Genomic DNA, 56365 nt, shown 5'->3' with positions numbered 1-56365 from the left:
CTTGGTCATCAGGTCTTCGACCACTGGAATGAATTTTTCCGACGAGTAGTGGCACAGGAAATGATCGACCTGCTTCGGATCGACCCATCCGCCCTGCACCAGCGTCGCGTATTCATGGATGCCGATGTCGAACAGATGCGGCAGCAGGCGAATGTCCTGCCGCAGAGACAGGGCGCCGGCTGCTTCCGCCTCCGCCCAGGAGCCGAAATCGAGATGGCCGCGGGCGCGGTCCTCGGTCAGCCCCAACTGCATGCACACGGGGTAGTCGCCCGAGAACGCGCGCTGGTGCACCCATTTCAGCCTCAGGCGAAGCCCCGGGTTGCCGGCCAGCGCGGGCATGCCGTCGGACAGCAGCAGTGCGCCCGCGCCGTCGGAAAGCATCCAGCGAAGAAAGTGCGAATCGAAGTCGGTTTCGTAGCCGCGCGCCGCAAAGCGCGAGCGCTTGAAAAGGCGCGACGGCATTTCGCTGGCCACCGCGAGCGCGGTGCGGTGCGCGCCCAGTTCGATGCCCTGCGCGGCCGACTGGATGGCCGACACGCCCGCAGCGCAGATGCCGTGCACCGACAGCGTTTCCATTGGCGGCGCAGCCAGCTCGCCCTGGATCATGTTGGCAAAGCCCGGCATCAGCGTGTCGCCGCCCGAAGATCCGCTGGCCAGCAGCGACACGCGCGACAGCTCGGCCCCGCCGCGCTGCAGGCAATCGCGAATCGCACCTGCGGCCAGTTGCGCATTGGTGTGGCGCGTCACGCCCTCCTCGTCGATCGCATAGTGCCGCGTGAGGATGCCGTTCTCGGCCAGGATGCGCCGCTTGATGCGCTCCGACATGCGGTTGAGCGGCGCGACGTAGGCATCCACTCGCTCGTTGGGAATGGGCTCGCCGGGCATGAAATAGCCGGCGCTCTCGATGTAGACGCGTTGAAATGGAACAGGCATGGTTCAGTGGGTTGAAGACTCCGGCGACACGGACGGCACGGGTGACATCAGCGAGCGGCTGCGAAAACGCGGCCACAGGGCTCCCAGCACAAACACGCGAACCATGTAGGGCACCAGCCCTTGCTCGTTGAGCGCGGGATCGACCCGCGCGCGGTAGCGCGTGCGGTGCAATTGCGTGAGCTCGGACCAATGGACATGCGGGTTCTCGTGATGTGCGGTGTGCAGGCCGATGTTGAACAGCAACGGGTTCACCAACCCCTCGAAATTGCGTGCGTAGTTCAGGCGTGTACCTGCGGTATCGCGCGGCGCCTCCGCATCCGCCGCGGACCGGTGTCCGTCGGCGTGCGCGTGCTGCAGATAGTTGGTCGCCAGCAGCCAATGCAGCCCGTGCAACTGCGGCAGGATCACCAACAGCAGCGCCTTGCGCCAGTCGAGCAGCAGCAGCGCGCTCCAGCTGCCGAGCCACAGCGCGTACTGCGCCATGCAGTAGCGCCACGGGCCCCGCCGGTGCCTGCGAAGCCGGCTTAGCCAACCGAGGAACACCGGCACCAGCACCCACACGGCCTGGAACGGATGCAGCAGGTAACCCCGCAAATGATTGGTGTCGCCATTGAAGCGATAGGTGCGCGCCACGTCCCGCGGCCCGTGCCGGTGGCGATGGTGATTGGCCACGTGCGCGGGCCAGAAAACGAAGGTCGGATGCCCTTGCAGCAGCGTGATCCAGAAGTCGGTGAGGCGGTTCATGTGCCGCCCCCGCCACATGCGCAGATGCACGTGGTTGTGGTGGATCACGCCCACGCCGAGCGTGAGAAACAGCATCGGCCCATAAAGCAGCACGGAGAACCCATGCGTCCATTGCCATGCCGCCAATGCCGGAAGCGCCGCCAGATACGCAAGGCTCTGCCAGTCGCGCCAATGGCGCAGCCGTGCCAGCCGACGGGGCCCCTCAGGCCGGCGTGCCATGCTGTTGCTGGCGTTGCTGCTTCGAGCGAAATGCCTGGAACTGCGGCTCCGCCGCATCGGCGGCAATGCGCGTGCCGAACAGCCGGTCCATGAAAGTGAACTGGAATCCGTAGTTGCCGCCGTGGCAGGCATGGTGCAAATGGTGGCGGCGGCTGGCGGCAAACCAGTGGCTGTATGAGACCCGGGGAAAGAAGTCGTAGTTCGAGTGGCCGACGCTGTTGAAGAACAGACTGAACAGCGGCACCGAGGCGAGCGACCAGAAGCTGAAATCGTGCAGCAGCATCGGCAGCAGGATCACGTTGCCGAGCATTGCCGCTTCGATCGGATGAAAGCTGTAAGTCGCCCAGGGCGTGGTCACGACCGAGCGGTGATGCGGCCCGTGAAAGCGCCGCAGCCAGCGCGTGTGCAGCAGGCGATGGTTCAGCCAGAAGTGAACGTCGTTCCAGATCGCGAGCATCAGGATTTCGGCCACGATCTGGCGCCAGCCCGCGTCGGCGTCGAGCCGCGCCCAGCCCAATTGAAGCAGGCCCCAGGGAAACACCATGCCCAGCCCGAATACGAGCACCGACACCCCCGACTGCGCCAATTCGCGGCGCACCTGCCCCGGCTGCAGCGGCCGCGGGTCGAGCACGCGCCCGATGCCGAGCGCCGGCAGCACGCGATGGGTCAGCAGCCAGTTGAGCGCGCCGAACCCCAGATAGATGCCGCCGAAAAAGACCAACCCCCACAACATCACCTGGAGGGCGGACAACGAAGTAAAGGTTTGCGCCATCCCCCGAGGCTACAGCAGCATTTCGGGAACCAGCGGCGCAATGAGCAGGTTGTGGAGACGTTGGAAGAAGCTGGATTCCGGCTCCGACGTCAGGATGACTTCTTTCTCGCCATCGTTCGTGAGCCACTGCAGCGTGCCAGTTTCCTTGGCGAGGCGCAGACGGTACGAGTTCTGCAGCTTGCTGATGTTGATGACGCGCAGCATCTCGCGCGCCAGCTGCGGACTGTCGACCACCACGCCCATCTCGGTGTTCTGGCTCGCCGAGCGCGGATCGAGGTTCATCGAGCCGATGAAGATGCGCGTCTTGTCGATGGCAGCGGTCTTGGAATGCAGCCGTCCCAGCGATTTGCCGAACATGCCGAAGCGCTCGCCCGCGGTGGTGCGCTGCGGGCTCAGCTCGTACAGGTCGGCCCCGCTCCTGAGCAGCCGCTCGCGGTAGCGCGCATAGCCGGTGTGCACCAACGGCTCGTCGTTGGCTGCCAGCGAATTGGTCAACAGGGTGAGCTTGACCTTGCGCTTCGCCAGATCTTCGAACGCCGCCATGCCGCGCTCGCCCGGCACCAGGTAGGGAGAGGTCAGGTCGACTTCGAACTTGGCGTCCATCAACAGCGTCCAGACCTTCATCGTCACGCTGGTGGCAATGGCCTCGTCCGCCGTCATGGTGGTCGGCTTGGTCGGTGGATCGGCGATGGCGTGGGCCTCGCCCCACAAGAGCCCCATGCGGCCACCGTCGAGTTCTTCCGCAATCGGGCCATAGCCCAGGACGTCGGAAGGCGGAAGCACGATCTTCGGCGGCGCCGCCGCCATGCCGATCGTGGCGTCGAAGTCGGCGGCCGTGGGCGTGCGGCCGCCCTCGCCGCGGACAATGTCGGCGACGGGCCAGACCTGTTCGCTGTTCCAGTAGGCATCGAAAATCGACTCGAGCTGCGGGAGCACCTTGCCCACCACCAGCGCGTCCATGTCGATGAAGTTCTGCGCCTCGCTCAGCACGAAATATTCGTCGGCAATGTTGCGTCCGCCGACCACCGCCATCGTCCCGTCGGCGATGAAGAGCTTGTTGTGCATCCGGTGATTGAGCCGCCCGATCTCGTGCGGCGACGCCGCGAAGCGCGACAGGAAGCCGTTGCGCCCGCAGCAGAAGGGGTTGAACAGCCGCACGTCCACGTTGGGCGTCTGAGAAAGCGCCAGCAGCAGCTGCTGGCTCTTGACGGTATAGAGATCGTCCACCAGTAGCCGTACCTGCACCCCGCGCGCACCCGCCTCGCGCAGCGCGCGCATCAAAAGGCGTCCGGTGGCGTCGTTCTCGAACTGGTAGTACTGGACCACCAGCGAGCGCTGGGCACGCTGCGCAAGCTGCACGCGCGCGTCCAGCGAATACACGCCGAGCGGCATCAACCGGAAGCCGGAGTGCTCGCCGGGCGGCGTCGAGGCGGCCGCGATCTTTGCGAGCGTCGTGGTCGGATCAACCGCGGCCGCATTCACCGCCGCCCGCTCGCGCGCCGGCGGCAGCGATCCGCAAGCCACCAGCGCCGCCAGCACGGCGCCGGCAAGGCAGATTCGCAGAAGTTGAGTCCAGGCATTCATGATGAATCGATCTCGCAGCGGTGTCGGTTTTTTTCGGTCCCTGCCATGGATACGCGCGCCGGCACATGCCGGTTTCGTTTTCATCCGGGCGCAATCCAAAAAATTGCTCACCGTCCTAGAATTCGTTCCACACCTGTCCGGAGTTACACCATGGCAAGACCGATCCTCTCACGCATCGCGCCGATGTTGATCGCAGCCGGACTGGCACTCCCAGCTTGGGCCGCCCTGGACATCGGCGACCCGGCACCCAAGTTCACCGCCAATGCCGCGCTCGCCGGCAAGACCTTCCGCTACTCGCTGGCCGATGCGCTGGCCAAGGGCCCGGTGGTGTTGTACTTCTTTCCGGCCGCCGACTCCAGCGACTGTTCGATCGAAGCCCATGCCTTCGCCGAGGCCGTCGACCAGTTCGCCGCGCTAGGTGCCACCGTCATCGGCGTGTCGGCCGACGACATCGACACCCTCTCCAAGTTTTCGGTCAAGTCCTGCCAAAGCCGGTTTCCCGTGGCGTCGGACGAATCGAAGGCGGTGATCAACGGTTTCGACGCCCTGATGCAGACCCGGCCGGACTTCGCCAACCGTCTCTCGTACGTGATCTCGCCAGACGGCAAGGTGGCGTACTACTACCAGAATCTGAATCCGGACAAGCACGTGGAGCGCATGCTGAATGCGGTGCGGGCGCTGCCGCGAACTGGTTCGCCGAGGTAGGAGCGCGCGCGGCGTGGTTGCCCCGCTTCGCGCAAAATCCGTTTCATGCAACTCAACTTCATCGCCAACGCCGACGTCCCGTCTTCCTCCGGCCGCACCTTGCAGGTGCTCGACCCGTCCGACGGCCAGCCTTTCGACGACATCCAGCGCAGCAATGCCGCCGATATCGACTCGGCCGTGCGCGCGGCGCGCGATTGCTTCGATGGCGGGTGGCACAAGGTGAGCGCGGCCGACCGCGGCCGCCTGCTCTACAAGCTGGCGCAGAAGATCGCCGAGCACGTCGACGAATTGGCGCTGATCGAGCAGCGCGATTGCGGCAAGCCCGTGAAGCAGGCACGCGCCGACGCGGTGGCGCTGGTGCGCTATTTCGAGTTCTATGCCGGCGCCTGCGACAAGCTGCACGGCGAGACCATTCCCTACCAGGACGGCTACAGCGTGTTCACGTGGCGCGAGCCGCACGGCGTCACGGGGCACATCATTCCCTGGAACTACCCGATGCAGATCTTCGGGCGTAGCGTGGGCGGCGCCCTGGCGGCCGGCAATGTGTGCGTGGTGAAGCCGGCCGAAGACGCCTGTCTGTCCCTGATCCGCGTGGCGCAGCTGGCGGCCGAAGTCGGCTTTCCGCCCGGTGCGCTCAACATCGTGACCGGCTACGGCCACGAGGTGGGTGATGCGCTGGCGCGGCACCCCGGCATCGACCACATCAGCTTCACCGGCAGCCCGAAGATCGGCACGTTGATCCAGCAGGTGGCTGCCGAGCGGCATTGCCCGGTGACGCTCGAACTCGGCGGCAAGAGCCCGCAGATCATCTTTGCAGACGCTGACCTCGACGCGGCCATTCCGGTGATCATCAACGCCATCGTGCAGAACGCCGGCCAGACCTGCTCGGCCGGCTCGCGCGTGCTGATCCAGCGCGGCATCTACGAGCCGCTGCTCGAGCGGCTCGGCCACGCCTTCGAGGCGTTGCGCGTCGGGCCGGCAGCCATGGACCTCGACGTCGGCCCGCTGATCCGCCAGACCCAGCAGCAGCGCGTGTGGGACTTCCTGAGCGACGCCCAGGTGGCCGGGATCCCGATGGTGGCCCACGGCGTCGTCGTCGACGAAGCGCCCGAAACCGGCTTTTACCAGGCGCCCACCCTGCTGCGCGACGTGCCCGCCAACCATCGTCTTGCGCAGGAAGAAGTGTTCGGGCCGGTGCTCGCGGCAATGCAGTTCGCCGACGAAGACGAAGCAGTGGCGCTCGCCAATGCCACGCAGTTCGGCCTCGTCGCCGGGGTGTGGACGGCCGATGGGGCGCGCCAGTTCCGCATGGCCAAGCGGGTGCGCAGCGGCCAGGTTTTCATCAACAACTACGGCGCGGGCGGCGGCGTGGAACTGCCGTTCGGCGGCGTCAAGTCGTCCGGCTACGGGCGCGAAAAGGGCTTTGAAGCGCTGTACGGCTTCACCACCCTCAAGACCGTCGCCATCAAGCACGGCTGAAGCCGTATCCGCGGCCGTTTCGGGGGGTGTTCACCGCCGAGCCCCGATACACTGCCCGCAGCACCTTTTCAGGAGACAAACCGTGCGCGTCAAGAACAAATCCATCATCGTGACCGGTGCCGGCGGCGGCATCGGCGAAGGCATCGCCAAGCGGCTCGCGGCCGAGGGCGCCCAGGTGCTTGTGAACGACATCAACCCCGCGGCGGGCCAGCAGGTGGTGGAAGCAATCCTGCGCGACGGCGGCAGGGCCTCGTTCTTTGCGGCCGACGTCACCAAGTCGGCCGAGGTCAAGGCGCTGGTCGAGGCCGCGGTGGAGCGCCACGGCAAGCTCGACGCCATGGTCAACAACGCCGGCTGGACGCACCGCAACCGGCCCGCCCTCGAAGTCAGCGAAGACGAGTTCGACAAGTGCTATGCGGTCAACGTGAAGAGCATCTATCTGGCCACCGTGCACGCGGTGCCGGCGTTCCGCGCCAATGGCGGCGGCTCGTTCATCAACATCGCCTCGACCGCCGGCGTTCGCCCGCGTCCGGGCCTCACCTGGTACAACGGCTCGAAGGGCGCCGTCATCACGACCAGCAAGTCGCTGGCTGCCGAACTCGGCCCCGACAACATCCGGGTCAATTGCATCAATCCGGTGTTCAACCCCGACACCGGCCTGGCCGCCGAATTCGCGGGCGGCCCGCTGACGGAAGAGCGCAAGGCCAAGTTCCGCGCCACCATTCCGCTCGGCCGCTTCTCGACGGCCCTGGACGTGGCCAACGCCGCGCTCTACCTGGCGAGCGACGAAGCCGCTTTCATCAGCGGGGTTTGCATCGAGGTCGACGGCGCACGCTGCGTCTAGTAGCCCTTTCCGGATCGGCCCTTGCTCCATGGAGTAAATTGGCCATTGCCCCATGAAAAGCAAAAGCACCACCGTCATTCCGGTCTCCGAAATCGGCCGCGCACGCCCGGCCGTCTCGGTGCCGGAGATCGCCGTGCCTGCCACGGGGCGCCTGCTCGACCGCCTGGGCCGCCCCCTGACCGACCTGCGCATCAGCGTGACGGACCGCTGCAACTTCCGCTGCAGCTACTGCATGCCGAAGGACGTGTTCGACAAGGACTACCAATACCTGCCGCACAGCGCGCTGCTGAGCTTCGAGGAAATGACGCGGCTCGCGCGCCTGTTCGCGGCCCATGGCGTGCGCAAGATCCGCCTCACGGGCGGCGAGCCATTGCTGCGCAAGAACATCGAGGGGCTGATCGAGCAGTTGTCCGAGCTCCGCACCCCGGCCGGCGAGCCGCTCGCCCTCACGCTGACCACCAACGGCTCGCTGCTGCAGCGAAAGGCGGCCGCGCTGCGTTCCGCCGGCCTGCAGCGCGTGACCGTGAGCCTCGACAGCCTGGACGACGCGGTGTTCCGCCACATGAACGACGTCGATTTTCCGGTGGCCGACGTGCTTGCCGGCATCGACGCGGCGCTGGCCGCCGGCCTCGGTCCCCTGAAGGTGAACATGGTGGTGAAGCGCGGCACCAACGAGCAGGAAATCCTGCCGATGGCGCGCTACTTTCGCGACAACCATGGCGGCAAGGTGGTGCTGCGCTTCATCGAATACATGGACGTGGGCGCCACCAATGGCTGGCGCATGGACGAGGTGTTGCCCTCGGCCGATGTCATCGCGCGCATTGGCGCGGAGTTTCCGCTCGCGCCGCTGGAGCCCAGCGCCCCCGGTGAAACGGCCCAACGGTGGGCCTATGTCGACGGCGGCGGTGAAATCGGCGTGATCAGCAGCGTCACGCAGGCCTTCTGCCACGACTGCAGCCGCGCTCGCCTGTCTACCGAGGGCAAGCTCTACCTCTGCCTTTTTGCCAGCGCAGGCCACGACCTGCGGCCCCTGCTGCGCGGCACCGCCACCGACGAAGACATTGCCTCGGCCATCGGCCACATCTGGCAGGGCCGCGCCGACCGCTATTCCGAACTGCGCGCGCTTCGTGGCCCCGACAGCGCCGAGCACGACGGCAACGACAACAACAAGGCGCCTCGCCGCGTCGAAATGAGCTATATCGGCGGATGACTTCCACACAAGATTCCATTTCCCCCAGCGAGATCACCGGGCTGCTGCTGGCTGGGGGACGCGGCTCGCGCATGGGCGGCATCGACAAGGGCCTGCAGAACTTCAATGGCTCGCCGCTGGCCATGCATGCCGTGCTGCGCCTTGGCATGCAGGTGGGCGAGGTCATGATCAATGCCAACCGCAACCTGGCCGCCTACGAATCCTTCGGCGTGCCGGTCTGGCCCGACAGCCTGGCCGACTACGCCGGTCCGCTGGCAGGCTTTCTGACCGGCCTCGAACGCTGCGAAACGCCCTATCTCCTCACCGTGCCCTGCGACACCCCGCTGTTTCCGCTCGATCTGGCCAGCCGTCTGGCCGAGGCCATGGTGGCCGACAACGCGGAGATCGCCATGGTCAGCGCGCCCGAGGCCGCTGCCGAACCCGGCGCGGTGCCGGTGCTGCGGCCGCAGCCGGTGTTCTGCCTGCTGCACACCGCGCTGCTCGAAAGCCTGGTGAACTTCACTCAGTCCGGCGGCCGCAAGATCGACGCCTGGACCGCGCAGCACCGCACGGTGCTCGTCCCCTTCGACCGGCCCGCCGATGCGCCCGACGCCTTTTTCAACGCCAACACGCTGGCCGAACTGCACGCCCTTGAAAATCGATGAGCCGCATCGCCGACATTGCCGCCGCCCTTGCGGGCTATGACCCCCAGGCCCTGAGCGTCGGCGGCGTCCAGGCTTTTCTGGCGCAGCTTGCGGCCCCGGCCGTCGTTTCGGAACGCGAGGAAGTCGGGGTGCGCGAAGCACTGGGCCGCGTGCTGGCCGAAGACATCATCTCGCCCGTCAGCGTGCCGCCGCACGACAACTCCGCGATGGACGGCTTTGCCTTCGACGGCGCCATCCTGCGGGACGACGCTCGCACCGACGAGTCCATCGACCTCCGCGTGGTGGGCACGGCCCTGGCCGGTGCAGCGTGGCGCGGCACCCTGGCTGGCGGCGAAGCGGTTCGCATCATGACGGGCGCCGTCATGCCCGACGGGCTCGACACCGTGGTTCCGCAAGAGTTCTGCAAGGTCGACGAAGACCGGGTGAGCTTTCCCGCCAGGGTGCTTCGCCGCGGCGACAACCGCCGCTTTGCGGGCGAGGACCTGATGCAGGGGCAACCGGCCTTGCGGCGTGGCGAGCGTCTGTCGCCCGCCGCGCTCGGCATGGTCGCAAGCCTGGGGCTGCCCGCGGTGTCCGCGCTGCGACGTCTGCGCGTGGCCTACTTTTCGACCGGCGACGAAATCCTGAGCCTTGGCGAACCGCCGCGTGAGGGCGCCGTGTACGACAGCAACCGCTACACGGTGTTCGGCCTGCTCACGAGGCTGGGCTGCGAGGTCATCGACCTGGGCCTCGTGCGGGACGATCCCGCCACCCTCGCCGCCACGCTCCAGCGCGCCGCCAGCGAGGCCGACGCCATCATCACCAGCGGCGGCGTGAGCGTCGGCGCTGCCGACCACACGCGCGCCGTGATGCAGCAACTCGGCGACATGGCCTTCTGGCGCGTCGCCATGCGCCCGGGGCGGCCAATGGCGGTCGGGCTGGTTCCGCGCGATCCGGCCTCTTCATCGCAGCCGGGCGCTGCGGTGCTCTTCGGCCTGCCGGGCAACCCGGTCGCCGTGATGGTGACTTTTCTTGCCTTCGTCCGGCCTGCGCTGTTGCGCATGATGGGCTGCCACGACATCGCCGCGGCGCCGCCGCCCTTGCTGCGCGCGCGCAGCGTGAGCGCCATCCGCAAGAAGGCCGGCCGTACCGAATACCAGCGCGGCTTCGTGCAGGCCGTGTCCGGCGCGCTGCCCGAGGTTCGCATTGCGGGCAACCAGGGATCGGGCGTACTGAGCTCGATGGTCGAGGCCAACGGGCTCGTCGTGCTGCATCACGACCACGGCAATGTGGCGGCTGGCGACGAGGTCGACGTCATGATGTTCGACGGGGTTATTTAGCTCGCCCCCATTCTTCGCGCCTCAGATCCGGCCCAGCGCCTTGTCCACGCCTTTGTTCGCGAGCATGTCTGCGCGTTCGTTGCCGGGGTCGCCGGAGTGGCCCTTAACCCATCGCCATTCGATGACGTGGCCGCCCTCCGCCACCAGCTTGTCGAGTTTCTGCCAGAGTTCGACGTTCTTCACCGGCTGCTTGGTCGAGGTGCGCCAGCCCTTGGCTTTCCAGCCGCGGATCCACTCGGTGATGCCCATGCGCACGTACTGGCTGTCAAGGTAAAGAATGACCTTGCAGGGCCGCTTGAGAGCGGCCAGGCCCTCGATCACGGCCGTCAGTTCCATGCGGTTGTTGGTGGTAGCTAGCTCGCCACCGAACAGTTCCTTCTCGGTGGCACCCGACTTGAGCCAGGCGCCCCAGCCGCCCGGGCCGGGGTTGCCCTTGCAGGCGCCATCGGTGTAGATCACGACTTCGTTCAAAACTTACTTTTCCTTCTTCTCTCGATCCATCGATCGTTCATTCAATCAGTCGGTGTGGTCGGCCTTGTGCATCTTGCCCGCAATCGACACAGGAGCGGTTGCGCGCGCCGCGGCGCGGCGCCAGTCGGCGCTCAACAGGCGCATGCCGCGGACCCGCTTGACCGCCACCACGAAATACACGGCACCGAAAATCGGCCACCAGCGCTCACCGGCGGTGTCCATCCAGCGGCAGCGCTCCAACCAGGCTTCGCTGCGCACCGCGGGCCGATAGACGCCGAAGCGCCCCGACTCCACCTCGAAGCTCAGGAGCCGCAACCAGTCTCGCATGCGCCAGTAGCCGATGAACTCGCCACCTTCGGGCAGAAAGAGGTCGCCGAACCCGAGCTTGCGATAGAGGTGCGCGCGGCGCTGCCGCATGCCCCACAGGCTGGCCGGGTTGAGGCCGCAGATCACCACGCGGCCTTCAGGCACCAGCACCCGCTCCACCTCGCGCAAGGTGGCATGGGGGTCCTGGCTCAGTTCCAGTGCGTGCGGCAGCACCACCAGATCCAGGCTATTGGCTGCAAACGGCAGCGCCGCAAAATCGGTGAACAGCGCTGCCCTGCTGGGCTGCACCGGTTCCGGCAGGGCCAGCCAGCGGTGCGGCATGCGGTTGGTGCGCAGCCCATCGACTTCGGCGGCGCCCAGCTGCAGCGCGTGATAGCCGAAGACGTCCGCCACCGCCTGGTCGAACTGGGCCTGTTCCCACGCCAGCAGGTAGCGGCCGGGGGGGGTCGCGAACCAATCCTGCAAACCTATAATTTGACCGCTCATGACCCTCGTTCCGCTGCCCGCCTTCGCTGACAACTACATCTGGATGCTGCAGGACGGCTCCAACGCGATCGTGGTGGACCCGGGCGACGCTCAACCGGTGTTCGACGCGTTGGCGCGCGACAAGCTGCAGCTCGCCGCGATTCTAGTCACGCGCCACCATCACGATCACACGGGCGGCGTGGCTGCGCTCCACGCGGCCACCGGTGCGCCCGTCTTCGGCCCGGCGCGCGAACCCATTCCCGAGCCCTTCACCCCGCTCTTGCACGGCGACAGCGCCAAAGTGCTTGGCAAGCGCTTCGCGGTCATCGACGTGCCCGGCCACACCGCCGGCCACATCGCCTACTTTCTTCCTGCGGGCGAAGGCCAGGCACCGCTGCTCTTCTGTGGCGATACGCTGTTCTCCGGCGGCTGCGGCCGGCTGTTCGAAGGCACGCCCGCGCAAATGCTAGCCTCGCTCGCTGCGCTGCCGGGCGACACCCGCGTATGCTGTGCCCACGAATACACACTTGCTAACCTGCGTTTCGCCCACGCGGTGGAACCCGGCAATGCCGATCTGACTCACTACACCGCGCGCTGCGAAAGCCTGCGCGCACAGGGGCAGCCCACGCTGCCCTCGCAACTGGCAACCGAACGCCGAATCAACCCCTTTCTTCGCAGCCGCGAAGCCACTGTCCTTAGAGCGGTGCGCGAGCACGCCGAGCTTTCCGCCAATGCGGCCGAAGCCGACGTGTTTGCTGCGCTGCGCCAATGGAAAAACGACTTCCGATGAAACTTATCGCTGCTGTCTGCCTTGCTGGCTCACTGTTGCTCGCGGGCTGCGCGAGCACCACGAGCGGCCCCTCTTCGTCCTCCTCCTCTTCGACTCCCGGCTCGCAGCAGCCTACCGCGGGAGGCACCGGCTCCAAGACTTCGAGCGGCGCCGCGCCGGTCTATCCAGGCGGCCCCCTCACCCCCATCACCAGCAGCGAGGCCCACTCGCAAAGCGTCATCACGCTGGCGCCGCCCGCCGACATGTGGGACCGCATCCGCCGCGGCTTCAAGATGCCGAACCTCCAAAGCGACCTGGTGCGCGACCGCGAGCAGTGGTACGCCAGCCGGCCCGACTACATCCAGCGCATGACCGAGCGCTCGAACAAATACATCTTCCACATCGTCGAAGAGCTCGAGCGGCGCAACATGCCGACCGAGCTCGCGCTGCTGCCGTACATCGAAAGCGCATTCAACCCGCAGGCCATCTCCAGCGCGCGTGCGGCGGGCATGTGGCAGTTCATGCCGGCCACCGGCACCGATTTCGACCTGAAGCAGAACATCTTCCGCGACGACAGGCGCGACGTGGTGGCCTCGACCCGCGCCGCGCTCGACTACCTGCAGAAGCTCTATGGCATGTTCGGCGACTGGCAGCTTGCCCTGGCCGCCTACAACTGGGGTGAAGGCAGCGTGAGCCGCGCCATCGCCAAGAACCAGCGCCTCGGCCTGCCCACCACCTACAGCGATCTTTCCATGCCGGCCGAAACGCGGCTGTACGTGCCCAAGTTGCAGGCCGTTAAAAACATCGTCGCGAACCCGCAGGCGTTCAACACCGATCTGCCGCTGATCGCCAATCACCCGTACTTCCAGACCGTGACGCTGACGCGCGACCTCGACGTCGAACTGGCGGCCAAGCTGGCCGACATCCGGCTCGAAGATTTCCGCGCCCTGAACCCTGCTGCGCACAAGCCCGTGCTGCTGGCCGCCGGCACGCCGCAAATCCTGCTGCCCTGGGACAACGCGGCCGTGTTCCAGCGCAACTTCGACGCCTACGCGCAAGGCCAGTACGCAAGCTGGACGGCATGGGTCGTTCCCAACACCATGACCGTGGCCGATGCGGCCCAACGCTCGGGCATGAGCGAATCCGATCTGCGCGCGCTCAACAGCATTCCGCCGCGCATGCTCATCAAGGCCGGCTCCACGCTCATCGTGCCGCGCGGCGCCCGCGTCAAGGAGGACGTGACGGCGCTGGTGGCTGACAGCGGCCATCTGAGCTTCCAACCAGAAATCGTCAATCGCCGCACCACCGTCAAGGCGGGGCGCAACGACAGCGTGGCCAGCATCGCGCGCCGCTACAAGCTCAAGCCCGACAGCGTGGCCGAGTGGAACGACGTCAATCTCAACCACTCGTTCAAGCGCGGCTACAGCGTGGTGGTGTACCTGCCTGTTCGTGCGGCACCCGCGACTCACGTGGGCTCGGGCGCCGCGCCGGCGCGCGGACACACAGCCGTTGCCGGCAAGCGCGGCGGCGGCGCGGTCAAGGCCGTGGCTGCGCGCGGCACCACCATCGTGAAGACGCCCGCCGGCAAGCAGCAGCAGGTGGTACGCGAAAAGCGCGGCGGCACGCCGGTAAAGAAGAAGCGCTAAGAAGCGCGGAAGCCCTCGAAGCGCTAGAGCTTTTCGGTTTCTCCGCTGCGTGGCTGCCACTTCATCAGGCGTTTTTCGATCAAGCCGACAAGCCCGTCGAGCAGCAACGCGAAGGCCGTCAGCACCACGATGCCGGCGAACACGGTGTTCACGTCGAAGGTGCCTTCGGCCTGGAGAATGAGGTAGCCCACGCCCCGCGCCGAACCCAGGTATTCGCCGACCACCGCGCCGACGAAAGCCAGCCCCACCGAGGTGTGCAGGCTCGAAAACACCCAACTGGTAGCGCTCGGCAGATACACGGTGCGCAGCAACTGCCGCTGGTTGGCGCCGAGCATCTTCGCGTTGGCCAGCACCACCGGGCTTACCTCGCGCACGCCCTGGTAGACGTTGAAGAACACGATGAAGAACACCAGCGTGACGGCCAGTGCCACCTTGCTCCAGATGCCCAGTCCGAACCACAGCGCGAAGATGGGCGCGAGGATCACGCGCGGCATCGAATTGGCGGCCTTGATGTAGGGATCGAGAATCAGGCTGGCCGTGGGCGCCAGCGCCAGCCAGAGCCCGCACGCCAGGCCGAGCACGGTGCCGATGCCGAAGGCCAGCACCGTTTCGAGCAGCGTGGTGCCCAGGTGCCGGTAGATGTCTGCATTGCCCTTGAGGCCTTCGGGGAACAACAGGTTCGGCGGCACCTCGAACGGCAGGAACCAGCTCCAGATGCGCCCCGCCACCTGGATCGGTTCGCCAAGAAAAAATGCGATCTGCTGGTTGCGCGACGCCACATGCCAGCCCACCAGGATGACCGCCAGCAGCACCAGCTGCCAGAAGCGCGCATTGCGTTCGTTGAGGCTGGGCATCATGCGGCCTTCCGGAGTTGCTGCGCGTAGCCCTTGAGCACTTCGTCGCGCAGTACCTCCCAGATTTGCGTATGCAGCTCGACGAATCGTGGCTGCGTGCGCACCTCGGCCACGTCGCGCGGGCGCGCGAGGTCGATGACAAATTCGCCGATCGGGTGCGTGGCCGGCCCCGCCGACAGCACTACCACGCGGTCGCTCATGGCTATGGCCTCGTCGAGGTCATGCGTGATGAAGAGCACCGCTTTCTTCTTCGCGCTCCACAGCTCGAGCACTTCGTTTTCCATCAGCTGCCGCGTCTGGATGTCGAGCGCGCTGAAGGGTTCGTCCATGAGGATGATGTCCGGGTCGAGCACCAGCGTCTGCGCCAATGCCACCCGCTTGCGCATGCCGCCCGAGAGCTGGTGCGGATAGCGGTCGCCGAAACCAGAAAGGCCCACGCGCGACAGCCAGGCCTCAGCCTGCTCACGCGCCTGGGCGTCGGGCACGCCGCGGTATTGCAGCCCCACCAGCACGTTGTCAATGGCGCTTCGCCATGGCATCAACGCCTCGGTCTGGAACATGTAGCCCGCGCGCGCATTGACTCCTTGCAGCGCCTGGCCAAAGACCTTGATCGTGCCCGACGACGGCTCGAGCAAACCGGCGCCGACGTTCAGCAAGGTGGACTTGCCGCATCCCGTAGGCCCCACCACCGATACGAACTCTCCGGCCCGCACGCGCAGCGTGGTGTCCGCCACCGCGGTGTAGCGCTGGCCCGGATCATCCTTCGAGTGAAAAGTACAGCTGATGGAGAGAAGTTCGAGTGCGTAGTCGGACATGTCTGGCAGGAATTCTGGCATCGGCCGCCACAAGAAAAAACCCGGCCGAAGCCGGGTCGCGGGGACGTTCGGAGTCAGGCTTTGAACCTGTCTTTCGCGCGCCTAGCAAAATCGTTGGTGTAGGTTTTCGTGAGGTCGATCTTTTCGGCCTTCACGGATGTGTCGAAGCTGGCGATGGCCGCCAGCGCGGTCTTGGGGCCTTCGGTCGGCACGAGGCCGTCGGTGGCGATCGATTCGCGCACCTTGTCGAAAGACGCAAGGTACAGCGCGCGGTCACCGAGCAGATAGGTCTCAGGCACCGTCTTGATGATGTCGCCGGGCCCCGCCGTCTGCAGCCACTTGAGGCCGCGGACGATGGCATTGGCTAGCGCCTGGCAGGTGTTGGGGTTCTTCTGGATGAAGTCCGTCGGCGCGTAGAGGCAGGCCGCAGGCATCGGCCCGCCGAACACCTGCTGCGTGCCCTTGAGCGTGCGCGTGTCGCTGATGATCTTCACGTCGCCCTTCTGCTCGAGCATGGTCATGACCGGATCGGTGTTGCTGATGGCGTCGATCTGGCCCGATCGCAGCGCCGTGAGCGCGCCGGCTGCCACACCCACACCGATGTAGCTCACATCGCTGGCCTTGAGGCCTCCGCGTGACAGCACAAGATTGGCCACCATGTTGGTCGAGGAGCCCGGCGCCGATACGCCGATCTTCTTGCCCTTGAGATCCTGGATGCCGGTGTAGCCCGCCATGTTCTTGGTCGACACGCCCACCGCGATCTGCGGCGCGCGCCCCTGCAGCACGAAGGCCTGGAAGAACTGGTTCTTGGCCTGCAGGTTGATGGTGTGCTCGTAAGCGCCTGAGCATACGTCCGCCGAACCGCCGACCACCGCCTGCAGTGCGCGCGCGCCGCCGGCAAAGTCGGAGATCTCGACATCGAGGCCCTCGGCCTTGAAGTAGCCGAGCTGTTCGGAGATGGTGAGAGGCAGGTAATAGAAAGCCGCCTTGCCGCCGACGGCAATGGAAATTTTTGTCTTCTCGAGCTTGGCTTGCGCAAAAACCCGCGGCAGCGCGATCGATGCGGCAGCGACTGCGGAGGCGGTGATGAGGGTTCTGCGAGGGAACATGGAACGGACCTGCGGGCTCATTGATTCTTTAGACCGAATCGAGCTTAGGGGTGCGCCCCTGTCGGGTGCATCGGGGTCATCCCGTGCGGGTTTTCACGTAAGCACGAAGGCCTCTACGGCCTGTGCCAAACGGCTTATCGCGCGACGAAAAGAATCGCGATGTTGACCAGGAATCCGAAGGCCCAGAGCGCACTGCGTACGCTGCCAATGCCCTTGATGTAGGCCGCGAGATAGAGCACTCGCAATACGACATAGGCCGCTGCCAGCATGTCGAGCCGCGCTTGGTTGGCGCCCAGCTGGTGCGCAATGATCACCGCGCCAATGAAAAACGGCAGCCCCTCGAAGCTGTTGGACTGCGCGCTGTTGGCGCGCGCGCGCCAGCCGCTCTGCTTCGCAGCCCAGTCGCGCGGATGCGTGTTGTCGCGCGGACCGAAGCTGCCGGCTTTCGCGATCCATGCCGCGAGATACGGCAGCCCGCAGGCGATGAACACGCACCAGTAGGCGACGGTGAGCAATGAAAGAGTCATTTGGGTTTGTGGTCTGCGTTCGACAGCGGCTGCGACGGCCGCTGCGCGCTAGCGGCGGTCGACCAATGCATGCGCGATGGTGCCGAGATCCACGTATTCGAGTTCACTGCCGGCCGGTACGCCGCGCGCAAGGCGCGTCACATTGAGGCCGCGCTGCCTGAGTGCTTCGCCGATCACGTGCGCGGTGGCCTCGCCCTCCGCCGTGAAGTTGGTGGCCAGGATGACTTCGCTCACGGTGCCGTCGAGCGCACGATCGAAGAGTTTCTGCAGCCCGATGTCCTTGGGGCCGATGCCATCGAGCGGGCTGAGCTTGCCCATCAGCACGAAGTAGTAGCCGCGAAAGGCCCCCGTGCGTTCGAGCGCGGCCTGGTCGGCGGGCGTCTCGACCACGCAGAGTTTGGTCGCGTCGCGGCGCGCATCGAGGCACACGTTGCACACAGGCGCTTCCGTGAAGGTGTTGCAGCGCTCGCAATGCCGCACGTTGCCCGCCGCCTGCTGCAACGCGCGCGAAAGCAGCTGCGCGCCTTCGCGGTCGTGTTGCAGCAAATGAAACGCCATGCGCGAGGCCGACTTGACGCCGACCCCGGGCAGGCGGCGCAGTGCATCGACCAACGCGTCGAGCGAACTGGCGTCGGCCATCAACGGCTCAGAACGGCAGCTTCATGCCGGGCGGAAGGCCCGGCATGCCGGCCGTGAGCTTGCCCATCTTCTGCTCGCTGGTTTCCTCGGCCTTGCGCACCGCTGCATTGAAGGCGGCGGCCACGAGGTCTTCGAGCATGTCCTTGTCGTCGGCCAGGAGGCTCGGGTCGATGGTGATGCGCTTCACGTCGTGCTTGCAGGTCATCACGACCTTGACCAGGCCGGCGCCCGATTCACCTTCGACCTCGATGGTGGCCAGCTCTTCCTGGGCCTTCTTGAGGTTGTCCTGCATTGCCTGCGCCTGCTTCATGAGGCCGGCCAGTTGTCCTTTGTTGAACATCGTTGGTCCTGATTGGTTGGAATGGGGGAAGGATAAGAGAGATGGCGGTCGAACCGGAATGCCGCAAGTGCCGGCACGAGTTTTCAGTAGCGTTCTGTCAGGCCGGCTTGAGCGTTCCGGGCACGATCTTCGCATCGAATTCACGCATCAGCATCTGCACTTCGGGATCGTTGCGGATGGCATCTTCGGCCACGCGCTGGCGTTCGTCGGCGGCCTGCTTGTTGCGGCGCGCGGGGCTGTCGACTACGCCGCCGATCTCGATGGCGAGCTTCACGCTGTGGCCGAGCGCAGCCAGCGCGTCGCTGAGCTTCTCACGGGCCGAAGGCTGGTTGAGCAGCTCGCGCTCCACCCGGAGTATCCACTGGTCGACGTCGCGCGCCACCAGCTGCGACTGCAGCGCGAGCTCGCGCGCGAGGGCATTGATGCTCTCGGCCGCAATCATTTGCGTGACCGTGGCGTGCCAGAAATCGCCGTCTTCGCTGGGCGGAATGGGCGGTGCCGGGCTGCGCTGCTCGTCGGGGCGCGGCACGTCGCGCTGGCTCGGCGGCGGCTGGACGCGCATCGGAACGGCAAGCACCTTGGCGCCCGTCTCCCACGGCGGAGCTTCTGCCGTGGCGGGTGGCCTCGCCTCGCTTTGCCTGATGGGCTCGCTGACAACGGCAAGACGCTGTCCCGCCGGCGCCGAAAGGGCCTGCCGCGCCGCGGGCGCGGCGGCCGGAACAGGCGACTCGGCGACCTCCGCAACCCGAGCCGGCGTAACGGCCGCAGGGGCCGAAACCGCCTTCCGGGCTTCATTCAGAGTTTTTTTTTCCGTGGAGGCCGATGAAGCAGCCGCGCTGGAAGGCTTGAAGGCCAAGAGCCGCAACAGCACCATCGTGAGCGCCGCGTACTCGTCGGGCGCCAGGCCCAGCTCTCCGCGGCCGTGCAGGCACAGGCTGTAGAGCAATTGCGTTTCGTCGGCCGGCATCAGCGCGGCAAGGCGTGCCGTGTCGGCCGCATCGGGATCGGTAGCGGAATCGGCCGACTCGGCCCGCGAAGGCACCGCCTGCAGCACCGCCATGGCCTGCAGCACCGCCGTCATTTCTTCCAGCGTAGAGGCGGCGGACATGCCGTCGCGCCGCAGCGCCTCGGAGGTGTCGACCACCGTCTTGCCGTCGCCCTCCGCCAGCGCCTCGATCAGCTTGAACACATGGCCGCGGTCCACGCTGCCGAGCATCTGGCGCACGCCGGTTTCGAGCAGTTCGCCGTTGCCGAAAGCGATGGCCTGGTCGGTGAGCGACAGCGCATCGCGCATCGAGCCGCGCGCGGCGCGGGCCAAGAGCCGCAACGCCTGCGGCTCGGCCGGCACCTGTTCGGTCTGCAGCACGCTCGTCAGGTGCTCCAGCACCGTTTCAGGCGCCATTGGCCGCAGGTTGAACTGCAGGCAGCGCGACAGCACCGTGACCGGCACTTTCTGCGGATCGGTGGTGGCGAGCACGAACTTGAGGTATTCCGGCGGCTCCTCCAGCGTCTTCAGCATCGCGTTGAACGCGGTGTTGGTGAGCATGTGCACTTCGTCAATCATGAAGACCTTGAAGCGCCCCTGCACCGGCTTGTACACCGCCTGCTCGAGCAGCGACTGCACCTCGTCCACGCCGCGGTTCGATGCGGCGTCCAGCTCGGTGTAATCGACGAAGCGGCCCGAATCGATGTCCTTGCAAGCCTGGCACACCCCGCAAGGCGTGGCCGTGATGCCGCCCTGCCCGTCCGGGCCCTGGCAATTGAGCGACTTGGCCAGAATGCGAGAAACCGTGGTCTTGCCCACGCCCCGCGTGCCGGTGAAAAGATAGGCGTGATGCAGGCGCTGCGTGGTCAACGCGTTTTCGAGCGCCTGCACCACGTGCCCCTGGCCAACCATCTCACCGAAGGTTTTCGGACGGAACTTGCGAGCGAGCACGAGATAAGACATTGCGGGCATTCTAAAAGGGGCCGAGCCGGTCCTCGGCCCCCATCCCGCAAATCAAAAAAGACCCGTCTTTTCGAGGGACACCAGTGACCCGGCCTTGCCGGACCGCCGGGTTACAATGCAATTTGACGGGCCTCCCTGCATGGTGAAGTGGCCAACCGGGTCAGGTGGGGAACCAAGCAGCCCTAACTGCGTAGTCAGTGCCAGGGGTAAGGCTCGTCAACCTAACATCAAAAAGCCGTGAGTTCCAAGGACTTACGCGCTGAACAGGGGGCGACGAAGCCCCCCGCTCCCCACCTCACGTGCTTCCGCCGCCAACGAGCATCTCGCATGGCCCGACGAAGCCTTCGCTGCCTTCGAACTGGCGCAGCGCCTCTTCAATGGCATCCCAGGTGCTCGCGCGCTCGGCTTCGTCGAGACCGACCATCATCTGGTGCAGCGCGCCGAAAGACTCACGTTCGAAGCGCACGCATTCGGCTGCGCTCGCCAACCGCACCGGCGACGGCACCTTGCGCACCTCGATGTCACGCAAGCCGGCTTTGGCAAACGCGGCCTCCAGCGCGCCTTCGGCACCGAGCGAAAACGGTCCGGGCTGTCCTGGCAGCGGCGCGGGAAGCCTCGCGCGTTCGCGAATGATCTTCACGGGGATCGAGAAAAATGCATTGCGCTCGGGGGTCGAGTAGACGACAGCCGACACCCGCCCGCCCGGACGCAAGGCCCGCCGCATGCCGGCGAGCGCGCGCTGCTGGTCGGGGAAGTAGATCAGGCCCACGCGGCTGATTGCCGCGTCGAAGCTGCCGGCGGGCAGCGTGTCGAGCGCCTCGCCGTCGAGTTCAAGGGTCTCGAGGTTCGACAGGCCCGCGGCCTTGGCATCCGTGGCCGCGCGCTCGAGCAAGGCCGGCGCGATGTCGGTAGCGAGCACGTGGCCGCTGGCGCCCGCGCGCCGCGCAGCACCGATCGATTGCTCTCCCGCGCCGGCCGCGACGTCGAGCACCCAGCTGCCGGGCCCGATGCGTGCCAGATCGAACATCGTTTCCGTCGCATCGCCCAGCCAGCGGCCGAGAAACGGCCCCCAGCGATGCCAGGCCTCGGCGGCAGCTTGCCATTGAGCGCGGGTGGTGGTCTTGAAGGCGGCGGCGTTGAATGCCGGCGCGGCTGTGACGGTGTCCATGATGTGTCTCCATCGAGTGAGGGAGTCTCAAGAATGGCAGCGCGGCCCAAGGTTCGCCAGTCCAGAATTTGTACTGGCCTCGGCTCGCCCCAGGGGCTAAATTCGCGCCATGATCGACTACGGCCAGTTTTGTACCGTGGCGCGTGGCGCCGAGGTGCTGTGCGAGCGCTGGACGCCCCTGGTGGTGCGCGAGTTGCTGTGCGGTAGCACGCGCTTCAACGACATCCGGCGCGGCGTGCCGCGCATGTCGGGCTCGCTGTTGACGCAGCGCCTACGCAAGCTCGAGGAAGTAGGTGTCATCAAGCGGGTTCAGGGTGAAGGCAGCACGGCCCAATACCATCTGACAGCAGCGGGCGAGGAGTTGCGCCCGATCGTGATGGCACTGGGCCATTGGGGCGCGCGCTGGATTGGAAGCCGGCTCAAGCGCGACCAATTGGACGCCGGCTTCCTGATGTGGGACGTCCGCCGCTTCGTGCGGATCGACGAGTGCCCGCGCGCGCGTTGCATCGTGATCCACTTCCGCTTCACCGACGCTGCCGAAGGCGAGCGGCGCTGGTGGCTGGTCGTCGACCAGGGCAGCGCCGACCTCTGCCGCGACAACCCCGGCGACGAACCGACGCTGATCGTCGAATCGACCGTGCGAACGCTGACCGAGATCTGGACCGGCGATCTCGACGCCGAGGCTGCGTTGCGCGAGCGGCGCCTGCGCGTCATCGGCACGGAATCCGATACCCGCGACCTCTGGCGCTGGCTCGGGCGTAGCGTTTTCGCCGACACCCGGGTCGCAGCGCGGTCAGTGCCAGGGGCAAGGCTTGTCAACCTAGCATCGAAAGGATGAGGCATGGCAGGCGGCCCCCTCACCGGCGCTGAATCCGCAGCCGCTGCATCCAACTAACCAATCTGCCGTAGTCCGGCCATGACCTCTTCGGTCGGTGGCAACTCGCTGGTTCGCCAGACCAGCCGGGCGTGACGATCGAACAGATAAACCTGGCCGGTATGGCGGTCGCCCGCTGCCGCGCCTCCCGTGAACAGCGAGAGCATCGACTCAAGTGCCTCGGGGGCTGGCGCCGCCGCGCTCCACGTTGGCCTTGCGCCGAAGCGCCGCAACCAGGCGCTCAGTGCAACAGGGTCGTCGGACAGCGGGTCGATGCTCAGCGACAGCAGACGCACCGCCGTGTAGCGCTCCGACAGCAATGCCGCCTGCAGCGTCGAGAACAAGGCCCCCTGGATCGGGCAGACCGTGCTGCATCCGGTAAACATCAATTGAACGGCGGTTGGGGCGCCTCGCAACTGCGCCGCGAGCATCGGTGTGGCGCCGTCGTGGCGCCGCAGCGGCAGAGCCGGAGCCGACATCGCCGGCAGCACCGGGCCGATGCTGGAGTTTGCGCGTGCCGGAGGCACACCTAGCCACGCCAGTGCACCGGCGGCAAGCAGGCGCCGGCGCCCGCGGGATGCAACCCGCGAGGGTATGAAGGGGCCCCGCGCGTTCATTGGGTTCATTGAGAAAGGACTTGCGTCAGGTAGTCCCACAACGCCGCGCACTGGCCTTCGTCGGCATCGAAGCGCGGCATGGCTCGGGGCAGCGCGACATGGGCCGGGTCGATGCCGGTGCGCAGCGTCCGGCAGAAGGATGCGCGCTCGTACGCGACGGGCGGGCCGCCGCGGCGCGGAAGGACTTCGCGCAATTGGCGCCGGTCGAGCGGCGGCGCGAAACCCGAGACAGCGGCAGTGGACTTGCCGGGGCCCGCGTGGCACTGGATGCAGCGCGTCGCTGCGCCCGGCAGCGGCGCGCTGTGGCCGGACAGCGTGCCGGCGAGTGGCTCGGTGCCATCGAACAGGCGCGCGCCACGCGCCACCGAGGAAGGCACGGCGGCCTCAGGCTTTCCGGACCACGCCGGGCCAACGGCCAGTGCGGTTCCGAGCGCCAGCGCCAGCATCATCATCGAAAGCCTCGGCTTCGCGAAGCGCACCGGCCGCTACCGGATGTTGATGGTGCGCGCCACGCTCGGCACGCCGCTGCTGTCGAGTGCGAACAGCATGTAGTTGCCCGGCAGCACCGTCCCGCGATCGGTCGGAATGCCCAACTGGTAGCTGCCTGCCGTGCCCGTGAATGACAGCGGGATGCGGCGCTGATCGGTGTTGACCGAGTGAGTGGCCGATGCCATGCGCACCAGCGCAAAGCGGGCCGCCGCGCGGTCGGTCGCCACGGCGATCTGACTCCCCCATGTGGCGCTGGCCGGCGCGGCCGTGATGGCCGGGCGGGACGCCGGCGAACCGTCGCTCGCCAGCAGGTACGGTGGCGTGTAGATCTCCGCATCCGGGTGGTCGCCCGCACAGTCGCACAGCCCGCCGCCGCCCGCCAGCACGCGTCCGTCCGGCAGCAGCAGGGCCACGCTGTGATAGTTGCGCGGTTTCTGCATCGGCGGCACCGTGATGAAGCTCTCCAGCTCCGGGCTCCACAGCTCGGCCGCCAGCACACTGTAGGAGTCGGAAAACGGAACGGGCTGCGTCTGTCCGCCTATCACGAACACCTCGCCGTTAGGGAGCACCACGCTGTTGACAAAGGTTCGGCCATAGGCCATCGGCGAAAGCTTGCGCACTGTGGGCGCCGTCGGCGCGCCCGCGCTGATGTCGATGATGTAGGCGGTCTTGAAGGCGTTGCCACTGTCGTGGTTGGGCGCGCCGCCGAGCTTGAGGATCTTGCCGATGTCGTACATCACGGCGCTGGCGGTCATGGCATAGGGGTCGTCGCTGCGTAGCCCGGCCTGCAGGATGGCGCCGCTGCCGCGCGTGTCGATCCAATGCATTGCGGCAGCAGGCCCGGCGTGGAATACCCAGCCGTTGGCGGCGCCGAACAGCCACATGTGGTTGTCGCCCCGGTAGACCCCGGCCGCGTCCGGGCCGGCCAGCGGCGGGTTCGAGACATTGCTCGCATCGGGCATGTTGGCCGGTACGCCGGACAGCGTGCGCCAGGTCTTGGTGGCGGCCGACCACACCTCGCCGTACTTGCCGCCCTGCCCGCCGTTCCACGACCCGCCGACTGTGAACACGGAGCCGTCGGACATCGTCGTGCTGGCCTGGTAGGCACGTGCAATGCCGAGTTGCGCACCCGTCACCCAGCCGCCCAGCGCCGGGTCGTAGATCGAGGTCTTCGTCGCATCGCTGCCGCCGCTGACCAGCACGCTGCCATCGGCCAGCATGCTCAGGCCAGGGCAGAACATCTGGTGGCCGGTGGCCGTGACCACCAGCGGGCTGGCGCTTCGCGTGACGGGGTCGAACACCGAGGTGTAGGTGTACGCCTCGCTGCTGCTCGTGCTGAAGCTGGTGGGCGAGCGGGCTGCCCACAGCAGCAGCTTGCCGTCGGGGAGGTTGGCGGCCGATGCGGGCACGAGTGGCAGCGCGATCAGATCGGACCAGGGCTTCACCGCGGCGGTCGATTGCGCCGCGGTGTATCCAGCTGCCGTGAACAGGTACTCGTTGGCCGGCAGCCACTTCCCCTTGAATCGGGAGCGCAGCCGGACCACGAGCCCCGCGCCGTCTATGGGAAGGTTTGTCACCGTCAGCGTTGTCGCACTTGTCGATGTGTCCACCACGGGTGTCGCCGAAGAGGCCGACAGGATCGTCAAGCCGTACTGGTTGGCACCCGTGTTGTTCCAGACGAAGGTCGCGCTGCGGCTGGCGAACTTGGTGCCGGGGGACGGACTGGTGAGGGAGGCCGGCTGTCCGTCTGGTGGCGCCGGCTTGCTTGCCGATGCGGACGTGCCCGCCACCATCGGATTTGCGCCCTGCCCGCGGGCGCCGCCTCCTGCGTCACCGCCGGACCAAACCAGGAACATCAGGGATGCATAAGCAAGCCCGCGCGCGGCGCGCGGCGATGTAACGCTGGTCATCGCTGCTCCTTTATTTTTGTCTGATTGCAGCTTATTCCTTGTACGTGCAATAAACAATACAAAAGTATTCAGTTATACCCTCAAAGGCCCAGCTGCTTGATCGCTCCGCGCGCCGCGGCCGCGCCGCTGGCCATGGAGGCCGTCAGCAGATAGCCACCGGTCGGCGCCTCCCAATCGAGCATTTCTCCTGCCACTAACACGCCCGGCAACGCGCTGGCCATGAGCCGCTCGTCGAGCGCGTCGAAGCGCACGCCACCCGCGGTGCTGATGGCTTCGTCAATGGGCCGCGCCGCGACCATCCGCAACGGCACAGCCTTGATCGTTGTCGCCAGTTGCTCGGCGTCTTGCATGGCTTCCCGGCTCAATGCCTCGTGCAGCACGCCGGCCTTGATGCCCTCCAGGCCCAGCCGGCTCTTGAGGTGGCTGCTGAGCGACCGTGCGCCGCGCGGATGCTTGACGGCGGCCAGCACCTGCTCCGCGCTGCGGTCGGGCAACAGATCGAGCAGCAGCGTCGCGCTGCCGTGCGCAGCGATTTCGTCGCGCAGCAATGCCGAAGCCGCATAGATGAGGCTGCCCTCGATGCCTGTTGCGGTCGCAACGAACTCGCCCTTGCGCGCGAAGCGGCGCCCTTGGCTGTCGATGAACGAAATAGAGACCGACTTGAACGGCTGGCCCGCGAAACGGCTGGAGAAATGTTCGCTCCACCCCGCCCCGTCGAAGCCGCAGTTGGCGGGCATCAGCGGCGCGACGTCGATACCGCTCTCTTGCAGCCATGGCGCCCATGTGCCATCGGAGCCCAGCCGTGCCCAGCTCGCACCGCCGAGCGCGAGCACCACCGCATCGGCCTTGACCGTAGTCTCGCCGGCCGGCGTGGCGAACCGCAACGATGCGGCGTCGAATGGCGCATCGCCAAGCCAGCGATGGCGCATGTGAAACTGCACGCCCGCCGCGCGCAACCGGTGCAGCCAGGCACGCAACAGCGGTGCGGCCTTCATGTCGGTCGGAAACACGCGGCCCGACGTGCCCACGAAGGTCTCGATGCCGAGGCCGGCGGCCCATTCGCGCACCTGCTGCGGCCCGAACTGCGCCAGCATCGGCTCGAGCTGCGCGCGGCGCTCGCCGAACCGGCTCATGAACACATCGAAGGGCTCAGAATGCGTGAGGTTGAGCCCACCACGGCCGGCCAGCAAGAACTTGCGGCCCACCGAGGGCATGGCGTCGTAAACGCGCACCCGCGCGCCGGACGCGCTCAGGACTTCAGCCGCCATCAGGCCGGCGGGTCCGCCGCCGATCACGGCGACGGTATGGTAAAGAGTCATTCGAGATTTACCAGTTCGCCCTGCCCGGTCAGGAACGCGACGCGTACCGAAGCACCGGGATAGGCATGTTGCACGGCCGCGCGGTAGCGCTGCATCTGTGCGATCAACTCCGCGTCCCGTTCAGGGCGCGCGGCAGATTTGTAGTCGAGGATCCACCAGGCACCGCTGGCGCGCTCGCGCACCAGCCGGTCGATTCGCAGAGTTTCGCCTTCGTGGACCAGGGTCACTTCGTTGCCGTGCCAGTCGATCATGCGCTCATCCCACGCCCATGCGCCAGCACCCGCGCGGATGCGCTCGGCCAGCACCGCGGCGCCGCGCGCCTGTGGCGCGTCGAGCATGAACTCGCGGGCGGCCGCACGCACGTGCGCGGGTGGCAGCGCCTCGCCCGGCACGGCCCATTCGAGCAGCCGGTGCATCGCCTGGCCGAAAGCGGCAGCCCGGGCATCGACGGTGCCGCCATTAGCCTTCTTGATGGCGGGCAGTTCGACGGCGGGCGCGACGGGCATCTTTTTCATCGAGAAACTGCCAACTACGGATTCCACCGGCATCACGACCAGCGGTTCGTCCGCTTCCGCGGGTTCGCACATCGACTCGAGCCGCGACCACCAGCTGCTCTCGTTGGCACGGGCAGGCTGCACCGACGACAGCACCAGCCGCTCGCGCGCCCGCGTGGTCGCGACGTAGAGCCCGTTGAGCTCTTCGCGATGGCGCGCCCGTTGCTCTTCTTCGAGCAGCGTGGCCGCACAGCCCGGCGGCGTTTTCTCGCTCGCCAGAAACACGAAGCGCGTCGGTGCGGTGTCGCTGCCCTTCCATTCGACCAGTACGCCCATGGTCTGCGCGCGCGGCGGCGGAGCATCGCAATCGAGCATCAGCACGGTGTCGGCCTCGAGGCCCTTGGCGCCATGCACGGTCAGGAGCTGCACCGCATCGGGTACGGCGACCGAGGGCGCCCGTACGCCCCCGGCGCGCAACGCACGCACCAGCGCGTAGGGCGTGGCAAAGCGCGCACCCTCGATGTCGAGCGATGCCGCGACCAGCCCGCGCAGATTGGCCAGCGCGCTCTGCCGCATGGGGGCAGGCACGGCGGCGCCGAACCTGGCCAGCACATCGCCGTCATGAAAAATCGCGTCCAGTGCGTCGTGCGGCGGCAATCCCGCGAGCCAGCGCTGCCACTGCTTGAGTCTGGTGCCAGCTTCGACCAACTCCGCTGGCAAGCCCTCGCCTTTCTGGATCAACCCGAACCAGCTCAAGGAAGGCTGCTCGCGCTGGCGCAGCGCCAGTTGCACCAGCGCATCGTCGCCAATACCGAACAGCGGCGACTTGAGCGCGCGCGCCAGCGAAAGATCGTGCGCGGGCGACACCAGCGCATCGATCAGCGCCACCACGTCCTGAACCTCGGGCGCGTCGTGCAGTTCGTTCTTTTCGGGCTGCTGCACCGGAATATGGCGCTGGCGCAACGCGTCCTGCATGGCAGCCAGCCGGTTGCGCCGGCGCGCCAGCACCATGATCTGCCGCGGCGGCGTGCCGTCGGCGATGCGCTGCGCGACCCAGCGCGCGGCCTGCTCGCATTCCTTTTGCAGCAACTGTTCTTCGGGCAACACGCGCGGGGTCACGAGGCTGTCGCGCCAATGCAGCATGCCGTCGTCCGCCGGGGCAGCCTCCGCAGTGGTATTCAGAGCATCGCGGTCGATGGGCGGCAGCTTGAGCAGTTCGCCATCGTCGTTGCGCTCGGTGGTGTGGGCGCGATAGCCGTCGAACTCGCCGGCCTCTTGCGCAGCCAGCATGGCCTGGTTGACCAGCTCGACTACGGAACGCGCATTGCGATGGGTGTGGTCGCAGTTGAGCAGCTCGCCACCCAACCCTTCGCGCACGAACTTCTTCGCGGCAATGAACACCTGCGGCTCGGCGCGGCGGAAGCGATAGATGCTCTGCTTCGGGTCGCCCACGATGAAGACGCGCGGCGCGCTGCCGCCCGCGCCGGTGTAGGCGCTGAGCCAGCCGTAGAGCGCCTGCCACTGCAGCGGGTTGGTGTCCTGGAATTCGTCGATCAGCAGGTGCGCGATGCGCGCGTCGAGCCGCTCCTGCACCCATCCCGACAACGCCGACTGGCCGAGCAGCAGCTGTGCAGCCTGTTCGACGTCGTTCATGTCGACCCAGCCATGCGCGCGCTTGACCTCGGCAAAGACGGAGATGAGGATGCGGGTGAGCCGCGTCATGCGCTGCTGGTAGAGCCAGGCCGCGTGCTGCGCCTGCGCGGCGCACAGGGTCTGGAGCTCGGCTTCGGCCTCTTGGGCGGCGGGGTATTTCTGCAGGTTTTTGGTCAGCCTGTCTTCGACTGCGACGAAGAAGTTCTTGCGCAGGTGCGCCAGTGCGGCCGAGCGCGACTCGTGCGGCGGCTCACCGGTGCCGAACACGTCGATGATCGCCTCGGCGGCCTTCTGCGGCGTCTTGTTGGCTTCGCGGCCGAGCGCAGCGGCACGGTCGAGCCAGCGGCGCCTGGCTGCATCTCCACTCAAGGCATCGGTCGGCTCGTCCATGCCTTCGAGCGCTGGGTGCATCGCGCTGAAATGCTGCACGGCTGACGCCGGATCGGACAGTACGAACTCGACGCGGCGCGTGAGCGCTTCGCCCAGCGCCTTGGCGGTCTGCGACCGGCCATAGGTGGCGACAACGGCGTAGTAGTCGGCCAGAGCCTCCTTGTCGGAGGTCACGGCTTCGAAGAAGGGCCGCCAGGTGCGTGCGCGCGCCTCGGCATCGTCCTCGAGCAGTTCGTAGTTCGCGGGCAGGCCGAGTTCGCGCAGCACTGCCAGCGGCGCGTTGCGCAGCAGGCCCGCAAACCAGGCGTGGAAGGTGCGGAACTGCACCGGCCGTCCGCCTTCGAGCAAGCGCCTGTAGAGGCCTTGCAGGCGCGGCACGGCGGCAAGCGCGGCCGCAGGCGCCACGCCGCGAATCACGAGTTCGCGCACCAGCTCCTCTGGGCTGCGCTCGGCAAATTGTTCGAGCCATTGGTCGAGCCGCTCACGCATCTCGCCGGCGGCCTTCTTAGTGAAAGTGATCGCCAGGATCTCGTGCGGCTCGCAGGCGGATTCACCCTCTTCGAGCAACGCGCGCAGGATGCGCGACACCAGCATCCAGGTCTTGCCCGCGCCGGCGCAGGCCTCGACGGCGACCGATCGCCGCGGATCGCAGGCAACGGTGTAGAAGGCCTCGCGCGAGACGTGCCGGCCGTTGTGTTCGTAGGCGGCGCCGTTCATTTCGCCAATGCTCCAGCCACCATCGAAACCGGGGGTCTCTCGACCTCCCAGAAGTCTTTGCGGCAGAGGCCGCGCGCCGCGCAGTAGTCGCAAATTGCGCCTTCCCCGAGCGGAGGCAGCGCCGCGCCTCGTGCAATCCGGGCGAAGTCATCGAGGATGCCGGCCACCAGCGCATCGCGCGCCTCCACCACCACGGGCTGTTCGACGGTCTGCGTGCCGGACGACTTCTCGCCGACGTTGACGTAGGCGGCGCGCAGCGTGTCGTCGGCCACCAGCGCGGCATAGAAGGCCAGCTGCGTGTCCTCGGTCGGGTCCTTCACTCGCTCCTTGGTCACCGCGGCGGATTCGGTCTTGTAGTCGATCACGAAGGGTTGGCCGTCGGGCATGCGGTCGATGCGGTCCAGCCGGCCGACCAGTTGCAGGTTACCCAGCGGCTGTTCCTTCCACGGCTCCGACTCGACGAAGACGGCGCCGCTTGCCTCGTGCCCCGCAAGCCATAGCAGGTAGCCGTCGCGCACGGCCGGCCACGCCGCGGCGAACGGCAGAAACTCGGCATCGGACAGCGCGAACTCGCGGGTGGCATCCTCTGCCGCCGCGCTCATGAGGGCCATGCGCTCGGCGGCGTCATGGGTCGGCTTCTCTTTGAGCGCTTCATGAAAATAGCCCAGCACAGCGTGCAGCCAATTGCCGAAGTCGCGCTTGTCGACCTCGGCATCGAGTTCGTCCGCGCTGCGCAGGCCCAGTTGCCGCAAGGCAAAGAAGCGGTAAGGGCAGCGGCGCAGGTCCTCATAGACAGTGGTCGAGATGTTTCGTAGTGGCAGCAGCGCGCCGGAAGGCGTTGGATACATCGTCGGCTGCAGAGCCACCTCACGCGGCGTGCGCGGATCTGTCGCAAGCTGCAGGGCATGGTCGAGCTGCAGCGCCTGCACCAGCGGGCTCGGTCGGACCGGCTCACCGCTGGCATCGGACTGGCGCCACAGAATTTCGCAGCACGGGTTGCACAGGGCCGCGGCCCAGGCGGCGCGTTGCGCGGCCTCTAGGGTTTCGCGCGCGGGCAGGCCCAGTTCGGCGCGCTGGGCGGCACTCCAGTTGCCCGGCGGCTCGGGAGAGGCCGGCAGGCGTCGGTCGTCGCAGCCGGGAATGACCACGGCGCCGAACGCGCGGCCCAACAACTGGTGCAGCGGCAACACCACCACCTGGGGCGTGTCGCTGCCGGCGGGCGGCACGAAGCTGGCGTCTTCCAGCACATCGCGCACCCAGGCCGTGAACTCGGCCAGCGTGTGGCGTCCGCCGGGAAAGTCGTCGTCGCCGCCGTGCGCGTCGGCATCGAGCCACAGCGCGCCGATCACCTTGGCGCCGGCCATGTCGGCTGCGAGCGGCTCCCATTGGGCACCGGCCTCCAGCAGTTCGCGTAGCGCGCGGAGCCAGTCGGCCAGCGGCCTCGATTTGGCCATGGCCATACGGCGGCCTTCGATGGCTTCGGTGAACGGGAGCAGCGCGATGTCCTGCGGCTTCTCGCTGCGCGCCACCTGCCCGCACCAGGCGGACCACTCGCGTACGCCTTCGCGGCGCAGCCGAGCCTCCAGCGCCTGGACGGCCATGGCATCGCCGTCGGCGCCGCTCTTGAGCCAATCGAGCACCTGGTCGCTGCCCGCGTCGTGCGCGCAGGCGCGCAGCCCGCTCATCAAGGTGGCGGCAGCGCGCGTGGTGGAAAGCTTCCAGCCGGTTTCGTCGTGCGCCGCGACGCCCTCGGCCTGGAGTTGCGCACCGATGCGCCGGGTGAGCGCGCGGTCAGTGGTGATCAGCGCGACCGGCGCACGACCTTCGGCCAGGTGCCGCAGCACGCAGGCGGCCGCGAGCTCCGCCTCGTCTTCGGGGTCGGCGGCCACATGCGCGCTGGCAGCCGCGGCTGGCAGCGCCTTGGGCACCAGCGAAAGATGAATCGCGAAGTCGCCCCACAAGGTGCAAAGCGTCTGCGTGAGCGGATCAGTCTGGAAGCCTTCGAGCACGATGAGCGCATCGACCTGCGCGCGCACGTTTTCGCGCAGCAGCACATCGGTGGCGTAGCCCGAGTTGGCGGCCCAGGCCACCGCGACGCGGATCAACGCGCTTTCGATGCGAAACCATTCCGACTCGCTGCCCGCCTCGGCCACGTGGGCCGCCCGCTGTGCCCATTCGCTGCCCCGCTCTTCGGGCAGCGCTGCTGCCGCCAACGGGGCCAGCTGGTAGGCCAGCTCGACCACGCGCCCGGCCAGCGCAAAGCGCTCGGCGGCAAAGCCGGCCTGCGACAGCAGCGCCTGGGCCGTGACCAGGTCGTGCGCCATGTCGAATGCGATGTCGTAGCCCGAGGGCAGGAACCCACCCGCGCTGCGCGCCCAATTGCGCGTGGTTTCGAAACGCGGCACGAAGCCCGGGGTCCCGCAGCGCGCCCACATGCTGCGCGCCACGCCCATCAATTGCGCATACGGCACCAGCACCACGGTGCGCGCCGCGTGCAGCTCGCGCTGTGCAATGGCGCCGGCAATGCGTGCCACCACGCCGTCGGCGGGGTCGCACCACAGGGCCTGGACGGGGTGGCCTTCGTTCATGTTCTATCGAGGGGTTTGGGGGCGTGGAGGCGCGACGCGCAAAGGGCTTTTGCTATCGGTGTCATAGCGTTCCCGCATGGCACCCCGCCCCTTGGTTTCTGTCACAATGACCAGCACTTTAGCTGCACCGAAACTCTCCGCGCACAAGGACACATCTCATGGCCAGCGACCTGATCAAACACATCTCCGATTCTTCCTTCGAAGCCGACGTGCTCAAGTCCAGCCAGCCCGTGCTGGTCGACTACTGGGCCGAATGGTGCGGTCCCTGCAAGATGATTGCGCCCATCCTCGATGAAGTATCGACCGCCTACGAAGGCAAGCTGCAGATCGCCAAGCTCAACGTGGACGAGAACCGCGATATCCCGGCCAAGTTCGGCATCCGCGGCATCCCCACGCTCATGCTCTTCAAGGACGGCCAGCTGGCCGCCACCAAGGTTGGCGCCATGAGCAAGGCGCAACTCACCGCCTTCATCGACCAGCAGCTCGCCTGAGGCATTTCAACCGGCCAGCGCGCAATGCGTTGGCCGGACGGTTTTTTGCTGTCATAATCTCCCACAGATCACCGGCCCCTTCGAGGTAACCGGTTCGAGTTCCCCGGTTTGTGAAGCAGCTCTCGCTTCACACTAAACCTCCCCCCGTTTTTCCGATCGATTGCCCCGCAAGGGGTCATTCCATGCACTTAAACGAACTCAAGGCACTCCACGTGTCTGAAGTCCTCAAGCAGGCTGAAGCGCTTGAGATCGAAAACGTCGGCCGCATGCGCAAGCAGGAGCTGATGTTCGCGATCATCAAGAAGCGCGCCAAAGCCGGCGAGCAGGTCTTTGCCGACGGCGTGCTCGAAATCCTGCCCGACGGCTTCGGCTTTCTGCGCAGCCCCGACACCAGCTTCACGGCCAGCACCGACGACATCTACATCTCGCCGAGCCAGGTGCGCCGCTTCAACCTGCACACCGGCGACATGATCGAAGGCGAAGTGCGCACGCCCAAAGACGGCGAGCGCTACTTCGCGCTGACCAAGCTCGACAAGGTCAACGACGGTCCGCCCGAGCAGAACAAGCACAAGGTGATGTTCGAGAACTTGACGCCGCTGTTCCCCAAGGAACAGATGAAGCTGGAACGCGACGGCGTCAAGAGCGACGAGAACATCACGGGCCGGATCATCGACATCATCGCCCCCATCGGCAAGGGCCAGCGCGCCCTGCTGGTGGCGCCGCCCAAGAGCGGCAAGACGGTGATGATGCAGCACATCGCCCACGCCATCAGCGCCAACTACCCAGAAGTGCACATGATGGTGCTGCTGGTGGACGAGCGGCCTGAAGAAGTGACCGAAATGCAGCGCACCGTGAAGGGCGAGGTCATTGCCTCGACCTTCGACGAACCCGCGGCGCGCCACGTGCACGTGGCCGAAATGGTGATCGAGCGCGCCAAGCGCCTGGTCGAGCTCAAGAAGGACGTGGTGATCTTGCTGGACTCGATCACCCGCCTCGCCCGCGCCTACAACAACGTCGTGCCCTCGTCGGGCAAGGTGCTGACCGGCGGTGTCGACTCCAACGCGCTGCAGCGCCCCAAGCGCTTCCTGGGCGCGGCGCGTAACGTAGAAGAAGGCGGCTCGCTCACCATCATCGGCACCGCGCTGATCGACACCGGCAGCCGCATGGACGAAGTGATCTTCGAAGAGTTCAAGGGCACCGGCAACTCCGAAATCCACCTGGACCGCCGCCTGTACGAAAAGCGCGTGTTCCCGTCGATCCAGCTCAACCGCAGCGGCACCCGTCGCGAAGAGCTGTTGCTCGCCCCCGAGATCCTGCAGAAGACTCGCATCCTGCGCCAGCTCATGTACAACATGGACGAGATCGAATCGATGGAGCTGATGCTCAAGAACATGAAGGCGACGAAGACGAATGTCGAGTTCTTCGACATGATGCGTCGCGGCGGCTGAGCGCCACGCTCGCCGCAAAGCGCGTTGACCCTCGCGGGTCAACGCGCTTTTTTCATGGGCGTTCGATGATGCGAATCGCCCGCCCTTCGGCCGCGCTCTGCTGGCCGATGTCGAGCAGTTCCATCAGCGCAACGGCCTGCTCGGGCGGCACCGGGTTCTGACCAATGCCAAGGATTGCGTCGCGCACCGCGGCGTAGTAGCCAACGTAGTTACCCGCCCGCGTGGGCCAAATGCGGCGCTGCGACTCGCTGCCATCACTGCCGGGCGTCACGAGTTCGCCGTCTTGCGGATCGGCGCCCCACCCCGCCATAGGCGGCCGCTGTCCGGCGCGGAGTGCATCTTCCTGCGGATCGACCCCATGCTTGACATAACTGCCGCGCGTGCCGTGCAGGATGTAGCGCGGCGCGGCATGGGCCGCCAGCGTGGTCGCATGCAGCACCACGCGCAGCGGTGCATGAGGACCGCTTTCGTAGCGCAGTACGGCATGAAAATAGTCCTCGACCTGCGCGCCCTCGCGCAGGACCGCGGTGTCGAGCTGCAGCGTGTCCGGCTTGCCGAACAGCTGAACCGCCTGGTCGACCAGATGGGCACCCAGGTCGACCCAAAGACCGGACCCGGGCACTTTCTGCTCGCGCCAGCGGTCGCGCACCTCGGGGCGGAAGCGGTCGAAATGCGACTCCAGGTACACCGGCCGGCCCAGCTCGCCGCCGGCCAGCACGTCCTGGAGGGTGAGGTAGTCGGCGTCGAAACGGCGATTCTGGTAAACCGAGAGCACGCGATTGTTGCGTCCGGCCAACAACTCGAGTTCGCGAGCTTCGGTCGCATCGAGCGTGAAAGGCTTGTCCACCACCACGTGCTTGCCAGCTTCCAGGGCTGCCCTGGCGACCGGAAAATGCTGGGCATTGGGAGTAGCGACCACTACCAAGTCGATGTCCGCCCGCGCCACGAGCGCGTCGACATCAGGCACCACCGCCACGCCCGGCCATTCGGCGTGGACCTTGTGCGGCTGCGAGCTTGCCACCGCCGCCAATTCGAGCCCTGGAACGGCCGAAAGCACCGGCGCGTGGAAAGTCTGGCCGGCAAAGCCGTAGCCGACGAGGCCGGCGCGCAACGTTCTGGAGGTCATCTGAGAGGCCGCCTTTCGCTCAAAACGGCCAGTATGCGATAATCGCTGGCTCCGCGAAAAGTGCGGCTGGGCGTTTTGCCCGGCGATTCCCTCCCCGGAATGGCTTGCCCCTCTGTAGGCACGCTTGTGGCTCTCGCATCGACCCCAAAGGAAAGACCATGGCAAAAGAAGGCATCCACCCGAATTACCGCGAAATTCTGTTCGTCGACATGTCGAACGGCTTCAAGTTCGTGACCCGTTCGTGCGCGAACACCAAGGAAATGGGCAAGACCGACGACGGCCGCGAACTGCCGCTGTTCAAGCTCGACACCACGAGCGAATCGCACCCGTTCTACACCGGCACGCAAAAGTCGGTCGACAACATGGGCGGTCGCGTCGAGAAGTTCCGCAACCGCTTCGGCAAGACCACCGGCGCTGCTTCCAAGTAAAGCACGCGCTTTCGCATCGAGGGCAGCCCGGTTTACCGCGCTGCCCTTTTTCTTTCCCAAGACTGCCCGCCCCAACTTCCTCGTGAACCAGCCCACTCCAGCAATCGTTGCCCAGAGCGCCGTGCGCCGGTTGCCGCGCATCGCATTGCTGTTGTTGTGCGCCGCCTACCTTCTGCCAGGCCTCGTGGGACGCGGCCCCTGGAAGAGCGCGGACATCACCTCCTTTGGCTACATGGCCGAGCTGGCGCGGAACACCGAAGGCATCGCTCGCTGGTTCGACCCGCTGCTCCTGGGCCTTCGGCCCGAAACCCCGGCGCTCATTCCGTACTGGATCGGTGCCTGGGCGATCAAGATCGCGCCCTCGTGGCTGCACCCCGACCTGGCGGTGCGGATCGTCTTTGCACTGCTGCTCTGGGGCACGTTCACCGCCACGTGGTACGCCGTCTATTACCTCGCCCGCACCTCGCGGGCCCAGCCGGTGGCTTTCGCCTTCGGTGGCGAGGCCCGGCCAACGGACTATGCGCGCGCCATCGCCGACGGCGGGCTGCTGGCACTGATCGCCTGCCTCGGGCTCGCGCAACTCGGCCATGAAACCACGCCGGCCCTCGCGCAACTGTATTTCGCCTCGCATCTCTTCTATGGCGTGGCCGCGCTGCCGTACCGCCGGGTCGGGCCGGTCATCGCGCTGATGGTCGGCACCGTCGGCATGACACTGAGCGGCGGTCCCACGGTCGGGCTGGCGCTGGCGGTGGGCAGCGCGCTTTTCATGGCCTACGAGCGGCGCACCGCCCGGGCCAACGCCGACACCAGCACCACGGCCGACGAGAGCCCGGGCTACAGCAAAGGCGCGCTGGCCACGATGGTTGCCGCGGCGCTGGTGGCCGCGGCGCTGGCTGCCGGACTGGGGCTGCTGCAGTGGAAGATCCAGCTGCCGGGCCATCATCCGAGCAGCACTTCCGTGCTGAGCGACGTGCGCAGCCAGGCCAAGCTGCTGGTGTGGTTCACCTGGCCCGTCTGGCCCCTCGCCATCTGGACGCTCTGGCGCTGGCGCCGGCAGCTCACGGCGCGCCACGTGGCGCTGCCGTTCTGGTTCGCGCTGGTGCCGCTGGCCGCCACCTGGACGACCGACTATTCCGACCGCTCGCTGCTGCTGGCACTGCCCGCTCTCGCCACGCTGGCGGCCTTCGCGCTGCCCACGTTCCGGCGCAGCGTGGCGGCACTGATCGACTGGTTCAACGTGCTGTTCTTCAGCGGATTGGCCGTGCTGGGCTGGATCTACTGGGTCGCCATGCAGACCGGCGTTCCGCCCAAGCCGGCGGCCAGCGTGGCGCGGCTGGTGCCCGGCTTCGTGCCGGAGTTCTCGGCCATTGCGTTCGTCCTGGCGCTGGCCGCGAGCATCGCGTGGTGCTGGCTGGTGCGCTGGCGCACCGGGCGCCACCGCGCGGCACTCTGGAAAACGCTGGTGCTTCCGGCCGGCGGAACTGCCCTGTGCTGGATGCTGCTGATGACGCTCTGGCTGCCTTCCATCGACTACGCACGCAGCTACGTTCCGCAGGTGCGCGCGGTGGCCGAGCGGGTCGGCCAGCCGAGCTGCATCGCCGAACTGGCGCTCAGCCGGGCGCACATCGCGGCCCTGCAGCATTACGGCCATTTCAACCTGCAGCCGCTGCTGCTTGGCACCAACTGCCCCTGGCTGCTGGTCAGCCCGGAAACCATCGAGCGGCTGCACACCATCATTCCGCTGGATCGGTGGCGTTTCAGCGGCACGCTCCGCCGGCCGAGCAGCGCAACCGACGACCTGCTGCTCTACCAGAAGATCGCGCCGTAGCAAGTGACTGGCGAACGAGGCCTGATCGCGCGGCACGCCGGCACGGTGCTGGTCGGCCAACTGGCCGTGATGGCGTTCGGCGTGACCGACACCATCGTGGCCGGGCGCTATGCCGAAAGCGCGCTGGCCGCGCTGTCGGTGGGCGCGGCCATCTTCATCAGCGTGTTCGTCTCACTGATGGGCGTGCTGCAGGCGCTGCTGCCGGTGTGGGCCGAACTGCACGGCGCCGACCGCCAGAGCGAAGTGGGCCGCTCCGTGCGGCAGTCGCTCTACCTGAGCGCCATCACCATCGCCATCGGCATGGTTGTGCTGCTGTTCCCCGGCGCCGTGTTGCGATGGACCCAGGTCCCTCCCGAGATGCGCGCCGGCGTGGAGGCATACCTCGCGGTGCTCGCGTTCGCGCTTCCGCCCGCCCTGCTCTTCCGCTTGTTCAGCACGCTGAACCAGAGCCTCGGCAAACCGCAGGTCGTGACCTGGCTTCAGCTGGGTTCGCTGTTCGTGAAGCTGCCACTGTCGATCTGGTTCACCTTCGGCGGCGCCGGCCTGCCGGCCATGGGGCTGGTGGGCTGCGCCTGGGCCACGCTGTGCGTGAACTGGACCATGCTGGCCTGCGCGGTCTGGCTCCTGCGCAGCAGTTCCTTCTACAAGGACTACCGGCTCTGGGAGCGCATCGAGGCGCCCGACTGGCGGCAGATCCGGCAGTTCGCAAACCTGGGCATTCCGGGCGGACTGGCGGTGCTGGTGGAGGTGACGTCGTTCACGCTGATGGCGCTCTTCATCGCTCGCCTGGGCACGGCGGCTGCAGCCGCGCACCAGATTGCCTCGAACCTGCTGGCGGTGGCCTACATGGTGCCGCTCTCGCTCGGCATTGCCACCAGCGCGCGCGTGAGCTTCTGGCTCGGTGCCGGGCAAGCGGCCAGGGCCCGCCGCGCCTGCCGCTTGGGCTTCGAGCTCACAGCCCTTTACGCACTGTTTTTTGCGGGCGCGATGGTGGCGCTGCGCTTCAAGCTGGCCCACGTGTATTCGGACAACCCGGCCGTGATAGCGCTCGCCGCGGCGCTGCTGCTGGTGGTCGCGGTCTACCACTTTGCCGATGCGCTGCAGACGCTGTGCGTGTTTGTGCTGCGCTGCTACCGTGTCACGCTTGTGCCGCTGGTCATCTATTGCACTCTGCTCTGGGGCTTCGGGCTCGGCGGGAGCTACCTGTTGGCCTACCGCGGACTCGGCCCCTGGCCTGCGATGCAGTCGCCCTTGGCGTTCTGGCTCATGAGCGCGGGCGCGCTCGCTGTCACGGCCGTGTTGTTCGGCGCGCTGCTGCGGTGGACGATGCGGCGTTCACTTCGCTAGCACCCGCGCTTCACGCACCCGGGTGGCCGTAAACACCAGCGCAAAGCGCGAGCCCTTGCCGACCGTGCTCTCGATGCGCAATTCGGCGCCATGCCGCTGCGCGATGTGCTTCACGATCGCCAGGCCCAGCCCGGTGCCGCCGGTCTCGCGCGAGCGGCTACGGTCGATGCGATAGAAGCGCTCGGTAAGCCGCGGAATGTGCTCGGCGGCAATGCCGGGACCGGTATCGCGCACCGCGTATTCACCTCGCCCGTCGGGCAGCAGTCGCCAGCTCACCGCCACCTCGCCGCCGCCTGGCGTGTAGCGGATGGCATTGCTCAGCAGGTTCGACATGGCGCTTTGCAATTCGGTCGGCGCGCCCGAGATTTCGGACTCGGCCTCGATGCTGAACGAAAGGCGATGGCCCTGCGGCGCCAGCCGGCCCGACAACCCACGGGCCTCGTCCTCGCACTGCGCGAGCAGCGCGCGGATGCGGATCCACTGGTTGCCCGACGGCGCCGCACTGCCCTCGAGGCGCGACAGCGTCAGCAGGTCGTTCACCAGCGTTTCCATGCGGTGCGACTGCTGGCCCATCAGCGAGAGATACCGCGCGCGCTCGTCCGCGTCGAGGGGCAGGTTCTGCAGGGTTTCGACAAAACCCGCCAGCACCGTGAGCGGCGTGCGAATTTCGTGCGAAACGTTGGCGACAAAATCGCGCCGCATGGCCTCGGCCTGCTCCAGCGCCGTGATGTCGCGCGTCAGCAGCATGCGGCGATTGCCCGCATACGGATGCACCTGCACTGACAAACGCACCGGGTGGCTGCGCTGCTGCGCCTGCCGCGGGCCGGAGGCGTCGATGACGACGTCGCGGCTGTAGTTCCATGACGCCAGATAGGCCACGAAAGCCGGGTCGCGCACCAAGTTCGCAAGATGCTGCAAGAGATCGCGCTCGGCATCGATGCCGAACTGGCTTGCCGCCGTCTGGTTGCACCATTCGATGCGGCCCTGCTCGTCCAGCAGGATCACGCCGTTGGGAGACGCCTGGATGGCGGCCAGGAACTCTTGCAGCCGGTCTTCGGCTTGCCGCGTTTGCTGCTCGCGTTCGCGCAGCAGCTTGCGGATGCGTTCCGAGAGTTCGCCCCACACGCCGGCGCCACGGGTGGGCAGGCCAGACGCGTCGTTACGCAGCACTCGCAGCAGGCGCTCGGCCCGCCACGCATCGAGCGCGAGCCACAGCGCCGCACCCAACCAGGCGCCCAGCCACCCGAACTTCCAGCCAAAAATAGCTACAGCGCCCGCTCCTATTGCGAGGGACGCTATGAGAAATGTAGCAATACGGAAAGGCATGGCGGGCGATTATCCGCGCCCGCGGACCATGAAAGCCGGCGCGATCAAACCGTGACTTGGGCCGTCAGGCGGTAGCCGGCTCCGCGCACCGTTTCAACCATGGGCGAAGCGGCGCCCAGCGATTCGCGCAAGCGCTTGACGTGCACGTCGACCGTGCGTTCCTCGATGTAGACATGGTCGCCCCAGACCTTGTCGAGCAATTGCGCACGGCTGTGCACGCGCTCGGCGTGCTGCATCAGGTAGGCCAGCAGCTTGAATTCGGTCGGCCCCACCTTGAGCGCATTGCCCTGCCAGGTGACACGGTGCGTGGCCGTGTCGAGCGCAAGCTCGCCGATTTCCACGCGCTCCGTGACCACCTCGGGCGCACGCCGGCGTAGCACCGCGCGGATGCGCGCGAGCATTTCCTGCGTGGAGAACGGCTTGGTGATGTAGTCGTCGGCGCCTGCATCGAGGCCGGCCACCTTGTCGGGCTCGTCGCCGCGCGCGGTCAGCATCAGGATGGGAATGGCCTTGGTGCGCGCATCCTTGCGCCACTGGCGCGCGAGCTGCAGGCCGCTCTGGCCGGGCAGCATCCAGTCGAGCAGGATCAGATCCGGCAGGAAGGCGTCGATCTCGCGCTGCGCGGCCGCGCCATCCTCCGACCAGATCGGCTCGAAGCCGTTGTGGCGCAGGTTGACGGCGATCAGCTCGGCGATCGACGACTCGTCTTCGACGATCAGGACTCGGGGTTTCTTCATGCTTTGCTGTGAGTCGTTCGCTCGCTGTTACTTCAACGCCGATTCGATTTCCTGCATCGAAGTGTGCCGCACATCGGCGCCCTTGACGATGTAGATGATGAATTCGGCGATGTTCTTGGCGTGATCGCCGATGCGCTCGATGGCCTTGGCCAGGAACAGCAGGTCGAGGCTGGCCGAGATCGTGCGCGGGTCTTCCATCATGTAGGTGACCAGCTTGCGCACGAAGCCGTCGAACTCCTTGTCGATCAGGTCGTCGTCCTTCAGGATCGACAGCGCGGCGGCCGTGTCCAGGCGCGCGAACGCGTCGAGCGCGGTGCGCAAAAGGCCCGAAGCCAGGTCGGCGGCAATGCGCAGTTCGTTCGAGGGCAGCGCACGGGCGGAGCCGCTCTCGATGATCGACTTGACCATGCGTGCGATCTTGTTGGCCTCGTCGCCCACGCGCTCCAGGTTGGCCGTGGTCTTGGAGATGGCGATCAGGAGGCGCAGGTCGCGCGCGGTCGGCTGGCGCCGCGCAATGATCGAAGACAGCTCGCGGTCGATCTCGATCTCCATCGCGTTGACGCGCTGCTCTGTCTCCATCACGCGGTCGGCCGCGTCGGGGTCGAACTGCAAGAGCGCATACACCGCCTGGTGGATCTGCGCCTCGACCATGCCGCCGAGTTCCATCACACGCGACGAGACGCCGTTGAGTTCGCTGTCGAACTGGCTGGAGAGATGTTTTTCAGTCATGTGTGCCTCCTTGGCATCAGCCGAAACGGCCTGTGATGTAGTCCTCGGTCTCCTTGCGCTGCGGCTTGAAGAACATCTGTTCCGTCGCGCCGAACTCGATCAGGTCGCCCAGGTACATGTAGGCGGTGTAGTCGCTGCAGCGTGCGGCCTGCTGCATGTTGTGCGTCACGATGACCACGGTGTACTCGTTCTTGAGTTCGGCGATCAACTCCTCGATCTTCGCGGTCGAAATCGGGTCGAGTGCGGAGCAAGGTTCATCGAGCAACAGCACCTCGGGCTTGATGGCAATGCCGCGGGCAATGCACAGGCGCTGCTGCTGGCCGCCGGAAAGGCCCGAGCCGCTTTGCTGCAGCTTGTCGCGCACCTCGGTCCAGAGAGCGGCCTTCTTGAGCGCCCACTCCACGCGGTCGTCCATTTCGCTCGCACTCAGATTCTCGAACAGCTTCACGCCGAAGGCGATGTTGTCGTAGATCGACATCGGGAACGGCGTGGGCTTCTGGAACACCATGCCGACCTTGGCGCGGATCAGCGCCACGTCCTGCTTGGAGGTGAGCAGGTTCTCGCCGTCCAGGGCAATGGTGCCTTCGGCGCGCTGCTCGGGGTAGAGCTCGAACATGCGGTTGAAGGTGCGCAGCAGGGTCGACTTGCCGCAGCCCGACGGGCCGATGAAGGCCGTGACCTTGTTCTCGGGGATCTCGAGGTTGATGCCCTTGAGTGCGTGGAACTTGCCGTAGTAGAAGTTCAGGTCCTTGACCGAGATCTTCGAGCGCGACGGTTGTGCGACGGTGTTTGGCATGGTTGCCTTTCTTGAATCAGTGTTTGTTGCGCGTGAGGACGCGCGCCAGGATGTTGAGTGCGAGCACGGCCACGGTGATCAGGAACACACCGGCCCAGGCCAGCTGTTGCCAGTTCTCGTACGGACTCATCGCAAACTTGAAGATCGTCACCGGCAGGCTGGCCATCGGCTGGCTCAGGTCGGCGGTCCAGAACTGGTTGTTCAGCGCGGTGAAGAGCAGCGGAGCGGTTTCGCCGGCAATGCGGGCCACGGCCAGCAGCACACCCGTGACCACACCGGCACGCGCGGCGCGCAGCGTGATGCTCAGGATCACTTTCCACTTCGGGGTGCCGAGCGCATAGGCCGCTTCACGCAACCCCGGCGGCACCAGTTGCAGCATGTTCTCTGTGGTGCGAATCACCACCGGAATCACGATCAGAGCGAGCGACAGCGCACCCGCCAGACCCGAGAAGGTCTTGAAGTAGGCCACCACCACGGCGTAGACGAACAGGCCGATCACGATCGACGGCGCCGACAGCAGAATGTCGTTGACGAAGCGCGTCACCGATGACAGCCAGCCCTTGGGGTTGTACTCGGCCAGGTAGATGCCGGCCATGATGCCGATGGGAGTGCCCACGAAGGTGGCCAGCGCCACCATCACGAACGAGCCGAAGATCGCGTTCGCGATGCCGCCCGCCTCGTTCGGCGGCGGCGTCATTTCGGTGAAGGTGGCAAGCGCCAGGCCGCCGAGACCCAGGCGCAGCGTCTCCCACAGGATCCAGATGAGCCAGAACACGCCGAACACCATCGCCGCGAGCGACAGCGTGAGCGCGATCTTGTTGACGCGGTTGCGCGCGGCAAACTTGGCCTGGCGGGTTTCGGCGAGCGCCTTTGCGCTCAAGAGGCTTTCAGCAGTGCTCACAACTTCGTCCCTTCGCTCTTCTTCATCTGGGCCAGCAGCACCTTCGAGAGCGTCAGCACGACGAAGGTGATGAAGAACAGCACCAGGCCGAGATACATCAGCGCAGCCTGGTGCAGGCCCGCGCCGGCTTCGGCAAACTCGTTGGCAAGTGCCGAGGTGATGCTGTTGGCAGCCTCGAACACGGAAAGCGAATTGAGCTGGTTCATGTTGCCGATCACGAAGGTGACCGCCATCGTTTCACCCAGCGCCCGGCCGAGGCCGAGCATGATCCCGCCGATCACGCCGGCCTTGGTGTAGGGCAGCACGACCTTCGAGACCACTTCCCAGGTCGTGGAGCCGAGACCGTAGGCCGACTCCTTGAGCAGCGGCGGCGTCACTTCGAACACATCGCGCATCACCGAGGCGATGAACGGGATGATCATGATCGCGAGGATGATGCCGGCCGAAAGAATGCCGATGCCCACGGGCGGACCCGACACCAGCGCGCCGAGGTACGGCACGCCTGCAAGCAGCTTCTGCAGCGGCTGCTGCACCCAGGCCGACAGGATCGGGCCGAACACCAGGAGGCCCCACATGCCGTACACGATCGAAGGCACGGCGGCGAGCAATTCGATGGCCGTGCCCAGCGGCCGCTTGAGCCAGTTGGGCGACAGCTCGGTGAGGAACAGCGCAATGCCGAAGCTCACCGGCACCGCGATCACCAGCGCGATGATCGACGTGGCCAGCGTGCCGTAGATCATGACCAGGCCGCCGTACTCGTTCTGCACCGGGTCCCACACGCTGCTGGTGAGAAAGCCGAGGCCGTACTTCGAGATGGCGGGCCAGGCGCCGACGATCAGCGACATCAGGATGCCGATCAGCATCGCGAGCGTGAGCAGCGCGGCGCCCTTGGCGGCCCAGCCGAACAGGCGGTCGGCCATGGGGCCCGAGCGCGGCGCCTTGGCGGGCGGTGGGGCGGTGGCGCGGCCGCGTTCGGCCGCGAGGTCGAGCGTGGATGCGGAAGCAGGAAAAGTGGATGACACGGGTCGCTCCGGCAATGACGAATGCGGCGCATCCTGGAGCGAAGAGCTGCTCATGGATGCGCCGTTCTTGACTGGATGGTTGATGGCTTACTTGAAGGCGACCGGCTTGCCCGATGCGTCCTTCACTTCACCCCATGCCTTGGCGATCGTGGCCTTCACGGCATCGGGCATCGGCACGTAGTCGAGATCGTCGGCCGTCTTGTCGCCACCCTTGTAGGCCCAGTCGAAGAACTTGAGCACAGTGGTCGCGTTGGCGGGCTTGTCCTGCACCTTGTGCATCAGGATGAAGGTGGCGCCGGTGATGGGCCATGCGTCCTTGCCGGCCTGGTTGGTCAGCACCTGGTAGAAGCTCTTGTTCCAGTCGGCGCCGGCGGCGGCGGCCTTGAAGGCCGTGTCTTCGGGCGAGACGAAGTTGCCGGCCGCGTTCTGCAGCTGGGCAAAGTTCATCTTGTTCTGCTTGACGTACGCGTACTCGACATAGCCAATCGAGTTGGGCAGGCGATTCACGAAAGCAGCAACGCCTTCATTGCCCTTGCCACCCGCGCCGGTCGGCCAGTTCACGGCTGTGCCCTCGCCGACCTTGGTCTTCCACTCGGCGTTGACCTTGCTCAGGTAGTTGGTGAACAGGAAGCTGGTGCCCGAGCCGTCGGCGCGGCGAACCGGCGCAATGGCGGCGTCCGGCAGGGCCAGCGAGCCATTCAGCGCCTTGATGGCGGGGTCGTTCCACTTGGTGATCTTGCCCAGGTAGATGTCGCCCAGGACCTGGCCGTTGAGCTTCAATTCGCCCGGCTTGATGCCGGGGATGTTGACCACGGGAATCACGCCGCCGATGACGGTGGGGAACTGCATCAGGCCCTTGGACTGGAGTTCGTCGTCCTTCAGGGGCGCATCGGAAGCGCCGAAATCGACCGTCTTGGCTTCGATCTGCTTCAAGCCCGCGCCCGAACCGACCGATTGGTAGTTGATCTTGACGCCGGTGGCCTTGTTGAAATCGGAGGCCCACTTGGCGTACAGCGGCGCCGGAAAGCTGGCGCCGGCGCCGGTCACGTCTTGTGCGAAAGCGGGAACTTGGGCGAAGACCGCGGCCACGAGGCCGGCAGCTGCAAATTTGAACGTCGTTTTCATAGAGCTTCCGTTAGAAATAAGAAGTAGTCCCTTTCGGGCTTGAAACGGACTCTAGAAAGCTTGTGTGACATCGGTGTGACACCCCGCCACAGAGGGAAAATGGCGCCGTTTCCTCTGCGGCTTGTGTGACGCTGTCACACAACCGTCATTTCCCGCACCTAGCCTTCGGAACCTCGCCGCCGGCGATTCCGGGGGTGGCGCACCTGTCACGGCGCTACGATCAGAGACACCGCCCTCTTCACTACAACTACATGCAAAACGGCACCCGCCTCGCCGCAGTCGATCTCGGCTCCAACAGCTTCAGGCTCGAGATCGGACAGGTCGACCACGGCCAGATCCACCGCACCGAATACCTCAAGGAAACGGTGCGCCAGGGCAACGGCCTGGACAGCGCCCGAAACCTCACGCCGGAAGCCATGCAGCGCGGCTGGGACGCGCTCGCCCGTTTTGGCGAGCGACTGGCCGGGTTCAAGCGCTCGCAGGTGCGCGCCGTGGCCACCCAGACCTTGCGCGAAGCCCGCAACCGCGAAGAATTCTTGTTGCGCGCGCGCACCATCCTGGGTTTTGGCATCGATGTGATTCCAGGCCGGGAAGAAGCCCGCCTTATCTACCAGGGCGTGGCGCACATGCTGCCGCACACCGATGCCTCCGACCGGGAACGCCGGCTGGTGGTGGACATCGGCGGGCGCTCCACCGAAATGATCATCGGCCGCGCGCTGGACGCCGAGCTGATGGAGTCCTACCGCGTCGGCAGCGTCGCCTGGTCGATGAAGCACTTCGCGGAAGGCCTCTTCACCCCGGCCGCATTCCGGGCCGCCGAGGTGGCCGCCAAGGCCGTGCTCGACGACGCGCTCTCGAGCTACACCCGCGACCAATGGGACGTGGCCTATGGCGCATCCGGCACCATCGGCGCGGTGGGCGACGTGCTGGCAGCGGCCGGCGGAGAGCCGGGCCTGATCACGCGCGACGGCCTCAACTGGCTGGTCGACCGCCTGCTCAAGGCTGGCAGCACCGACAAGCTGCGCATCGACGGCATGCGCGAAGACCGCAAGCCGGTGATCGGTGGTGGCGTGAGCGTGCTGCGCGCGGTGTTCGAACTGCTGGACATCGACGAAATGAAGGTGGCCCAGGGCGCGCTGCGCCACGGCGTGCTCTACGAATTGCTCGAGCGCGACGAAAGCGTGGCCGACATGCGCACCGCCACCGTGGCGCGGCTGGCCACCCGGTTCTCGGTCGATACGGCCCAGGCCAGGCGGGTGGGCGAAACGGCCGCGGCATTGTTCGCGCAGCTCGCACCTGCCGCGCGTGGCGGCAGTTCAGGAAGCCGCGCCGGTCGCGCGATGCGCAAGCTCGGCTGGGCGGCCCAGCTGCACGAGATCGGCACGCTGGTTTCTCACAGCGACTATCACAAGCACGGCGCCTACATCCTCGACAACACCGACGCGCCCGGCTTTGCCGTCAACGAGCTGCATGCGCTCGGCCAGCTGGTGCTGGGGCAGCGCGGAAAGCTGCGCAAGCTCGACGCCGCACTGGAAGACGAGACCTTCGTGATGCAGCTGCTGTCGCTGCGCCTTGCGGTGATCCTGTGCCACGCGCGCCGCGATCCCGACCCAGAGGCGCTGCATCTCGCGGCGCTGGGCGCCAGGGCTTTCACGATCGCCTGCGCGCCCGACTGGGCCGACGCCTATCCGCAGTCCGCACACCTGCTGCGGGAAGAAGTGCTGGCCTGGCAGAAGACCAGCAGCTGGCGCGTGGAACTCAGCGGCTGCTGACGCGCCTCACTTCATTTCATTTCACTTTGACCTGAGGCTGCGTCGAGGCCGGCCGTCCGCGTGGGCTCGGCGGCGCCGGCCAGGTGCGGCTCGTCTCCGCCGAACATGACGGAATAGGCGGGCCGCACCGCCTGGGCAAAGCCCTGCCTCAGTCCTTCACGGGCCCCCCTGGCGTCCTGGAGCAGGCCGTCATACATGAAGTAGGCGGGCTCCTCCAGGTCGGCGGTGTGGGTCGACTGGTACACGACGACCTGCTGCTCGTTTCTCAGCAATTGCTCGACGGCGACAAACGGCTTGAAACTCGACGTGGCATCGGGTGCGCCGTACGCCGCGGTGATCCGCATCGTCAACGTGCTGTAGCCGGGCGTGGGCCGATGTCCCAGTGCCTGCATCTCGGCCAGTGGCCCGTTGACGCGGAAGGCGGGCGTCAGCTTCACCTCGCGGCCGCTCTCCCGCAGGCGCGCTGCGAATTGTTCTGCGAACTGCCGGCTGAGGGTGAGGGACGTGGCCGCCGTGCCGTCGTTCTTCACTGCCGCCATGAACTCCTTGCTGCGCCGCTCCGTCCGGCTGGCCAGGGTCGCCCGGCTACCGACTTCGAAACCGAGCGCCACCAGCGTACCGACCGGCCCCAGAAGCCCGGCAAAGCCCACGATGGCGGACCCGCCGCCGTCCACCACAGTGAACTGGTCTTCCTCGTTGTAAAAGAGTTCGATCTTCGCAAGCGACCGGGTGGCATCGGGGCGCGGCTTCAGCGCGGTCTGCGGCGCATTGGTCGCGCACCCAGCCATGAGGGCCGCAGCAACGAGCAGGGGAACAAGCGTTTTCATGGCGATTGCGGTGAACGACGGCTACGTCAGTGTTCGCCGCTCATGTAGTTGTAAATTATCGATGCCAATTGTGACCAAATGCATCAGGCTCGGACGAGTATGCCACCCTCGCCTTGTCTTGGCTCCTTGAACTTCGTTAAAAAGTTCTCATTAGACGCTGTTTTTTAATTACAAAGTTCTCATGCATTGCGCACGGAGCTCAGCGGGCTTGAGCAGCTTCAGTGCGGGTCGAGGCAGCGGTTTGGGTGGTGGCCGAGCGGGCCGTGCGCGGCTCGTCGTCTCCGAACATGCCTGCATAGGCCGGCTGCACGACCCGGTCGAGCCCCTGCTTCAGCCCTTTATGAGCACCTGCGGTGTCCTTGAGCAAGCCGTCGTACATGAAGTAGGCCGGCTCAGTCACATCAGCGAAGCTGGATGCCTGATGGATTACTGCCTGCTGCTCGTTGCGCAGCAGTTGCTCGACCAGCACGAACGGCTTGAAGCTCGACGTGGCATCGGCGGCGCTGTACGCCGTCGTGATTCGCAGGATCAGCGTGCTGTAGCCTGGCGTGGGACGGAGTTCGGGCACCTGCATCTCGGCGAGCTGCCCGGTCGCGCGCATGAAAGGCGTCACTTTCACCTCGCGGCCACTGTTCCGCAGGCGCGTTGCGAGTTGCTCCGCGAATTGTCTGTTGAGTGTCATGGCCGCGCCGCTGCTCTTCAAAGCCGCTGTGAACTCCTTGCTGCGCTGGTCGGTGCGTGCGGCCATGCCCATCCGGCTGCTGGTGTCAACGGTCAGAGCCAATATCGCGCCGATAGGCCCAAGGAGCCCCGCGAAGCCCGTCAGTCCGGAGCCGCCACCGTCCGTGACGATGAGCTGGTCTTCCTCGTTGTAGATGAGTTCGACCTTCTCGATCGAGCGGGCAGCTTCGTAGCGGGCTTTCAGCACAGGCTGGGACGTGTTCGTCGCACAGCCCGACAGAAGGGCTGCGGCAACGAGCAGAAGCGTCAGCATATTCAACGACATGCTGGCGTCTCGGCGCAGCATGTTCGTGAAGCTTTTTGGCAGCGGGTGGAGCAGTTTCATGCGAGTTCCCCAGTGAGGTGGCCGAACGGCACCGCTTCTCGCCCGTCATCGGGTCAAGGCGTTTTTGCCGTGGAGTCACTGTAGAAATTGCGCCGCATGCGCACATGAGCGGTGCGCACCTTTTCCCGGGAGACAAGCGCCCCGCTACCTCTGGCCGCCCCCATGACAAAGCGCCTGTCTTGAAGCGCCGGTGGGAATCGGCCTGAAAGACGGCTCTTGCAGCTAGAGAAGCTCGGGCGACTGCACCGTGACCACCACGGTCTGCACGTCGCCGTCGCGTTCGCGGGTCCGGATCCACCACAGGGAACCCTTGCGAACCGGGCAGCTGTCCTGCTTCAAGCCGAGAAGCAGCGAAATGGCCTGCCCCACCGATGGCTGGTGGCCGACCATCAGCACCACCGACTTGCCATTCGGCCAGCCGGCCGCGCCCAGCATGGCCTCGGGCGTGGTGTCCGGCGCGAGTTCGGAGCGCAGTTTGTATTTGCGGCCGAGGGCGAGCACGGTCTGCTCGCAGCGCCGTGCAGGGCTGCAGATGATGCGCGTGCCGTCGGGCAGTTGCCGGTCGAGCCAGCTGGCCATGCGCTTGGCCTGCTTTTCGCCACGCGCCGTAAGGGAGCGCTGCAGGTCGTCGCAGCCTTCGGTCCAGTCCTCGGCTTCGGCATGGCGCCAGAAGATCAAGTCCATGGTCGTCGTCCTTCGGTCGTCAGTTGCTGGATGCATCGGAGTGGTGGCCTCGCAATGCATATCGGTTCATCAGCGCGGTCTGAGCGCCATGCGCTTCGATGACGCGCGAGGCGCCCGCCTCGCCCGGATGGGTGTCGCGGTCGACGCGCGTGTAGATTCCATCGCCTCCCAGGTCCCAGGCATCGCGGCCGTCGTGCAGGTATGCCACCAGGCATTCGTCGATCAGACGCTGGCGAAGGCCTGGATCGGTCACCGGCCAGGCCAGTTCGACGCGCCGCATCATGTTGCGATTCATCCAGTCGGCGCTCGAGAGGTAGAGCGACTCTTCCTCCCCATTGCGAAAATAGAAAACCCGCGAGTGCTCGAGAAAACGTCCGATCACCGAACGCACGCGGATGTTGTCCGTCAACCCCGGCACCTGCGCCGGCAAGGTGCAGGCGCCGCGCACGATGAGGTCGATCTTCACGCCGCTCTGGCCCGCACGCATGAGCGCGGCGACCAGTTGCTCATCGGTCAGCGCATTCATCTTGGCCACGATGCGCGTGGGCACGCCGGTGGAAGCGGCCAGGCCCAGCGCATCGATCTGCGAGACGAGATTCTTGTGCAGATCGAACGGCGCCAGCCACATGCGGTTGAGCTTGGGCAGCCGGCTCTGGCTGGCAAGGTGCACGAACACCGCTTCCATGTCGGCCGTCAGCAGCGGGTCGGCCGTCAGGTGGCTGATGTCCGTGTAGAGCCTGGCGGTGCGCGGGTTGTAGTTGCCGGTGGAGAGATGGCCGTAGCGGCGCATCTGCTTGCCTTCGCGGCGCGTCACGAGCAGCATCTTGGCGTGCGTCTTCAGGCCGACCACGCCATACACCACCTGCGCGCCGATCGATTCCAGCATTTCGGCCCAGTTGATGTTGGCCTCTTCGTCGAAGCGGGCCTTGAGCTCCACCACCACCGTCACTTCCTTGCCGCGGCGCACGGCTTCGCGCAGCAGGTCCATCAGCTCCGAGTCGGTGCCCGTGCGGTAGATGGTCTGCTTGATGGCCAGCACCTGCGGGTCTTGCACCGCTTCGCGCAGGAAAGCGAGCACGCCGTCGAAGCTCTCGAAGGGCTGGTGGATCAGCACGTCGCCGCGCTGCAGCCGCTCGAAGAACGACTGCACCGGAGACAGCGTGACGGGATACGACGCAGAGTACGCCGGGAAGAGCAGCTGCGGTTCCTCCAGCAGATCGATCAGTTGGGTCAGCCGGGCCAGGTTGACCGGGCCATGCACGCGGTAGAGCGCCTGCGCGGGCAGGTTGAACTGCGCCAGCAGAAAGCTCGCGAGCGATTCGGCGCAGCTGGCAGACACCTCGAGCCGAACGGCCTGTCCGTAATGCCGATGCTGCAGTCCCTGGCGCAGGGCCGTGCGCAGGTTCTTGACGTCTTCCTCGTCCACCGCAAGGTCGGAGTGCCGGGTGACGCGGAACTGCGAGAAGTCGCCCACCTCGCGCCCCGGGAACATGCTCGAGAGATGCGCGCGCACCACGCTCGAAAGTGCCACGAACAGCGTCTTGCCGTCGGACACCTTGGCCGGCATGCGGATCACGCGCGGCAGCACACGCGGCACCTTGACGATCTGGATCGGGTTTTCGCGCCCGAAGGCGTCCTTGCCGCCGAGCCGCACGATGAAGTTGAGCGACTTGTTGGCCACCTGCGGAAACGGGTGCGCCGGGTCCAGGCCAACGGGAATCAGCAGCGGGCGCACCTCGCGCTCGAAATATTCGCTGACCCATTTGCGCTGGGCCGCGTTGCGTTCGCCGTGCGAAATGATGTGGATGCCGTGCTTTGCAAAGGTCGGCATCAGCTCGTCGTTGTAGAGTGCGTACTGGCGCGCCACCAGCGCGTGGGCTGCCTCGGCCAGGCGCTCGAACGACTCGATCGTATAGCTGCCCTTCTGGTCTCCGGCACTGCTGGCAATCAGGTGCGGCGCGGCTCGAACTTCGAAGAACTCGTCAAGATTGGACGAAACAATGCACAGGTAGCGAAGCCGCTCGATCAGCGGAACCTCGGGCCGGTGAGCCCAGTCGAGCACGCGCTCATTGAAAGACAGGATGCTGTGATCGCGATCGAGCAGCGGGAGCGCCGATGCCGCGACCGCGGGCGTCCTGTCAGCGGGAGCTGATTGCATGGGCACTGATTCTGGAGCAAGGGGCACGGGAGCACACGTAGGCTGAAATATGACAGTGTCGCCCTCGTTTGTGACGTTTCCATGACGATCCTGTGACGCAGACTCCTCCGCGCTGAGCTCCCCTGCACTCGGCGACGGGGCGGATGGCCTGGCGGCGGGCCGGGCAACCGCTGGTTTCATGCGCCCAGAAAGTGCTTGCGATAACGCGCCGGCAGGTCGTCGATGCGCATCAGCATCGGCAGGTCCGCGGTGTTGAAGTCCGGGTCCCAGGCCGGCGCACCCAGCACCTTGGCGCCCAGGCGCAGGTAACCCTTGATGAGCGCGGGCGGCTCCACGTCGAGCGCGCTGTCGAGCCTTTCGACCGGCAGCGGCAGGCGCGGCTGCACCTGGTACTGGATCGGCGCCATGTGGCTGGCCGACAGCTGGCGCCAGATGCTGGCCGCTGCATCGCCGCTGGTCATGCCGTTGTGCGACATGGGAATGCTCGCGCAGCCGATCATGGTGTCGAGCTTGTTGCGATGCATGAAACCGGCCAGGGCACCCCACAGCGCGAGGATCACGCCGCCCTGGCGATGGTCCGGGTGCACGCAGCTGCGGCCCAGCTCGACCATGCGCTCGCGCAGGTCACGCAGGCGGGTCAGGTCGAACTCGGTGTCGCTGTAGGTGCTGCCCACGCGACGGGCCTGGGCCGGCGTGAGTACGCGGTAAGTACCAATCACTTGCTGCGTGAGTTCTTCGCGCACCAGCAGGTGCTCGCAGAAGTCGTCGAACAGGTCGATGTCGTGGCCCGCCAGCGGCGTGCTCACGCGAGCGCCCATTTCGCCGACGAAGACCTGGTGACGCAGGCGCTGCGCCGCACGCACTTCGTCCAGGTGGCGCGCCCAGCTCACGGTGATGCCTTGCTTGGTATCGACGACCACCGGCGGGACTGGCACGGCAGCGGGCGCCTCAGGCACCGCCGTGCGCGCGGCGGCCGGAGCCGGCCACCAGGCGGCACGCAGTCCGATCTGCGACAGCGGAAATGTCGGGTTGGGCAGTTCTTTCATGGGGAACCCTTTCTGCCGATGGAGTCTCTGCACCTGCGGTGAAAGGGGCATGTCAGTGGCATTGCATTTGCATGACGGGGGTTACAGCGTGTTCGTCTCGCATGAGAAGGCCGCTTGGTTGTCTAATGCGATGGGTCCGCGACAAGGAGCTTCTGTACATGGCCACAGCCGCAAGCAGCAATCTGGACAACCGTCTTCACCAGACATTTCCCGTTCTCAGCGATACCGAAATCGCGCGCATTGCGCACTTCGGAACCGTGCAGCGCTTTGCGCGCGGAGAGCGCCTGTTTACCGCCGGGGAAACGAGCCCGGGCATGTTCGTTCTGCTCAAGGGCGTGGTGGCGGTCACGCAACGCGACGGCCTGGGGCACGTGGTGCCCATCGTGCGCCAGGGCCCGGGCGAATTTCTTGCCGAAGTGGGCCAGTTGAGCGGCCGCCCTGCCCTGGTCGATGGCCACGCCGAAGAAGAAGTCGAAGCGCTGATCGTGCCGCCCGCGCAGTTGCGCGCGCTTCTCGTGGCGGAGGCCGATCTCGGCGAGCGCATCACCCGCGCGCTGATCCTTCGGCGCGTGGCGCTGATCGAATCCGGCGCCAGCGGGCCGGTGCTGATCGGCCAGCCGCAGTCGCCCGACATGGCCCGGCTGGAGAACTTTCTTCGCCGCAACGGCCACCCCTATCACTTGGTCGATGCGGCGGAAGATCCTGATGCCGCGGCGCTGCTGGAACAGTACGGCACCTGCAAGTTGCTGGCCGTGTGCCCTGATGGCTCGGTACTGGTCAATCCGGCGGAGGATGCGCTGGCGCGCTGCCTGGGCATGGTCGACACGGAAGAGCACGACGAGCTGTTCGACGTGGCCGTGGTCGGTGCCGGCCCCGCCGGATTGGCAACCGCGGTGTATGCGGCCTCTGAGGGCCTGCGCGTGATCGTGCTCGACTGCCGCGCCTTTGGCGGCCAGGCCGGTGCCAGCGCGCGCATCGAGAACTACCTGGGCTTTCCCACCGGCATCTCGGGGCAGGCGCTGGCGGGCCGTGCCTTCGTGCAGGCGCAGAAGTTCGGCGTGGAGATGCTGATCCCGGCCAAGGTCAAGTCGCTGGACTGCACGCGCAATAACCCCATCGGCAGCCTGCGCATCGCCCTTGCCGACGGCCGCACCATCAACGCACGCACGGTGGTGATTGCCAGCGGCGCACGCTACCGCCGGCCCGACGTGCCAAGGCTCTCCGAATTCGAGGGGCGCGGCATCTGGTACTGGGCGTCGGCCATCGAAGCCAAGCTTTGTTCGCAGCAAGAGGTGGCGCTGGTCGGCGGCGGCAATTCGGCGGGCCAGGCGGCGGTGTTCCTGTCGCGCCATGCGGCCAAGGTCAACGTGCTGGTGCGCGGCCCCTCGCTCGCGGCCAGCATGTCGCGCTACCTGATCGATCGCATCGAGGCCACGCCCAACATCGAACTGCATCCGCACACCCAGCTGGTGAAGCTGAACGGCGGTTCCGAGCAAGGCCTCACGGGTGCGACTTGGCGCTGCCAGACCACGGGCAACGAGCACGATTGCGCGGCGCGCAACATCTTTCTTTTCGTCGGGGCAGAGCCCGAGACCAGCTGGCTCGAAGGCTGCGGCGTCGCGGTCGACAAGCACGGCTTCGTGCTGACGGGCGGCGCGGCGAGCAGTGGTTTTCCGGCGCGCGCCGCCGCGACGCTCGAATCCAGCGTGCAGGGTGTGTTTGCCGTGGGCGACGTGCGCTCGGGCTCGGTCAAGCGCGTGGGCGGAGCCATCGGCGAAGGCGCTGCCGTGGTTGCGCTGATCCACCAGCATCTTTCATCCAGCTCGGCCGTGGCCTGAGGGGGACACGCCGCCGGTTGCCTGGGCGGCGAATGCCCGGCGCTGCACGCGTTTGAATGGCCGCGTATATGCTGCCTCCCTCGAATTCCCACCCCCACATTGGAGCCCCGCGACATGCCCGCATCGCCTATCGAGGTCTATTCATGGCCCACGCCCAACGGCCACAAGATTCACATCATGCTGGAAGAGTGCGGCCTGCCGTACACCGCCCGGCCGATCAACATCGGCAAGGGTGACCAGTTCACCCCGGACTTCCTTCAGATCAGCCCCAACAACAAGATTCCGGCCATTACCGACCCCGACGGTCCGGACGGCAAGCCGATCTCGCTCTTCGAATCGGGCGCCATCCTCGTCTACCTGGCGGGCAAGACCGGCAAGCTGCTGCCCAAGACCGATCGCGAGCGCTACGACGTCCTGCAGTGGCTCATGTTCCAGATGGGCGGCGTCGGCCCCATGCTCGGGCAAGCGCATCACTTCCGCATGTATGCGCCCGAGAAGATCAGCTACGCGATCGAGCGCTACAGCAACGAAGCCAGGCGCCTCTATGGCGTGATCGACAAGCAGTTGTCGAAGAACAAGTTCATTGCCGGCAAGACCTATTCGATTGCCGACATCGCCATCTTCCCGTGGCTGCGCAGCTGGGAAAACCAGGGCATCACCCTCACCGATTACCCGCATCTGAAGGCCTGGTTCGACGGCATCGCCGCGCGCCCCGCCGTGCAGCGCGGCGTGAAAGTGCTGGCCGACCTGCGCCAGCCGATCACCGGCGACAAGGAGCGCGAGATCCTTTTCGGCAAGACTCAGTACGAGAAACGCTGAGAGGCCCGATATCCGGGCTAGAATAGAAGGCTTGTCGGGGTGTAGCGCAGCCTGGTAGCGCATCTGGTTTGGGACCAGAGGGTCGAAGGTTCGAATCCTTTCGCCCCGACCAAAAAAAGTGAACGCCTGCAGTGACGTAAGTTGCTGCAGGCGTTTTGCTTTTCAAATCCGTTCTGACAACTGCTCCAGAATGGCCGGATTCTCCAGCGTGGACGTGTCCTGCGTGATTGCCTCCCCCTTGGCGATGCTGCGCAGCAGGCGCCGCATGA

At 66.3% G+C, this 56365-nt stretch carries 50 protein-coding genes, 1 tRNA gene and 1 other RNA gene (1 of these 52 cut by a window edge); 19 read left to right on the top strand and 33 right to left on the bottom strand.

The features are described 5' to 3' along the window. The 4 genes in view from BLR24_RS17350 to BLR24_RS17335 are tightly spaced (at most 9 nt apart) and all read right to left on the bottom strand, a layout consistent with a single transcriptional unit that may run on beyond the window. On the bottom strand, positions 1-933 hold the beginning of the coding sequence (locus BLR24_RS17350; protein WP_093019090.1) for a StlD/DarB family beta-ketosynthase. The gene continues 1020 nt to the left of window position 1, outside the view; 933 of the gene's 1953 nt are visible here — the first part of the coding sequence; it begins with the start codon at positions 931-933; its stop codon lies off the left edge, out of view. Positions 934-936: 3 nt separating this feature from the next. Further along, complete coding sequence (locus BLR24_RS17345) at positions 937-1896, bottom strand: fatty acid desaturase (protein ID WP_093019088.1); 960 nt, start codon at positions 1894-1896, stop codon at positions 937-939. Beyond that, positions 1880-2668: a sterol desaturase family protein gene (locus tag BLR24_RS17340; protein WP_093019086.1), complete on the bottom strand. Its 789-nt coding sequence runs from the start codon at positions 2666-2668 to the stop codon at positions 1880-1882. Before BLR24_RS17340 ends, BLR24_RS17345 begins: the two co-directional genes overlap by 17 nt. A 9-nt stretch (positions 2669-2677) precedes the next feature. Beyond that, a complete protein-coding gene (locus BLR24_RS17335) occupies positions 2678-4252 on the bottom strand; it encodes a phospholipase D family protein (RefSeq protein WP_093019084.1) in 1575 nt (524 codons plus the stop codon). A gap of 150 nt (positions 4253-4402) precedes the next feature. Between BLR24_RS17335 and BLR24_RS17330 the strand changes: the two genes are divergently transcribed. From BLR24_RS17330 to glp, 6 genes are all read left to right on the top strand, one after another. Beyond that, positions 4403-4957 (top strand): peroxiredoxin, encoded by a 555-nt coding sequence (locus BLR24_RS17330; RefSeq protein WP_093019082.1) that lies wholly within the window; start codon positions 4403-4405, stop codon positions 4955-4957. A gap of 45 nt (positions 4958-5002) precedes the next feature. Continuing rightward, positions 5003-6436 carry an aldehyde dehydrogenase family protein gene (locus BLR24_RS17325; RefSeq protein WP_093019080.1) on the top strand — a complete coding sequence of 478 codons (1434 nt, stop codon included), beginning with the start codon at positions 5003-5005 and terminating at the stop codon, positions 6434-6436. A gap of 82 nt (positions 6437-6518) precedes the next feature. Next, positions 6519-7280: an SDR family oxidoreductase gene (locus BLR24_RS17320; protein ID WP_093019078.1), complete on the top strand. Its 762-nt coding sequence runs from the start codon at positions 6519-6521 to the stop codon at positions 7278-7280. A gap of 52 nt (positions 7281-7332) precedes the next feature. Continuing rightward, positions 7333-8490 carry a GTP 3',8-cyclase MoaA gene (gene moaA / locus BLR24_RS17315; RefSeq protein ID WP_093019076.1) on the top strand — a complete coding sequence of 386 codons (1158 nt, stop codon included), beginning with the start codon at positions 7333-7335 and terminating at the stop codon, positions 8488-8490. Next, on the top strand, positions 8487-9134 hold the full coding sequence (mobA, locus tag BLR24_RS17310) for a molybdenum cofactor guanylyltransferase MobA (protein ID WP_093019074.1): 648 nt from the start codon (positions 8487-8489) through the stop codon (positions 9132-9134). Before moaA ends, mobA begins: the two co-directional genes overlap by 4 nt. Then, positions 9131-10453 (top strand): molybdopterin molybdotransferase MoeA, encoded by a 1323-nt coding sequence (gene glp / locus BLR24_RS17305; RefSeq protein WP_093019072.1) that lies wholly within the window; start codon positions 9131-9133, stop codon positions 10451-10453. Before mobA ends, glp begins: the two co-directional genes overlap by 4 nt. 21 nt (positions 10454-10474) lie before the next feature. On the opposite strand, the gene rnhA is transcribed toward glp, so the two are convergent. Next, positions 10475-10924 carry a ribonuclease HI gene (rnhA, locus tag BLR24_RS17300; protein WP_093019070.1) on the bottom strand — a complete coding sequence of 150 codons (450 nt, stop codon included), beginning with the start codon at positions 10922-10924 and terminating at the stop codon, positions 10475-10477. Between the two features lie 45 nt (positions 10925-10969). Continuing rightward, complete coding sequence (locus BLR24_RS17295; protein WP_254787394.1) at positions 10970-11737, bottom strand: class I SAM-dependent methyltransferase; 768 nt, start codon at positions 11735-11737, stop codon at positions 10970-10972. Between BLR24_RS17295 and gloB the strand changes: the two genes are divergently transcribed. Beyond that, on the top strand, positions 11736-12506 hold the full coding sequence (gene gloB, locus BLR24_RS17290) for a hydroxyacylglutathione hydrolase (protein WP_093019066.1): 771 nt from the start codon (positions 11736-11738) through the stop codon (positions 12504-12506). The two genes, BLR24_RS17295 and gloB, sit on opposite strands and share 2 nt — an antisense overlap. Continuing rightward, positions 12503-14131 carry a transglycosylase SLT domain-containing protein gene (locus BLR24_RS17285; protein ID WP_093019064.1) on the top strand — a complete coding sequence of 543 codons (1629 nt, stop codon included), beginning with the start codon at positions 12503-12505 and terminating at the stop codon, positions 14129-14131. The genes gloB and BLR24_RS17285 overlap by 4 nt, the downstream gene beginning before the upstream one ends. A 23-nt stretch (positions 14132-14154) precedes the next feature. On the opposite strand, the gene BLR24_RS17280 is transcribed toward BLR24_RS17285, so the two are convergent. The 7 genes from BLR24_RS17280 to dnaX all read right to left on the bottom strand — a co-directional run bounded on the left by BLR24_RS17280 (position 14155) and on the right by dnaX (position 20363). Further along, a complete protein-coding gene (locus tag BLR24_RS17280; RefSeq protein WP_093019062.1) occupies positions 14155-14988 on the bottom strand; it encodes an ABC transporter permease in 834 nt (277 codons plus the stop codon). Beyond that, positions 14985-15800: an ABC transporter ATP-binding protein gene (locus tag BLR24_RS17275; protein ID WP_093019060.1), complete on the bottom strand. Its 816-nt coding sequence runs from the start codon at positions 15798-15800 to the stop codon at positions 14985-14987. Before BLR24_RS17275 ends, BLR24_RS17280 begins: the two co-directional genes overlap by 4 nt. Before the next feature lie 74 nt (positions 15801-15874). Next, positions 15875-16909, bottom strand: a complete 1035-nt coding sequence (locus BLR24_RS17270) for an ABC transporter substrate-binding protein (protein WP_093019574.1) — start codon at positions 16907-16909, stop codon at positions 15875-15877. A gap of 134 nt (positions 16910-17043) precedes the next feature. Next, entirely contained in the window at positions 17044-17436 is a 393-nt protein-coding gene (locus BLR24_RS17265) for an MAPEG family protein (protein WP_093019058.1), read from the bottom strand. 48 nt (positions 17437-17484) lie between these two features. Next, the gene (recR, locus tag BLR24_RS17260) at positions 17485-18075 is read right to left on the bottom strand and encodes a recombination mediator RecR (RefSeq protein WP_093019056.1); all 591 of its coding nucleotides are present in this window, start codon (positions 18073-18075) and stop codon (positions 17485-17487) included. 7 nt (positions 18076-18082) lie between these two features. Next, a complete protein-coding gene (locus tag BLR24_RS17255; protein WP_012747441.1) occupies positions 18083-18415 on the bottom strand; it encodes a YbaB/EbfC family nucleoid-associated protein in 333 nt (110 codons plus the stop codon). A gap of 97 nt (positions 18416-18512) precedes the next feature. Further along, positions 18513-20363 (bottom strand): DNA polymerase III subunit gamma/tau, encoded by a 1851-nt coding sequence (dnaX, locus tag BLR24_RS17250; protein ID WP_093019054.1) that lies wholly within the window; start codon positions 20361-20363, stop codon positions 18513-18515. Between the two features lie 124 nt (positions 20364-20487). On the opposite strand from dnaX, the gene ffs reads away from it, so the two are divergent. Next, positions 20488-20584, top strand: an RNA gene (gene ffs, locus BLR24_RS17245) — signal recognition particle sRNA small type. 74 nt (positions 20585-20658) lie between these two features. On the opposite strand, the gene BLR24_RS17240 is transcribed toward ffs, so the two are convergent. Next, positions 20659-21531 carry a class I SAM-dependent methyltransferase gene (locus BLR24_RS17240; protein WP_093019052.1) on the bottom strand — a complete coding sequence of 291 codons (873 nt, stop codon included), beginning with the start codon at positions 21529-21531 and terminating at the stop codon, positions 20659-20661. A gap of 109 nt (positions 21532-21640) precedes the next feature. Here BLR24_RS17240 and BLR24_RS17235 point away from each other — a divergent pair, with 109 nt between their 5' ends. Beyond that, complete coding sequence (locus BLR24_RS17235) at positions 21641-22369, top strand: winged helix-turn-helix transcriptional regulator (protein ID WP_217636327.1); 729 nt, start codon at positions 21641-21643, stop codon at positions 22367-22369. Between the two features lie 53 nt (positions 22370-22422). Here BLR24_RS17235 and BLR24_RS17230 read toward each other — a convergent pair whose 3' ends face one another. The 6 genes from BLR24_RS17230 to BLR24_RS17205 form a co-directional block, all read right to left on the bottom strand. After that, positions 22423-23031, bottom strand: coding sequence for an SCO family protein (locus BLR24_RS17230; protein ID WP_093019050.1), 609 nt, complete (start codon positions 23029-23031; stop codon positions 22423-22425). Further along, complete coding sequence (locus tag BLR24_RS17225) at positions 23028-23501, bottom strand: hypothetical protein (protein ID WP_254787392.1); 474 nt, start codon at positions 23499-23501, stop codon at positions 23028-23030. Before BLR24_RS17225 ends, BLR24_RS17230 begins: the two co-directional genes overlap by 4 nt. A gap of 6 nt (positions 23502-23507) precedes the next feature. Further along, positions 23508-25421: a galactose oxidase-like domain-containing protein gene (locus tag BLR24_RS17220; RefSeq protein WP_093019046.1), complete on the bottom strand. Its 1914-nt coding sequence runs from the start codon at positions 25419-25421 to the stop codon at positions 23508-23510. A gap of 80 nt (positions 25422-25501) precedes the next feature. Next, complete coding sequence (locus tag BLR24_RS17215; RefSeq protein ID WP_093019044.1) at positions 25502-26740, bottom strand: TIGR03862 family flavoprotein; 1239 nt, start codon at positions 26738-26740, stop codon at positions 25502-25504. Further along, a complete protein-coding gene (locus tag BLR24_RS17210) occupies positions 26737-29994 on the bottom strand; it encodes a UvrD-helicase domain-containing protein (RefSeq protein WP_093019042.1) in 3258 nt (1085 codons plus the stop codon). The genes BLR24_RS17215 and BLR24_RS17210 overlap by 4 nt, the downstream gene beginning before the upstream one ends. Continuing rightward, a complete protein-coding gene (locus tag BLR24_RS17205; RefSeq protein WP_093019040.1) occupies positions 29991-32582 on the bottom strand; it encodes a PD-(D/E)XK nuclease family protein in 2592 nt (863 codons plus the stop codon). The genes BLR24_RS17210 and BLR24_RS17205 overlap by 4 nt, the downstream gene beginning before the upstream one ends. A gap of 158 nt (positions 32583-32740) precedes the next feature. Between BLR24_RS17205 and trxA the strand changes: the two genes are divergently transcribed. After that, on the top strand, positions 32741-33073 hold the full coding sequence (gene trxA, locus BLR24_RS17200; protein ID WP_012747433.1) for a thioredoxin TrxA: 333 nt from the start codon (positions 32741-32743) through the stop codon (positions 33071-33073). A gap of 182 nt (positions 33074-33255) precedes the next feature. Continuing rightward, the gene (gene rho, locus BLR24_RS17195; protein ID WP_021007063.1) at positions 33256-34521 is read left to right on the top strand and encodes a transcription termination factor Rho; all 1266 of its coding nucleotides are present in this window, start codon (positions 33256-33258) and stop codon (positions 34519-34521) included. Between the two features lie 52 nt (positions 34522-34573). On the opposite strand, the gene BLR24_RS17190 is transcribed toward rho, so the two are convergent. Then, positions 34574-35647, bottom strand: a complete 1074-nt coding sequence (locus BLR24_RS17190; protein ID WP_093019038.1) for an oxidoreductase — start codon at positions 35645-35647, stop codon at positions 34574-34576. A 158-nt stretch (positions 35648-35805) separates the two neighbouring features. Here BLR24_RS17190 and BLR24_RS17185 point away from each other — a divergent pair, with 158 nt between their 5' ends. From BLR24_RS17185 to BLR24_RS17175, 3 genes are all read left to right on the top strand, one after another. Further along, on the top strand, positions 35806-36075 hold the full coding sequence (locus BLR24_RS17185; RefSeq protein WP_007836661.1) for a type B 50S ribosomal protein L31: 270 nt from the start codon (positions 35806-35808) through the stop codon (positions 36073-36075). A gap of 82 nt (positions 36076-36157) precedes the next feature. Next, entirely contained in the window at positions 36158-37903 is a 1746-nt protein-coding gene (locus BLR24_RS17180; protein ID WP_093019036.1) for a hypothetical protein, read from the top strand. A gap of 3 nt (positions 37904-37906) precedes the next feature. Then, positions 37907-39250, top strand: coding sequence for an MATE family efflux transporter (locus BLR24_RS17175; protein WP_093019034.1), 1344 nt, complete (start codon positions 37907-37909; stop codon positions 39248-39250). Here BLR24_RS17175 and phoR read toward each other — a convergent pair. The 7 genes from phoR to pstS are packed head-to-tail and all read right to left on the bottom strand — an operon-like array spanning position 39239 to position 45886. Then, a complete protein-coding gene (gene phoR / locus BLR24_RS17170; protein WP_093019032.1) occupies positions 39239-40576 on the bottom strand; it encodes a phosphate regulon sensor histidine kinase PhoR in 1338 nt (445 codons plus the stop codon). The genes BLR24_RS17175 and phoR overlap by 12 nt on opposite strands. Positions 40577-40620: 44 nt before the next feature. Beyond that, on the bottom strand, positions 40621-41313 hold the full coding sequence (gene phoB, locus BLR24_RS17165) for a phosphate regulon transcriptional regulator PhoB (RefSeq protein WP_055800201.1): 693 nt from the start codon (positions 41311-41313) through the stop codon (positions 40621-40623). Between the two features lie 27 nt (positions 41314-41340). Continuing rightward, positions 41341-42042 (bottom strand): phosphate signaling complex protein PhoU, encoded by a 702-nt coding sequence (gene phoU / locus BLR24_RS17160; RefSeq protein WP_093019030.1) that lies wholly within the window; start codon positions 42040-42042, stop codon positions 41341-41343. 16 nt (positions 42043-42058) lie between these two features. Beyond that, positions 42059-42838 carry a phosphate ABC transporter ATP-binding protein PstB gene (pstB, locus tag BLR24_RS17155; RefSeq protein WP_021007056.1) on the bottom strand — a complete coding sequence of 260 codons (780 nt, stop codon included), beginning with the start codon at positions 42836-42838 and terminating at the stop codon, positions 42059-42061. A 16-nt stretch (positions 42839-42854) separates the two neighbouring features. Beyond that, complete coding sequence (gene pstA / locus BLR24_RS17150; RefSeq protein WP_093019028.1) at positions 42855-43739, bottom strand: phosphate ABC transporter permease PstA; 885 nt, start codon at positions 43737-43739, stop codon at positions 42855-42857. Beyond that, complete coding sequence (gene pstC / locus BLR24_RS17145; protein ID WP_093019026.1) at positions 43736-44815, bottom strand: phosphate ABC transporter permease subunit PstC; 1080 nt, start codon at positions 44813-44815, stop codon at positions 43736-43738. The genes pstA and pstC overlap by 4 nt, the downstream gene beginning before the upstream one ends. A 33-nt stretch (positions 44816-44848) precedes the next feature. Further along, complete coding sequence (gene pstS, locus BLR24_RS17140; RefSeq protein WP_093019024.1) at positions 44849-45886, bottom strand: phosphate ABC transporter substrate-binding protein PstS; 1038 nt, start codon at positions 45884-45886, stop codon at positions 44849-44851. A 251-nt stretch (positions 45887-46137) separates the two neighbouring features. Between pstS and BLR24_RS17135 the strand changes: the two genes are divergently transcribed. Beyond that, the gene (locus tag BLR24_RS17135; protein WP_093019022.1) at positions 46138-47658 is read left to right on the top strand and encodes a Ppx/GppA phosphatase family protein; all 1521 of its coding nucleotides are present in this window, start codon (positions 46138-46140) and stop codon (positions 47656-47658) included. An 11-nt stretch (positions 47659-47669) separates the two neighbouring features. On the opposite strand, the gene BLR24_RS17130 is transcribed toward BLR24_RS17135, so the two are convergent. The 5 genes from BLR24_RS17130 to BLR24_RS17110 all read right to left on the bottom strand — a co-directional run bounded on the left by BLR24_RS17130 (position 47670) and on the right by BLR24_RS17110 (position 53439). After that, positions 47670-48485 carry a hypothetical protein gene (locus BLR24_RS17130; protein WP_254787389.1) on the bottom strand — a complete coding sequence of 272 codons (816 nt, stop codon included), beginning with the start codon at positions 48483-48485 and terminating at the stop codon, positions 47670-47672. Positions 48486-48684: 199 nt separating this feature from the next. Next, positions 48685-49551, bottom strand: coding sequence for a hypothetical protein (locus tag BLR24_RS17125; RefSeq protein WP_093019018.1), 867 nt, complete (start codon positions 49549-49551; stop codon positions 48685-48687). A gap of 222 nt (positions 49552-49773) precedes the next feature. Then, on the bottom strand, positions 49774-50235 hold the full coding sequence (locus BLR24_RS17120) for a SixA phosphatase family protein (protein ID WP_093019016.1): 462 nt from the start codon (positions 50233-50235) through the stop codon (positions 49774-49776). Between the two features lie 19 nt (positions 50236-50254). Then, a complete protein-coding gene (gene ppk1 / locus BLR24_RS17115; RefSeq protein ID WP_254787387.1) occupies positions 50255-52393 on the bottom strand; it encodes a polyphosphate kinase 1 in 2139 nt (712 codons plus the stop codon). Positions 52394-52569: 176 nt separating this feature from the next. Beyond that, a complete protein-coding gene (locus tag BLR24_RS17110) occupies positions 52570-53439 on the bottom strand; it encodes a GNAT family N-acetyltransferase (RefSeq protein ID WP_093019012.1) in 870 nt (289 codons plus the stop codon). Positions 53440-53597: 158 nt separating this feature from the next. On the opposite strand from BLR24_RS17110, the gene BLR24_RS17105 reads away from it, so the two are divergent. From BLR24_RS17105 to BLR24_RS17095, 3 genes are all read left to right on the top strand, one after another. Beyond that, positions 53598-55277: an FAD-dependent oxidoreductase gene (locus BLR24_RS17105; protein ID WP_175543294.1), complete on the top strand. Its 1680-nt coding sequence runs from the start codon at positions 53598-53600 to the stop codon at positions 55275-55277. A 114-nt stretch (positions 55278-55391) separates the two neighbouring features. Then, on the top strand, positions 55392-56096 hold the full coding sequence (locus BLR24_RS17100) for a glutathione binding-like protein (RefSeq protein WP_093019008.1): 705 nt from the start codon (positions 55392-55394) through the stop codon (positions 56094-56096). Between the two features lie 35 nt (positions 56097-56131). After that, positions 56132-56208, top strand: a tRNA-Pro gene (locus tag BLR24_RS17095). Positions 56209-56365 lie beyond the last annotated feature (157 nt).

The organism is Variovorax sp. OV700 (assembly GCF_900099805.1).
Lineage (GTDB): Bacteria > Pseudomonadota > Gammaproteobacteria > Burkholderiales > Burkholderiaceae_C > Variovorax.
Note: the sequence above shows the minus strand (reverse complement) of the source record. Positions and strands in the feature narration are given on the sequence as shown.

Excerpts from the sequence above, each read along its gene's own strand:
- BLR24_RS17345 (WP_093019088.1), bottom strand. The coding sequence starts at position 1,896 with ATGGCACGCCGGCCTGAGGGGCCCCGTCGGCTGGCACGGCTGCGCCAT.
- BLR24_RS17340 (WP_093019086.1), bottom strand. The coding sequence starts at position 2,668 with ATGGCGCAAACCTTTACTTCGTTGTCCGCCCTCCAGGTGATGTTGTGG.
- BLR24_RS17335 (WP_093019084.1), bottom strand. The coding sequence starts at position 4,252 with ATGAATGCCTGGACTCAACTTCTGCGAATCTGCCTTGCCGGCGCCGTG.
- BLR24_RS17330 (WP_093019082.1), top strand. The coding sequence starts at position 4,403 with ATGGCAAGACCGATCCTCTCACGCATCGCGCCGATGTTGATCGCAGCC.
- BLR24_RS17325 (WP_093019080.1), top strand. The coding sequence starts at position 5,003 with ATGCAACTCAACTTCATCGCCAACGCCGACGTCCCGTCTTCCTCCGGC.
- moaA (WP_093019076.1), top strand. The coding sequence starts at position 7,333 with ATGAAAAGCAAAAGCACCACCGTCATTCCGGTCTCCGAAATCGGCCGC.
- mobA (WP_093019074.1), top strand. The coding sequence starts at position 8,487 with ATGACTTCCACACAAGATTCCATTTCCCCCAGCGAGATCACCGGGCTG.
- glp (WP_093019072.1), top strand. The coding sequence starts at position 9,131 with ATGAGCCGCATCGCCGACATTGCCGCCGCCCTTGCGGGCTATGACCCC.
- gloB (WP_093019066.1), top strand. The coding sequence starts at position 11,736 with ATGACCCTCGTTCCGCTGCCCGCCTTCGCTGACAACTACATCTGGATG.
- BLR24_RS17295 (WP_254787394.1), bottom strand. The coding sequence starts at position 11,737 with ATGAGCGGTCAAATTATAGGTTTGCAGGATTGGTTCGCGACCCCCCCC.
- BLR24_RS17285 (WP_093019064.1), top strand. The coding sequence starts at position 12,503 with ATGAAACTTATCGCTGCTGTCTGCCTTGCTGGCTCACTGTTGCTCGCG.
- BLR24_RS17280 (WP_093019062.1), bottom strand. The coding sequence starts at position 14,988 with ATGATGCCCAGCCTCAACGAACGCAATGCGCGCTTCTGGCAGCTGGTG.
- BLR24_RS17275 (WP_093019060.1), bottom strand. The coding sequence starts at position 15,800 with ATGTCCGACTACGCACTCGAACTTCTCTCCATCAGCTGTACTTTTCAC.
- BLR24_RS17270 (WP_093019574.1), bottom strand. The coding sequence starts at position 16,909 with ATGTTCCCTCGCAGAACCCTCATCACCGCCTCCGCAGTCGCTGCCGCA.
- BLR24_RS17265 (WP_093019058.1), bottom strand. The coding sequence starts at position 17,436 with ATGACTCTTTCATTGCTCACCGTCGCCTACTGGTGCGTGTTCATCGCC.
- recR (WP_093019056.1), bottom strand. The coding sequence starts at position 18,075 with ATGGCCGACGCCAGTTCGCTCGACGCGTTGGTCGATGCACTGCGCCGC.
- BLR24_RS17255 (WP_012747441.1), bottom strand. The coding sequence starts at position 18,415 with ATGTTCAACAAAGGACAACTGGCCGGCCTCATGAAGCAGGCGCAGGCA.
- dnaX (WP_093019054.1), bottom strand. The coding sequence starts at position 20,363 with ATGTCTTATCTCGTGCTCGCTCGCAAGTTCCGTCCGAAAACCTTCGGT.
- BLR24_RS17240 (WP_093019052.1), bottom strand. The coding sequence starts at position 21,531 with ATGGACACCGTCACAGCCGCGCCGGCATTCAACGCCGCCGCCTTCAAG.
- BLR24_RS17235 (WP_217636327.1), top strand. The coding sequence starts at position 21,641 with ATGATCGACTACGGCCAGTTTTGTACCGTGGCGCGTGGCGCCGAGGTG.
- BLR24_RS17230 (WP_093019050.1), bottom strand. The coding sequence starts at position 23,031 with ATGAACCCAATGAACGCGCGGGGCCCCTTCATACCCTCGCGGGTTGCA.
- BLR24_RS17220 (WP_093019046.1), bottom strand. The coding sequence starts at position 25,421 with ATGACCAGCGTTACATCGCCGCGCGCCGCGCGCGGGCTTGCTTATGCA.
- BLR24_RS17215 (WP_093019044.1), bottom strand. The coding sequence starts at position 26,740 with ATGACTCTTTACCATACCGTCGCCGTGATCGGCGGCGGACCCGCCGGC.
- BLR24_RS17210 (WP_093019042.1), bottom strand. The coding sequence starts at position 29,994 with ATGAACGGCGCCGCCTACGAACACAACGGCCGGCACGTCTCGCGCGAG.
- BLR24_RS17205 (WP_093019040.1), bottom strand. The coding sequence starts at position 32,582 with ATGAACGAAGGCCACCCCGTCCAGGCCCTGTGGTGCGACCCCGCCGAC.
- trxA (WP_012747433.1), top strand. The coding sequence starts at position 32,741 with ATGGCCAGCGACCTGATCAAACACATCTCCGATTCTTCCTTCGAAGCC.
- rho (WP_021007063.1), top strand. The coding sequence starts at position 33,256 with ATGCACTTAAACGAACTCAAGGCACTCCACGTGTCTGAAGTCCTCAAG.
- BLR24_RS17190 (WP_093019038.1), bottom strand. The coding sequence starts at position 35,647 with ATGACCTCCAGAACGTTGCGCGCCGGCCTCGTCGGCTACGGCTTTGCC.
- BLR24_RS17185 (WP_007836661.1), top strand. The coding sequence starts at position 35,806 with ATGGCAAAAGAAGGCATCCACCCGAATTACCGCGAAATTCTGTTCGTC.
- phoR (WP_093019032.1), bottom strand. The coding sequence starts at position 40,576 with ATGCCTTTCCGTATTGCTACATTTCTCATAGCGTCCCTCGCAATAGGA.
- phoB (WP_055800201.1), bottom strand. The coding sequence starts at position 41,313 with ATGAAGAAACCCCGAGTCCTGATCGTCGAAGACGAGTCGTCGATCGCC.
- phoU (WP_093019030.1), bottom strand. The coding sequence starts at position 42,042 with ATGACTGAAAAACATCTCTCCAGCCAGTTCGACAGCGAACTCAACGGC.
- pstB (WP_021007056.1), bottom strand. The coding sequence starts at position 42,838 with ATGCCAAACACCGTCGCACAACCGTCGCGCTCGAAGATCTCGGTCAAG.
- pstC (WP_093019026.1), bottom strand. The coding sequence starts at position 44,815 with ATGAGCAGCTCTTCGCTCCAGGATGCGCCGCATTCGTCATTGCCGGAG.
- pstS (WP_093019024.1), bottom strand. The coding sequence starts at position 45,886 with ATGAAAACGACGTTCAAATTTGCAGCTGCCGGCCTCGTGGCCGCGGTC.
- BLR24_RS17135 (WP_093019022.1), top strand. The coding sequence starts at position 46,138 with ATGCAAAACGGCACCCGCCTCGCCGCAGTCGATCTCGGCTCCAACAGC.
- BLR24_RS17130 (WP_254787389.1), bottom strand. The coding sequence starts at position 48,485 with ATGAAAACGCTTGTTCCCCTGCTCGTTGCTGCGGCCCTCATGGCTGGG.
- BLR24_RS17125 (WP_093019018.1), bottom strand. The coding sequence starts at position 49,551 with ATGAAACTGCTCCACCCGCTGCCAAAAAGCTTCACGAACATGCTGCGC.
- BLR24_RS17120 (WP_093019016.1), bottom strand. The coding sequence starts at position 50,235 with ATGGACTTGATCTTCTGGCGCCATGCCGAAGCCGAGGACTGGACCGAA.
- ppk1 (WP_254787387.1), bottom strand. The coding sequence starts at position 52,393 with ATGCAATCAGCTCCCGCTGACAGGACGCCCGCGGTCGCGGCATCGGCG.
- BLR24_RS17110 (WP_093019012.1), bottom strand. The coding sequence starts at position 53,439 with ATGAAAGAACTGCCCAACCCGACATTTCCGCTGTCGCAGATCGGACTG.
- BLR24_RS17105 (WP_175543294.1), top strand. The coding sequence starts at position 53,598 with ATGGCCACAGCCGCAAGCAGCAATCTGGACAACCGTCTTCACCAGACA.
- BLR24_RS17100 (WP_093019008.1), top strand. The coding sequence starts at position 55,392 with ATGCCCGCATCGCCTATCGAGGTCTATTCATGGCCCACGCCCAACGGC.